Raw genomic sequence first — 55203 nt, 5'->3', positions numbered from 1 at the left:
ACCTGGCCCGGGACCTGGAGCGGATCTACGCCTGGTTCCCCCGCCTGAAAACCAAGCGCAAGACCCAGGCCGGGCTGACCTCCGGGGGCGAGCAGCAGATGGTCGCCATCGGTCGTGCATTGATGACACGTCCTACTTTGGTACTGCTTGATGAACCTTCCATGGGTTTGGCGCCTATTATCGTCCAGGAGATTTTCGAGATCGTCGCCCAGCTCAATCGCGACGAGCAGGTGAGCTTCCTGATTGCCGAGCAAAACATTAATGTGGCGCTCAAGTACGCGTCCCAGGCTTACGTGCTCGACACCGGGCGGGTGGTGTTGTCCGGCAGCGCCGAAGAGCTGCTGGCCCGGGGCGATCTGCACGACTTCTATTTAGGCAAACACTGACCGTGAGAATGCGATGAATCAAACCTCCAGCGGACAGGCGACCGACGCCATCCGCCATGCAGACATCCTGATCATTGGCGGTGGCCTCAGCGGCGCGATGCTGGCGGCGCAGTTGCTGCGTTTGCCCGGCAAGCGGTCGTTGCTGGTGATCGAACCCCGCGCCGAACTCGGCCGGGGCGAGGCCTACAGCGCGGTCGAATTGGGCCATACGCTGAACGGCAACGCGGCGCGGATGAGCGTCGATCCGGACAACGCCGATGACCTGACTCAATGGTTGACGGACTACATCGCGGCGGGTGGCTGGCCGGAGTCGGATCAGCAGCATGTGCCGATCAGCGAGTTGTTTCCGCCGAGGGGGATTTTTGGCTTGTACGTGCAACAGCGTTTGGTGCAAGCCCAAGCGGTGGGGGCGGTGAACGGTTCGTCGGTGGAGCATGTGCGGGCCGAGGTGGTGGACCTGCAAACCTTCGATGATTGCGTGCGGCTGAGTTTGAGCGACGGTCAACGCTTGCAGGGCACTTTTGCGGTGCTGGCCACGGGGATGTTCCCCGCCGCACGCACGCCGCAGACCGAATCCAGCGGTTTGAACGCTGCGGCGCTGGATCCGTGGGATGTGGCGGCTATGCAGCAACTTGATCCGCAATCCACGGTGTTGATCATCGGCTCGGGCCTGACCATGGTCGATGCGGTGGTATCGCTGGAACAGGCCGGGCATCGTGGGCCGATCGAAGTGTTTTCCCGTCACGGATTGCTGCCCCATGTCCGGCGCCAGCCGCCGGCCTGGGTGGATTTTCTAGCCGAGGACCACAGCATTCGCACGCCGCGTCAGTTGCTGCGCGAACTGCGCCGGCATTGCCGGGACGCGATCGCCCAAGGCATCGACTGGCAATCGCCGCTCGACACGGTGCGGGCGCACATCGGTCGCTTGTGGAATCAGGCGACGGACGTGCAGCGTCGGCAATTCGTGCGGCATGTGCGGCCATGGTGGGAAAGTCATCACCACCGTTCGCCGCCGTTGAGTGCGGAGTTGGTGGCGCGGCTGCACGGGGAAGGGCGGCTGCGGATTCAGGCGGCGTCGTTCAAGGGGTTGGCGCCTTCTTCGAGCGCTGAAGTAAGCATTCGCATCCGTCGTCGTGGCGAAGCGCAAACGGTGATCGTCAGCGGCGCGGCATTGATCAATTCCAGCGGCATCGAATACGACTGGCGCCGGGTCGCCCGGCCGCTGCCACAGCAGTTGCTGGCGCGAGGGCTGATCAAACCGGGGCCGTTGGCGCTGGGGATTGCGGCAGCGGTGGATGGCGCGGTACTGGACACCGAAGGGCAGGTCGCCCAACGGCTATTCGCCATGGGCCCGCCATTGCGCGGCATGTGGTGGGAGAGTACGGCGGTAACGGATGTGGCGAGTCAGGCCAAGGCCTTGGCGGCGCGGCTGGTAGATAAATCCTGAGTCAAATTTGCTTGCTGGACCGTAGCAGCTCGGCAGCTGCTACAACGACGAAACCCCGGGTAGATCGGATCTATCCGGGGTTTCTTGTTTGAAGCGGCACAAACTTACGAATCAATACGCTGATATTTCGAACCGAACTCAGGGCGGTTTTCAGCCACGTAGAGTTTGGCTTGTTCGGCGTTTTGCTGCAGGTTGACGCTGCCTTTGTGTTCGGTGTCGATGCTGACACTGTTGACGTTCTGGGTTGCCGGTTGGCCGACTTTTACCGCAGCGATGGATTGTGTGGCGGCCATGGCCGAGGTAGCGCCAAGGACGGTAAGGGCGAAGGTAAGGCCGATAATGCTTTTCATGATGTTGCTCCAGAGAGTGGGAAGAAGATGTCGCCACTCTAGTGGCGAAGCGCGGCGATGAAAAAACACCCTTGCGCATAGTCGATATCGAGCGCGTTGATCCATGGATCACCCCTGTGGGAGTGGGCTTGCTCGCGAAAGCGGTGTAACAGTCGATATTTTTGTTGAATGTTAAACAGCCTTCGCGAGCAAGCCCGCTCCCACAGTTGATAGGTGTTGATCACATAATTTGTGCCTGGCACAAAACCATTGTGGGAGCGAGCTTGCTCGCGATGAGGGCATCACATTCAACATCGCTGTTAACTGACTGGCCGCCATCGCGAGCAAGCTCGCTCCCACAATTGGATCAGTAGCGCTGATATTTCGAGCCGAATTCAGGGCGGTTTTCTGCAACGACCACACCGGCGTGTACGGCATTGCTTGGACTGATCAGCGCAACCCGTTCGCGCAGTTCTTGCAGACGGTCAGCGCCACCTTCGGCTACACGATTCTGGATCAGGCGATCGGAGCCACCTTCCGCCACACGTTCACGCAACTCTTGCAAACGGTCAGCACCGCCTTCCGCGACGCGATTCTGTTGCAGCCGATCCGAGCCACCTTCCACCAACAGTTGCTGAGTCGGGGCGTGGGACACGGCAGGGGTGTTGGCCGAGGCCAGGTTCGACAGGCCGAGGCCGCCAATCAGTGCCAGACCGAGTGCCAGGGACGAAACTTTCGAGAAGTTGAACATGGGTGATTCTCCGTGCGCTTAATGATTGAGTGAGTCAGCAGCACTGGGTTGGTCAGTGCTGTCTGGTGTTCACAGTTAAACGCCGGGGTGTATCGGTGATGTGTGCTGCAACGTCGCGAAGTCGGGTTTTGCGTATCTATCGCAGGGTTTTATACACAAGGATACAAATCCCCCTCATGACGACGCACCCAGCATCTCCACAGGGTAAGAGAACACGTAGCCTTCGTTGCGCACGGTCTTGATGTAGGTCGATTCCCGAGAGTCATCCATCAAGCGCTGGCGCAACCTGCTCACCAGCAAATCGATGGAGCGGTCGAACAGGTCGGCGTCGCGGCCCTGGGTCAGGTTGAGCAACTGGTCGCGGCTGAGTACCCGTTGCGGGTGATCGAGGAATACCCGCAGCAGTCGGTACTCGGCGCCGCTGAGGGCGACCATGGTGTCGTCTTCGTCGAGCAAGTGGCGGGCGGTGGTGTCCAGGCGCCAGCGGCCAAAACCCAGCAGCCGGCCGCTTTCGGTGATCAGCAGGTTCGGCGGCAGCATGCGGGTGCGGCGCAGCACGGCGTTGATCCGCGCCAGCAACTCGCGGGCGGCGAAGGGTTTGGTCAGGTAATCGTCAGCGCCCATTTCCAGGCCGAGGATGCGGTCGGTTTCATCGTTGCGCGCGGTGAGCATCAGGATCGGCGTGGCTTTGTGTTTGCCCGCGCGCAATTCGCGACATAACAGCAGGCCGTCATCGCCGGGCATCATGATGTCGAGCACGATCAGGTCCACCTGGTTGGCTTCCAGAAAGCTGCGCATCTGCCGGCCGTCGGCGACCACGGTGGTGCGCAGGCCATTCTTCTTCAGGTAATTGCCCACCAACTCGCGGATCTCGCGATCGTCGTCGACAATCAGAATGTGGTCCACATGTTCCATTGCTCAACCCTCTTATTATTCGTACGCCAATCCCTGTGGGAGTGAGCCTGCTCGCGAAAGCGGTGTAACAGCAAACATCTTTGTTGAATGTTAATCAGCCTTCGCGAGCAGGCCAGCTCCCACAGGTTCCACCTGTTTGTATCGCACTGTATCTCACGCACCGTTGGACACGTTACGCCTTAATTGCAGTGGTTTTACGACACATGGCAGATACCTCGAGACGATTGAATGGATCCATTGAGGCAAGCCCACTTGCCTGCAACCACTGGTCATTGCACCCCTGAGGAAATCACCATGAACTGGAACAAACTCGCTATAGCCAGCTTCTTCGCGGTCCTGAACGTTGCAGCGTTTTCGGCGCATGCCGATGTTAAAACCACGGAGCCTGTGGCTGCCAGCGTCGGCACCCTCAAGGCAGACCCGTTCGGCGCGCTGAAACATGTCAACGCCGGGTTGTTGAATGTGGCATACGCCGAGGTCGGCCCCGCCGATGGGCCGGTGGTGATTCTGCTGCACGGCTGGCCCTACGACATCCACAGTTACAGCGAAGTGGCGCCGTTGCTGGCGGCCAAGGGTTATCGAGTGCTGATCCCGTATGCGCGTGGCTATGGCGATACGCATTTCCTGTCGGACAAGACCCTGCGCAACGGCCAGCCCGCCGCGCTGGCCAGTGACGTCATCGACTTCATGGACGCCCTGAAGATCAAAAAAGCGGTGCTGGGCGGCTACGACTGGGGCGCGCGCTCGGCGGACATCGTTGCGGCGCTGTGGCCGGAGCGGGTAGAAGCGCTGGTGGCGGTGAGCGGCTACCTGATCGGTAACCAGGCGGCGGGCAAGAATCCGTTGCCACCCAAGGCCGAATTGCAATGGTGGTACCAGTTCTACTTCGCCACCGACCGCGGCGAGGCCGGTTACGAAAAGAACCGCCACGATTTCGCCAAGTTGATCTGGCAAACCGCATCGCCGAAATGGACCTTCGACGACGCCACGTTCGACCGCAGTGCCGCAGCGTTGGACAACCCTGATCACGTCGCGATTACGGTATTCAACTACCGCTGGCGCCTGGGCATCGTCCAGGGCGAACCGCAATATGAAGCGCTGGAGCAGCGATTGGCCAAGGCGCCGAACATCAGCGTGCCGACCATCACAATGGAAGGTGACGCCAACGGCGCGCCACATCCGGCTGCCGAAGATTACGCCAAGCGCTTTACCGGAAAGTATGAGTACCGCTTGATCAACGGCGGCATTGGCCACAACTTGCCGCAGGAAAATCCGCAAGCCTTTGCCAAAGCGGTGATTGACGCGGATCACCTGTAACGAATGCCCGTTGCGCATGATCGTTCCCACGCGCAGCAAAGGAATGCCTCAACGGACGCTCCGCGTTCGGCTGTGGATGGGACGCGGAGCGTCCCGGGCTGCGTTCCCACGCGGAGCGTGGGGAACGATCAACGTGACAGCTAACTTTTCAGGTTTGTTACGCAACCACTTGGTAACACGGCACATACGCCGCGCCGCCCGGCAGTTTCATCCGGTGCTGGGCGACGAAGGCCTTGAGCAACTGATCCAGCGGTTGCATCACCGCCGCGTCGCCACGGATCTGGTACGGCCCGTGTTCTTCGATCAGGCGGATGCCCTTGTCCTTGACGTTGCCGGCGACGATGCCGGAGAACGCCCGGCGCAGGTTGGCGGCGAGTTCGTGGGCCGGCAGTTTGCGGCTCAGTTGCAGGCTGGCCATGTTTTCGTGGGTCGGGTCGAACGGACGCTGGAAGCCTTCGTCGATCTTCAGCAGCCAGTTGAAATGGAACGCGTCGTTGCGCTCGCGGCGGAACTGTTTGACCTCTTTCAGACCGGCCGTCATATGCCGCGCCACTTCGGCCGGGTCGTCGATGATGATCGTGTAGTGCTGCTTCGCCGCTTCACCCAGGGTGGCGCCGACGAACGCGTCCAGTTGCTCAAGGTACGGCGCCGCGTGTTTCGGCCCGGTCAGCACGACGGGGAAGGGCAGGCCCGCGTTGTCCGGGTGCATCAGGATGCCCAGCAGGTACAGGAATTCTTCCGCAGTACCGGCGCCGCCCGGGAAGATGATGATGCCGTGGCCAACGCGCACGAAGGCTTCCAGGCGTTTTTCAATATCCGGCAGGATTACCAGTTCATTGACGATCGGGTTCGGCGCCTCAGCCGCGATGATTCCCGGCTCGGTCAAGCCCAGGTAACGGCCGCCGTGGATGCGCTGCTTGGCGTGGGCGATGGTCGCGCCTTTCATCGGGCCTTTCATCACACCTGGGCCGCAACCGGTGCAGATGTCGAGGCTACGCAGGCCCAGTTCGTGGCCGACTTTCTTGGTGTACTTGTATTCTTCGGTGTTGATCGAGTGGCCACCCCAGCACACCACGATCTTCGGCTCCACGCCGGGGCGCAGGGTGCGGGCGTTGCGCAGCAGGTGGAAGACGTAGTCGCTGATGCCCTGGGACGTGCTCAGGTCGATACGCTGGGCGTCGAGTTCGTTTTCGGTGTAGACAATGTCGCGCAAGGCGCTGAACAGCATTTCCCGGGTGCTGGCGATCATTTCGCCGTCGACGAAGGCGTCGGCCGGGGCGTTCAGCAGTTCCAGGCGCACGCCACGGTCTTGCTGGTGAATGCGGATTTCGAAGTCTTTGTAGGCTTCGAGGATGGTCTTGGCGTTATCAACGTGGGCGCCGGTGTTGAGGATGGCCAGGGCGCACTGGCGGAAAAGGGTGTAGGTGCTGCCGGAACCGGCTTCGCTCAGTTGCTGGACTTCACGTTGGGACAGGGTTTCCAGGCTGCCTTTAGGGCTGACAGAGGCGTTGATTACTTGGCGTTGGGACATTCAATGATCCTTAAAACGATGCCAGTCATACAGGAGGAGCGATTGGCATCCGAATAAAAATGTATCCATGAAAGAAGATGGCACGAACTACGGGGTCTCGCCATGTTCTCCTTTTGACGATGAAAAGATGAAAAGGAGCCCCAGCATAGCTAAATCCCTCATAGAGGCGATAATGCCCCGCACTCTTTTTGCTCACTGATTCAAGGATGCCAGCCAAGATGTTCGAGATTCTGCCGATGAATGCCGAAACCTTCCGACGCCAGACCCGGCGCAGCACGGTGATCATCGCCCTGATTTTCCTGGCGCTGGCGATGGTGCTGTCGACCACGGCGGTGGCGCTGTTCGGTGAACCCGGCGGCGACAACCTGCGGTTTAACGTCGGCGGCGTGTTTGTCGCTGTGCTGCTGATGGCGGCGCTGATGCGCGGCCGGTTCTGGAATGAAGCGTGGATGGCCCCGGCCGTCTACGGCTGGCGGCTCAAGCGCAGCCTGATGAGCGTCACCAACGTCATGCACCAGGTGACGGCGGCGGTCGAGAAGCAAGATCCCACGGCCATGAAACTGCTGCGTTTCTATCACCTGGGGTTGAGCCAGATGCACGAACTGGACGCTAACTCCAGTGATCACAGCCAGTTGACCCGGGAAATGGATCAACACAAGGCGCGGATGGAAGCGCTGGGCCTCGACACTGAGCAGACGCGATTGAATCCAGCGTGGCTTGAGGCGGTGAAGCAGCAGGCGTCACACTAAAAATCAGGATGATGAAAACACGCCATCAGCTAATCTGAGCAATGATCAAGCCTAGTAAAGCGCTCGATGGGTCAAGGACGCGATCAGGAAGCATCGCCTCTTCAACAGAATTCAGGGAACGTCATGGGACATCCGGCCGTAAAGGTTCATATCGAGGCTCTTCAGCCTGGCTCTGCGTTATTGGCCGAGCAGGTCGAGGCAAAGCTCAAGGTCCGTTATGCCGTGGTTTTGCTGGTTGCGGTGTGCCTGTCCATGGCCGCCATTGCAGGCTGGGAGGCGTGGAACTCGCGTCAGTACCACTTGCATGACAAAGAAGTGGCGATGTCCAACCTGGCGCAGACCTTGGCCTCCCAGGCGCAGTCAACGATCAAACAGGCCGATACGTTGCTGTTTACCCTGGTCGATCGCATCGAAAAGGACGGCATGGGGCCGGCTCCGTTTACCCGGATGCAAGCGTTGCTTAGCGCGCAGCGCAGCGAACTGTCCCAGCTCCATGGTTTGTTCATCTACGACGAAAACGGCCGTTGGCAGGTCAATTCCAATGGCGCCTCCATGCCAAACGCCAACAACTCCGACCGTGAATACTTCATCTTCCATCGCGACCATCCCGACCGTGGCCCGCATATCGGTCCGTCGATCAAGAGTCGCTCGACCGATGAATGGATCATGACCGTGTCGCGCAGGCTCAATCATTCCGATGGCAGTTTCGCCGGCGTGGTGGTGGCCACGATTTATCTCAGTCACTTCCTTTCGCTGTACGACAGCATCGATATGGGCACAAACGGTGCGATTAACCTGGTGGCCGACAACGGCACCCTCATCGTGCGCCGCCCCTTCAAGGAAGCCGACATCGGCACCAGTGTCGCCAGTGGGCCGTTGTTTACCCAGTTGCTGCCCCACGCCAGCTTCGGCACAGCAACGATCAAGTCAGTGATCGATGGGGTCGAGCGGGTCCTGGGATATCGACGGGTTGACGGGTATCCGATGGTGGTTTCTGCGGCCCTCAACAAGGATGAAGTCCTGGCAGGCTGGCGCCAGCAATCGTTGAACAGTGCGGCTATCGTGGCCTTGCTGCTCGGATTCCTCGGCGTACTCGGTTATCGGCTCATCCGGGTCATGAAGCAGCAAAATCACATTCAAAGCGTATTGCTGGACGCCCAGGAAAAACTCATCGAGGTCAATCGCAGCCTTGAACTGCTGGCCCTGGAAGACGCGCTGACGGGGCTGGCCAACCGGCGCCAGTTCGATCTGTTCATGGTGGCGGAGATGGGGCGGGCTCGACGCAGCCAGACGGGCCTGGCGTTGCTGATGATCGATGTCGATCACTTCAAACTGTTCAACGATCACTACGGGCATGTGGCAGGCGATGAGTGTTTGCGCAAAATCAGCGCCATCATCACGGAAAACATCAAGCGCCCCGGTGATTTGGCCGTTCGTTATGGTGGCGAGGAATTCGCGGTGGTGCTACCCGGCACTGACTATGTGGGCGCCTTCCTGGTGGCGGAAAAAATCCGCCGTGCGGTGCAGTTGGCGGGCATCGAGCACACCGAAGGTGCCGAAGGCGTGGTAACGGTCAGCCTGGGTGTCTGTGCCTACGACCCGGCCTCGCAAGCCAGGGTAGACGATTTGGTCGGCGCCGCGGACAAGGCGCTATACGTGGCCAAGGCCAGTGGCCGGAACATGAGCGTCATCGCTAACTGAGTTCAGACGAAGCGGTCACTGCCCTGGACCAGTCTGGTCGCGAGCCAGGGTTGCTTGAGCTGTTGTGTGCGAATGGCTTCGAGCAGGGCCAGGTCTTCAATCGACAGCATTTCAGATCCTCGAGCGGTAGGCGCAAAGCTTGCTCGCGATGCGGCCACTGCGGTCTGCCTCAAGATCAATGTTGAATGTGCCGGCGCCATCGCGGGCAAGCCTTGCTCCTACAAGGGGCGGTCAGGCCGTTCGACGCAATCTCCACAACCGGATCAACCGCACGTAAACCACCAGGTTGACCGTCAGCACCACGCTGCCCAGCCCCAGTTGAATCGTCGGGGTCAGCCCGGCCGGGTAGATGATCGGCAACACGTAATGCTCGACAAAACCACCGCCATACACGGTTTGCCCGGCCGCCTCGCGCATCAGGTTTTCCCAATAGGTCAGCGGGCAGGTCAGGTGAAAGACTTCGACGATCACGCCCCACGCGGCGGCGGGCAGGTGCCACCAGATCAGGGGGCGCCATTTGAGCACCAGCAGCCCGCCGAACAGCACGAACAGAATGAACGACAGGTGAAACAGCACCAGCCCGTCGGCGGCGATTCGGTAAAGCATGTCGATTCCCTGACTCTTCAATTGAATGGCTCCATGTTACTCGGGCGTGCGGCCTGCGCTCTATCAATTCAGTGCGAGCGCCCCAAGTGCGCAAGATTGTTCAAGCCTTCTCCCGCGTCTGCTGGCACAGTCGGCGGTCTTTCCCCTGGTTGTAGAGCGTTATGTCCCATTCACACATGCCGCGCAGCGCCTTTCTTCGTGGCGCGGCGGCGATCATGCCGTTGTCCCTGGCCACCGCGCCGTGGGGGCTGTTGGCCGGTTCCATGGCCATCGAGGCCAACCTCACGCCCCTGCAAGGCCAGGGTTTGTCGAGCATCGTGTTTGCCGGCGCCGCGCAACTGGTGGCCATCGGCATGCTCAAGGGCGGGGCCGGGGTCTTTTCGATTCTGCTGACCACGCTGCTGCTGACCTCCCAGCACTTGCTGTACGGGATGAGCATGCGTTCGGTGATTTCACCGTTGCCGGGTCGTTGGCGCGTGGGGTTGGGGTTTCTGCTCACCGATGAGTTGTTCGCCTTGACCAGCCAGCATGACAAACAACAGTTCAACCGTTGGTACGCGTTGGGCGTGGGGCTGACGTTCTACATCGCCTGGAACCTCTTCACCCTGGCCGGCATCGTGTTGGGCAGCAGCATTCCGGGCCTGGAACACCTGGGCCTGGACTTCTCCATCGCGGCGACCTTTATCGCCCTGATCACTCCGGTGGTTCGTAATGTGCCGACGGTGGTCTGCGTGGCGGTGTCGCTGTTCTGTTCGGTGCTGTTCAGCTATTGGCAATGGGGCTCGGCCCTGGTGCTGTCGGGGCTGGCGGGCATGACTGCCGGGTTTATCTGCAACAAGCTGTATCTGGAGCGCACATGATCGTTTGGGCAGTGATTATCGGCATGGGCGTGTTGGTGTTTTTGAACCGCTATGTGTTTCTCGAACCACGCCTGCCATTGCGCCTGAGCAGCAATGCGCGGCAGTTTCTCGGGTTTGCCGTGCCGGGCATGTTGACGGCGATTTGCGGGCCGATTGTGTTTATGCCGGACAAACAGCTGAACCTGCAGTGGGACAATCCCTACCTGATCAGTTCGCTGGTGGCCGTGGGGCTGGTGCTCTACACCCGTAACACGCTGCTCAGCATGTTGTTGAGCATGGGATTCTTCTTTTTGCTGCGCTGGTGGCTTTGAGCCGGGCGGGGGGAAATGTTCTACGCTTAAAGCGGATAACTGATCCCTTCAGGAAGAGAGGTGCACATGGCAACTGATCCCAAGCCGCCGGACCTGGACGAAGACACGGATGAGCCGAGCGAAGAAGAGATCAAGCGGCAGAAGCGCTCGACGCCGGACTGGAAGCATCCGGATGATGGCAAGGAACTGTCTGATCGCGATATGGAGATGCCGCTGAAACCCTGATTTCTTTGAAAACAATGAAACCAGTGCGGGAGCGGGCTTGCTCGCGAAAGCGGTGTGTCAGTTGATGTAAATGTCGATTGATACGACGCTTTCGCGAGCAAGCCCGCTCCCACATTGAATCACCGCAAAATATCAAATCGCCTCATTCCACCGAATATGCGTAATACCCAATTGCTGAGCTTTATTACGCGCGGTTTGAGGCTCGCGTGTGGCGCAATCTTTTGCCCGGATTCGGGATAGGCATGGGCAGAGGCCGAATGGATCGCTTCCACTTCGGAAAACCCTGCCGCCAGTTTGAAAAAGTGTTGTCGCACACCATCGAGCAGGTAATGCACGGCATAAGGGACAAGTTCGCTCATGTAATTCCATTTGGAGCCAGCCGTCACTTCGGCTTAGTCGTTGAGCAGGGAATTCAGAGAGATCTGCGGTACCAGTGTCATGCAGAAATAGGACGCCTGAAAAAACAAGAGGCCAATCCGGCCTCTTTATTCAGAGTGTCTTCAGGGTGGGATCGTTCAGTTCTTCCGCCGACTGGCCCTGGAGCGTGGTTTCAAGCGTCTTCCAACTGAGGAAAGTCGGGGTGGGCCGCTCGATAGCCGAGTGTCTTGTCGAGCCAGGCATTGAGTTCATTGACCATCACCGGCGACTTGCCCGGATAGCTTTGCAGGGTGGTGCGCAGCAGGTCGCCGATATCATCGACGCAGCGCAGGTTTCGAGTTTTTATGTAATTGCCGATAAAACAGTCGAGTTGCAAGTGTTCCGTCATTGAAAGATAGACACACGCCAGCTCACCGACTTGATTGATTGCAAAATCGTCGCGCAACTTATTTCTCTGCAAGGTGTAAAAGTTGTAGGGATTTCCTGGGGTTGTTGACTCTTTGGTCAACTGGGAAGACTTATGGAAATGCGGCGCGCATGCTATCTGTAGTCCTGTTAAATGTATGTATGACGGTTTAAATGTCAGACCAATGGTTAGGGAGTCAAATAGCCATCTATTTATAGGTGTCTCGTCAATGAAACACTTGATGTAACGTTTGAGTTGCCTGTTTATATAGGCAAGCTTTTTGTAAGGGTACTCAAACAGTGCCGGATAAACTTCACGGCAGCTCATCAATCAATGCGGCGCCCTGGTTGCGAACATTTCCCACCGCTTTGCTCACCCTGAACCACTGGAAACTGTCGCTGGTTTCGCCCTGCATCCGCAGCATGTCTTCTGCGCGCTCCCTGGGTGTGGCGGGGTCGAGCCATTCCCGCGCCAACTCCGCCGACAACACCACCGGGCGCCGGTCGTGGATGTCGAGCAGTCCACCCGCGCTGTCGGCGGTAATGATCACAAATCCGTCGTCCTCTCTGGGTTCGGTTTCACCGGCCGGAAACTGACCGATCGCCGCACAGAAAATCGGTGTCCCGTCGCGGTGGCGGATCAACCACGGCTGGCGCTTGGAATCCCCTTCATCCACCCATTCGAACCAGTTATCGATCGGGCAAATGGCCCGGTGCGGCCAAATCCCCCGAAAGAACGGCCCGTGGGCGACTTTCTCGACCCGGGCGTTGATCGGTGCCGCGCGGTCTTTCGCCCAGTGCGGCCGCCAGCCCCAACGCACGTTGTCAGCGTGCAGGCCATCGCTTTCCAGATGAAACAAGGCCAGTTGCGTGGTGGGCGCGGCGTTGTAGCGGGCCAACGGTTCATCACCGACGTGGTTGATCAGCGCGTCGGGGATGCTCAACACCGCCACGAAATCGTGAATGCCCCGGTACTGCGACAGGCGTCCGCACATGAGCAAAATCTCCCATTGGAGATTTCAGCTTAGATGACATGCGCCAGTTGCAACTCGGTCAACGACAACGCCTTGAGCCGCGCCAGTACTGGATCGCGACGATCTCGCGGATGGGCCAGCTCCACGGCCAGTTCCTGACGAATGCGGCTGGGCCGATGGTCCATCACCAGCACCCGGTCGCTCAGGTACAGCGCCTCATCGACATCGTGGGTCACCAGCAGCAGGGCAATTGCGTGGCGCTCGGCCAGTTGCAGCAGCAGGTCCTGGAGTTTCATCCGGGTAAAGGCATCCACCGCGCTGAAAGGTTCGTCGAGCAACAGCACCTGCGGGCGCGAATACAGGCCGCGGGCGATGGCCACCCGTTGCGCCATGCCGCCGGACAAGGCTTTGGGCAAGGCCTGGGCAAAACCGCCGAGGCCGACTTCTTCGATCAACTGCGCCACCCAGGCCTTGTCGTAGTGGTTGTCGGCACTGAAACCAATATTTTGTTCCACCGTCAGCCAGGGCATCAGGCGCGGTTCCTGAAACACGAACGCCACTTCACCGGCAGTGTTTTTCAGTTCGCCCTGGAAGTCCTTTTCCAGGCCGGCGACGATCCGCAGCAAAGTGCTTTTGCCGCAACCGCTGGGGCCGAGCAGGCTGACGGTTTCCCGGGGCTTCAATTGCAGGTGGATGTTGTTGAGCACGGTGGTGGTGGCGAAGGTTTTGCGCTCCACGCGGATGTCCAGCAGGTGTTCGGTCATGCCTCAATCCTCTGCGCTTTGGCCGTTGAAGGTGTCGCGCCAGGCCAGGAAACGTTTCTCCAGGCCGGCGAGAATGCCGTCGCTGAGTTTGCCCAGTACCGCCAGCACGATAATCGCTGCGAGCACGATGTCCGGGCGCGAGGTTTCGCGGCCGTCGCTGAGCAGGTAACCGAGGCCTTTGGTCGCGGCGATCAGTTCGGCGGCCACCAGGAACATCCAGGCCAGGCTCATGCCGCTGCGCAACCCGGTGAACAGGCCGGGCAGGGCGGCGGGCAGCAAAATCCGCCGCACCAGTCGGGCGCGACTGAAACCGTACATCTGGCCGACTTCCACCAGTTTGCGGTCGATGTCGCGAATCGCCGAAACGCCGTTGAGGTACACCGGGAAGAAGGCGCCGATGGCGATCAGGACGATTTTCGAGGTCTCGTCGATGCCCAGCCACAGCAGCAACAGCGGCACCCAGGCCAGGCTCGGAATCGAACGCAGGCCGGCGAACGTCGGTTCCAGATACGCTTCGGCTTCCCGGCTCAAACCGACCCACGCGGCAAACACCAGGGCCAGGCTCGCACCGATCGCGAACCCCAGCAGCACCCGCAACAGACTGGCGCTGATGTGCTTCCACAGCGCGCCTTCGGCCAGATCGCCGAGGGTTGTGGCGACTTCGCTGGGGGCGGGCATCTGGTAGGAGGGGAGCCAGCCGATGCGCACGACGAATTCCAGGATGAGGATGATCAGCACCGGCAGGGCCAGGCCTTTGAGGCGCAGTTTCCAGGCGTTATTCAGGCGTCGTGGTTCAGGTAGTGCCAAGTGCGCGGGGAGGTCTTTGCTTTTGCTGGTCATGGGGTTCTCCAGACAGATCACAGCCCCCTGTAGGAGCAAGGCTTGCCCGCGATGAACGGTAATGCGGTCTTTCAGAAAGACCTCGTCATCGTTCATCGCGGGCAAGCCTTGCTCCTACAGGGCTGCGTTCTTTATTGACGGGCCACGGTTTCCTTTGTGTCGATCAGTTGATCAATGACTTGGTCGACGTTAACCCCTTTGCGCACCAATTCCTCGGACACCAGAATCGGCGCCGCCGCCTTGGACGCAATCACATCCTTGGCCGTCAATTGCGGGCTGCTCAGGTCGGTGCGCGACAATTGCAACTTGGCCACTTCCAGCGGCAGGCCCGATTCCGTGGCGAGGAGTTTCGCCAGTTCTTCCGGGTTTTTAACCGCCCATTCCCGCGCCTGTTCGTAGGCGTTGAGCACGGTTTCGATGGTTTTCGGGTGTTCCTTGGCGTAGCTGTCAGTAACGCTGACCACGCCGTAGCTGTTGAAATTGGTGTTGCGATACAGCAAGCGCGAACCCGCCTGGACCTGGCTCGCGGCCATGTGCGGGTCAAGCCCGGCCCAGGCGTCGACGTCACCTTTTTCCAGGGCGGTGCGTCCGTCCGGGTGCTGCAAGTGCACCAGCTCCACATCGTCCTTGCTCAGGCCGGCCTGTTGCAGGCTGCGTAAGGTAAACAGGTACGGGTCGGTGCCTTTGGTTGCGGCGATTTTTTTGCCTTTGAGGTCGGCAACGGTCTTGTAGGGCGAATCCTTGCGCACCACCAGCGCGGTCCACTCGGCGCGGCTGTAAACGTACACCGACTTGATCGGGCTGCCATTGGCGCGGCTCAACACCGCCGCGAGGCTGGCGGAAGAAGCGAAATCGACGCCGCCGCTGTTGAGGTATTCCAGGGAGCGGTTACTGCCCTGGCTCAAGACCCAGCCGACCTTGGTCTGGGGCAGGGTTTTTTCCAGGAAACCGAAGTGCTTGAGTACCAGGCTCACCGGCGAGTAATAGGCGTAGTCCAGATGCACTTCGGCCGGTGTGGTTTCGGCGGCCTGGGCCAGGGGTTGCAGGCTTAGGGTGATGGCGACGGCGCTGATCAGGTGCCTGGCTTTGGGAAATCGGAAGATGGGTTTCATGGAACGGCTCCGGCAAGGCAACGGGATTCTTATGTCCTGATTAATGGTTTTTATGAATGCTTCCTGCATAAAAGGAATATTGCAGGCTCTGTGCCATGTCGCGGATTTCACCGGTTTTCGGGGCTTTGCCGGGGGTGGTGAGCGGAAACGATGTTTCGAACAGAACAGTGTGTTGAGTCACTGTTGCCAGGCAAACACTGTGGGTTGCCGGTCATGAGCTTATGCATAAATCGAATTTAAAAAGCTTGCGATAAGAGCGTTATGGTCTATCGGAACAACACCCCCGGAGCCTCCGATGAACCTGTCCCGATCCCTGCGCAGTCTGTTGACCTGCGCGCTGTTTACCGCACCGTTTGCCTACGCCGCCGAGCCCGTCGTCCTGCATGTCGGCGACCAGAATTACTACAACGTTCGCGCCTCGGTGGAGGCTTCAGGTGTGTTGGAAGGGGCGCCTTACACGGTTGACTGGAAACACTTCCAGGCTGCCGCGCCATTGGCGGAAGCGCTGAACACTGGCGCACTGGACCTGGGCTTTCTAGGCGATTCGGGCTTTCTGTTCCTCGCCGCGAAACAGGCGCCGGTGAAGCTGATCGGCGTGTCGCGGCAAAACCCGGACACCATCGCTTTGCTGGTGCCCAAGGATTCACCGGTCAAGACCATCGCCGACCTCAAGGGCAAAAAAGTCGCGTATTGGCCCGGTGCCTGGAGCCAGCAACTGACTTTGCGCGCTCTGGAGAAAGCCGATCTGCCGGAAGACTACGTGGACTTCATCAAACTGATGCCCATCGACGCCGCAGCGGCATTACCTCAGGGCAGCATCGACGCGTTTCCGGTGTGGGAACCGTACATCTCGCAACAGATTCTGTTCTCCGGCGCCCGACCGATTCTCACCGCGAAAAACCTGATGCCCGGCCTCAGCGCCATTGCCGCCTCGACGCCGTCCATCGACAGCAAGCGTGAAGCCATCGCCGACTTCCTCGGGCGCCTGAAAAAGGCCCGGGCCTGGGTCGATAACCACACCGACGAATACGCTGACCTGTGGGCGAAGAAGGCCAATCTCGATCAGGACGTTTCGCGCCATTGGTTGCGCCAGGCCCACATGACGGTCGGCCCGGTCGATCAGCAAGCGGCGACGGATTTGCAGAGCACCGCGGACTTCCTGTTCAAGGTCAAGGCGTTGCCAGCGGCATTGGCTACCGCGCCGATCATCGACAACTCATTCCAGAAGTCCCTGGCCGAGTAAGGCCTCACTCTGCAGCATGTCGATAAAGCGCTGTGCTGCCGGCGCCATGGCCTGACCCGTGCGGGTGATCAGGCCAATCTGGCGGGTGACGCCGGGATGATCCACCGGCACTTTGACCAGATCATCCCGGCCGTCATCGGCTGACTCGGGCAGCAGGCTCACGCCCAGTCCCTGGCGCACCAGTGCCAGCACCGTCGACATGTAATTGGCTTCCAGCCCTGGCGATAACGGCAACTGTGCGTCGGCGAACAGTTGCTCCACCAACTCCCGCACGCTGCTGTCGCGGCCGGTCAGGATCATCGGCTGCGCGGTCAGTTCGCTCAATTTGACGGCGCGCCGCCCAGCCAATGCGTGATCGGCGGGGATAAACAGGCACAGCCGATCTTCCAGTACCGTCTGAAACTCCAGCCCATGGCTCATCCGCGCCCGCACACCCAGGCCAAAGTCCACTTCGCCATCGCGCACCAGCGTGTCGATCCGTTGCGCTACCACGTCGCGCAATCGCACCTCGACCCCCGGAAACTGCTCGCGAAATTGCTTCAATAACGGCGGTAGGGCGGCGGCGCACAGCGATGGCAGGGCGGCGATAGTGACCACGCCCCGGCGCAGCGCCGCCAGATCCCGGGAGGCGCTGACGATGTTGTCCAGGTCCAGCAGCAGCTTCTCCATGGGCAACAGCGCACTTTGCCCGGCGCTGGTCAGCGAAACATGCCTAGGACTGCGTTCCAGCAGGGCGACGCCGAGCCAGTCTTCCAGTTGTTGAATTTGCACGGTCAGGGCTGAGGGCGACAGGTTCAGCGCCACCGCAGCCTTGGCGAAGTTGCCGGTTTGCGCCACGACCAGAAAGGCGCGGATGTGCTGGATCGAGTTCTTCATTTTGTTTTTCCGAATGCAGGAAGCCGAACATTTCAATTTACAAAGATTACCCGCAATTCCAATACTCGATGAAAACAACAACAGCGCATTTCATCGCCGCCGCGAGCAGAAATGCCGAACAGGACCTGCCCATGCTTGCCACACTCGGTGTCATCACCATTCTCTGTTTGCTCGTCGCGGTGATGAGCAAACGCCTGTCGCCCCTGGTTGCGCTGATCGCCTTGCCGATCATCGCCGCGCTGCTCGGTGGTTTCGGCCTGCAAACCAGCGGCTTCATAATTACCGGCATCAAGAACGTCGCCCCGGTGGTCGGGATGTTTGTGTTCGCGATTCTGTTCTTCGGCGTGATGACCGACGCCGGCATGCTCGACCCGATCATTGACCGCATCCTCAAACGCGTTGGCACCCGCCCGACGCGGATTGTCATGGGCACTGCGCTGCTGGCGTTGTTGGTGCATCTGGACGGTTCGGGGGCGGTGACTTTCCTGGTGACCATCCCGGCGATGTTGCCGTTGTACACGCGCCTCGGCATGGACAAACGCATTCTGGCCTGCGTTACGGCGATGGCGGCGGGGGTTAACTTTTTGCCTTGGACCGGTCCGGTGTTGCGCTCCTCGGCGGCGTTGCATGTGCCGGTGGCGGATCTGTTCCAGCCGCTGATTCCGGTGCAGATTGTCGGTCTGATCTTCGTCTTCACCTGCGCCTGGTTCCTCGGTCGTCGCGAAGAAAAACGCTTGGGCCTGGGCGCCGGTGCCGTGGTGGACGTGATGCCGCAACGGGTGTTGACCGAGGCCGAAGTGGCCCTGCGCAAGCCGCGCCTGTTCTGGCTCAACCTGGTGCTGACCGTGGTGGTGATGGGCGTGATGATTGCCGGGGTTGTCGACCCGGTGGTGATGTTCATGCTCGGCACCGTCCTCGCCCTGTGCATCAACTACCCCAACGTCGATGCGCAACGGGCGCGGATCGACGCCCATGCCAAAACCGCGCTGACCATGGCCAGCATTCTTTTGGCCGCCGGGGTGTTCACCGGGATCATGCAGGGCAGCGGCATGCTCAAGGCCATGGCCGAGGTCGCGGTGGCGCAGATTCCCGCCGGGCACGGCAAATTGATTCCGATGGTGGTGGGTTTTATCTCGATGCCCTTGAGCCTGCTGTTCGATCCCGATTCCTTCTATTTCGGCATCATGCCGGTGGTGGCCGAGGTCGGGCGTGCCTTGGGCGTCGATCCGCTGCAGGTTGCTCAAGCCTCATTGTTGGGCGTGCACACCACCGGGTTCCCGGTCAGCCCATTGACCCCGGCGACCTTTCTCCTGGTTGGCCTGTGCAAGATTGAACTGGCGGATCACCAGCGCTTCACCATCCCGTTTCTGTTCGCGGCCTCGGTGCTGATGACCCTGACCGCGCTGCTCTTTGGAGTGTTCTAAATGAAAACCTTACGCATCGGTTCCGGTGCCGGTTACTCCGGCGATCGCATTGAACCGGCGATCGAACTGGCCGAGCACGGCGATCTGGATTACCTGGTATTCGAATGCCTGGCCGAACGCACCATTGCCCTGGCGCAACAGGCGCGGTTGCTCGATCCGCAAGCCGGTTTCGATCCTCTGCTGGGCGAACGCATGCGCCGGGTGCTGCCCTTTGTCGGGCGTGGCGCCGATGGTTCGCGTCGGCGCTTGCGGGTGATCACCAACATGGGCGCGGCCAATCCGCTGGCGGCGGCGCAGGAAGTACGGCGCATCGCCGGGGAACTGGGCTTGGCGGGCCTGAAAGTCGTCGCGCTGAGCGGCGACGATGTGTTGGCGACATTGCTGCGTGATCCGTCCCAGGTTCTGGATAACGGCAAGACGCTGGCCTCTTTGGGCGAGCGTTTGATTTCGGCCAATGCCTATCTCGGCGTGGACGGCATCGTCGAGGCGTTGCGCGCGGATGCCGACGTGGTGATCACCGGTCGCGTGGCGGACCCCTCGCTGTTTCTCGCGCCGCAGATGTTCGAATTTGGCTGGGCGGCGCACGATTGGTCGCTGCTGGGGCGCGGTACGTTGGTCGGGCATTTGCTCGAATGTGCCGGGCAGATCAGCGGCGGTTATTTCGCTGATCCGGGGTTCAAGGACGTGCCGGACCTGGCGCGCCTGGGCTTCCCGCTGGCCGAGGTGGATGCCACGGGGCGTGCGGTGATCAGCAAGGTGGCCGGCTCCGGCGGGCGCATCGATACCGCGACCTGCACCGAGCAGATGATCTATGAAGTGCATGATCCGGCGGCGTACCTCACACCGGACGTCAGCGCTGATTTTTCCGGGGTGTCGTTCAGTGTTCAAGGGCCGGACCGGGTGTTGGCCGAGGGCGCCGACGGTCGGGCGCGACCACCATCGCTGAAAGTCTCGGTGGGTTATCTCGATGGCTGGATCGGCGAGGGCCAGATTTCCTATGGCGGACCGGGCGCATTGGCCCGGGGGCGACTGGCGCGAGAGGTAGTGCTGGAGCGCTTGAAGCTGACGGGCGTGGTGTTTGAAGAGATCCGCGCCGAGTTGATCGGCGTCGATGCCTTGCACGGTGCCGAGTTGGGTTCACGGGCGGACAGCGAACCCTGGGAAGTGCGCCTGCGCGTTGCGGCCCGTTGTGCTGATCGCGCTGAAGCCGTGCGGATCGGCAATGAAGTGGAAACCCTCTACACCAACGGCCCTTACGGCGGTGGCGGGGCGAGCAAGTCAGTGCGCCAGGTGGTGGCAGTGGCTTCGCTGTTACTGCCGCGCGATGCCGTCGCGTTGCAGATTCATTCAGAGGATTTGGCATGAAACTGCGTGAACTAGCCCATTCTCGAACGGGTGACAAGGGCGATACCTCGAACATTTCGGTGATTGCCTTTCGTGCCGAAGACTTTCCACAGCTGTGTGAGTGGCTGACGGTGGAGCGGGTGACCGCGCATTTCGCTGAGCTGTTGGACCCGCAAAGCCCGGCGGTGCGCCGCTACGAATTGCCCAATGTCCAGGCGCTGAATTTCGTGTTGCCCGGCATCTTGCGCGGTGGTGTCACCCGGTCCCTGGCCCTCGATGCCCACGGTAAGGCGCTGGGCGCGGCGTTGCTCGATCTGGAGCTTTGAAACACCTCAAATAGCGGCACTTGAACCAAAACTGTGTACCCTGTTCCAACCTGGGCCCGCCGCCACCGGCGGGCCCATTGGAGGATCACCGGGCGAGGGGTTTTTGCCATTAACGTGACGACCGCAACGGTCTGGCCCAAGGCAAAACATGACGCAACTGTTCAAGGTTTTATCAGCGCTTGCCCTGGCTATCGGGTTAACGGGCTGCATCGCGTCGCCCATCGCACTTACGCCGCAGACACAACAGCGTCTGTCTGAGCAGCCGCCGATCCGTTTTTTGCTGACCTTCGACGACGGCCCCAGCGCATCAAGCTTCTGGAACCCGACGGACACCGTGCTCGATGGCCTCGCGCAAAACCCGCTGCAACCGAATATCAAAGCGGTGTTCTTCGTCCAGACCGGCGCACCACGGGCCGGCGACAGCGACATCGGTCGGCGGGTCATGCAGCGCGAGCACGCCGAAGGGCAAATCCTCGGCTTTCACACGGCGACCCATTTCCACACCAATCATCGTTCGTTGAGTCCTGAAGACCTGGAGCAGTCCCTGAGCAAGGGCAGCGCCGACATCGCCGCGATCACCGGGGCGCCGCCGAGCCTGGTGCGGCCGCCGTTCTGGAATTACGACAAGCGCACCTTCGCCGCCTATCAACGGCATGGCATGCACGTGTTGTTGACCGACCTGAGCGCCAATGACGGCAAAATCTGGGGCTTCAACGCCAGCCCCCGGCGCCGGGCGAATATGCTGCGCCAACTCTCGGAAGTCCGCGAGCGTATCGCCCAAGGTGAGCTGCCAACGGTGGACGGGGTGATTCCGGTGGTGGTGACTTTCCATGACCTGAATCGCTACACCGCCCGCCATACCCGCGAGTACCTGCAAATCCTGCTCGACAGCGCCAAGGCCACCGGAGTGAAAACCGCGCCGAAGCCGTTTTACGACGATCAACGGCAACTGCTGAGCGCGGCCATGGCCCGCACCGTCAGCGAAAGTGCGGAACCGGTGCAATTGCCGGGCATCTGGAATTGGCTGTGGGATGGGGATTCCCATTAACGGCTCGCCAAAATGTTAAGCAATTCGCATCGATTGTTGGCGTTTCTGGACGCAGTCTGGCGAAAGCGCATCTATGCTGAACGGGTCCAACTCGATCAATCGCCATGGAGGGCCCCGTCATGGTTTCGATTCCAGAGCTTTGCCGCATTGTGACGTCCGGTTTTCAGCCGCTCTCGTGCGACTGCACGGTCAACCCCGACGGCACCCTGAGGATCAAGGTCTACGAACCGGCGACTGGTCGGATCGATCTGCTGCTCACCGGAGTCTCGCCGGCACAACTGACCACCGTGCGCGATATCTCCAACCTGATTGGCGAACTTCGCACCGAAATGCGCGCGGGGCGCAGGGCGTTCGCCGGCTGACGAATCAATTCTCGAGTACACACCAAACCTGTGGCGAAGGGGCAAGCCCCCTCGCCACAGGTTATTCGTCGCCCATCACATCGTGGGGCAACAACTCATCAATCATCTGCAAGCAATGACTCAACCCCGGCGAGACATCGCCCACTCGTCGGCTGAGGATGATCGGTGAGGTGGCGTTGTCTTCCAGCAGCGGGGTGAAGCCGATGTCGTCGCGGTGCAGCAATTGCACCGAGGCGGGCACCAGGGTGACGCCGATGCCAGCGCCCACCAGGCCAATCGCGGTTTGCAGTTCGTTGGTCCATTGCGCCACATGAATGCTCACGCCATAGGATTCGAACAGGGCGATCACATGGTCGGCGTAGCTCGGTCGCGGATTGCCGGGGTAGAGCACGAACGGCTCTTTCGCCAGTTCGCGCAGGCTGATCGGACCGGCCAGCAACGGGTGGCCGGCGGGCAGGGCGGCGACCAGGCGATCTTCGGTGAGTACGGTCTGGATAATCGCCGGGTCGTCGATGCGGATGCGGCCGAAACCCACATCAATGCGCCCGGCCTTGAGCGCCTGCACCTGTTGCAGGGTGGTCATTTCCGACAGCCCCAGCTCCAGTTCCAGACGCTCGTGGTTGCGCAAGCGGCGAATCAGTTCCGGCAACACGCCGTAGAGCGTGGAGGGCGCGAAACCGATGCCCAGCCACGTCTTTTCCCCCAAGCCGATCCGCCGCGTGTTGTCGCAGACCTTGCCCAGTTGTTCCAGCAGCGCGCTCGAATGCTCATGGAAAAACCGCCCGGCGTCGGTCAGCTTCAGCGGCCGCCCGCGTTCCAGCAACAGCACCCCGAGTTCGTCTTCCAGTTGCTGGATCTGTCGACTCAATGGCGGCTGGGCAATGTGCAAAAGCTCGGCGGCGCGGGTGAAATTGAGGGTTTGAGCCAACACCTGAAAATAACGCAGGTGACGCAGTTCCATGAGGCCTCCAGATAAAAGCGAGTTGGATACCTTTAAGGTATCAATCCAGACCAATTCTATATTGGCCGCCACGTAAAAGCCGTATGAGAATCCGATTCAGAACTTTAAGAACCTGACGGGTATCGACATGCGTGCAACAGCCATTGAATCGATCGAGACGATCATCGTCGATCTGCCGACCATCCGCCCGCACAAACTGGCGATGCACACCATGCAGAACCAGACCCTGGTGATCATCCGTGTGCGCTGCGCCGACGGCATTGAAGGCATCGGTGAATCCACCACCATCGGCGGCCTGGCTTATGGCAACGAAAGCCCCGACAGCATCAAGACCAACATCGATAAACACTTCGCCCCCTTGCTGATCGGCGAGGACAGCGGCAACGTCAACGCAGCGATGTTGCGTCTGGAGCGCAGCATTCGCGGCAATACCTTCGCCAAGTCCGGCATCGAAACCGCGCTGCTCGACGCCCAAGGCAAACGCCTCGGTTTGCCGGTCAGTGAATTGCTCGGCGGCCGGGTTCGCGATGCGCTGCCGGTGGCCTGGACCTTGGCCAGCGGCGACACCGGGCAGGACATTGCCGAAGCGGAAAAAATGCTCGACCTGCGCCGTCATCGGATCTTCAAACTGAAAATCGGCGCCGGTGATGTCAACTGCGACCTGGCCCACGTCATCGCGATCAAGAAAGCCCTGGGCGATCGCGCCAGTGTGCGGGTCGATGTCAATCAGGCCTGGGACGAAGCGGTGGCACTGCGCGCCTGCCGGATCCTCGGCACCAACGGCATCGACCTGATCGAACAGCCGATCTCGCGCAACAACCGCACCGGCATGGCTCGTTTGAACGCGATCAGTCCGGCGCCGATCATGGCCGACGAGTCCATCGAATGCGTGGAAGATGCGTTCAACCTGGCGCGTGAAGGCGCGGCGTCGGTGTTCGCCCTGAAAATCGCCAAGAACGGCGGCCCGCGCGCTGTGTTGCGCACCGCCGCGATTGCCGAAGCGGCCGGCATCGGCCTGTACGGTGGCACCATGCTCGAAGGCGGGATCGGCACGCTGGCCTCGGCCCATGCCTTTGTCACCCTGAACAAACTGGCCTGGGACACTGAGCTGTTCGGCCCGCTGCTGCTGACCGAAGACATTCTCGGCGAGCCATTGGTTTATCGCGATTTCCAGTTGCACGTGCCGAATACGCCAGGCCTTGGCCTGAATCTGGACGAAGAGCGCCTGGGGTTTTTCCGCCGCGACAAGTCATCCACTGCCGTTTATCAAGCCTGAGGAGAGCATCATGCTGTTCCACGTAAAAATGACCGTGAACCTGCCGCTCGACATGAACCCCGAACACGCTGCCCGCCTCAAGGCCGACGAAAAAGCCCTGGCCCAGCGCCTGCAAGAGCAGGGCAAGTGGCGTCACCTGTGGCGCATCGCCGGGCACTACGCCAATTACAGCGTGTTCGATGTCGACAGCGTTCAGGAACTGCACGATCTGCTGATGCAGTTGCCGCTGTTTCCGTACATGGCCATCGAGATCGACGCGATGTGCCGGCATCCTTCGTCGATTCGCGAGGATGACCGCTGAGCCCGGCCAGTTCAGTTCGCTACGATAATAATGACAAGATGAGGAACCACCATGAACGTCAAGATTTCCCACACTGCCAGTGCCCAGAAGTTTCTCGAAGAGGCCAGCGGTCTGCTCAACGAGGCCGGTGATCCACGGGTCAAGGCGCTGGTTTACCGGATCCTGCGGGATTCGGTGAACATCATCGAAGACCTGGCCGTGACCCCGGAAGAGTTCTGGAAAGCCGTCAATTACTTGAACGTGCTGGGCGCGCGTCAGGAGGCCGGTTTGTTGGTGGCCGGGCTCGGTCTGGAACATTACCTCGACCTGCTGATGGACGCCGAAGACGCGCAGGCCGGCAAGTCCGGCGGCACGCCACGGACCATTGAAGGGCCGCTGTATGTGGCCGGTGCGCCGCTGTCTGAGGGTGAGGCGCGACTGGATGATGGCGTCGATCCGGGCGTGATCCTGTTTATGCAAGGCCAGGTGTTCAATACCGCTGGCGAACCGTTGGCCGGGGCGGTGGTGGATGTCTGGCACGCCAACACCGGTGGCACGTATTCGTACTTCGATACCACGCAATCGGAATTCAATCTGCGTCGGCGCATCGTCACCGATAGCGAAGGCCGTTATCGTTTTCGCAGCATCGTGCCGTCGGGCTACGGTTGCCCGCCGGACGGTCCGACCCAGCATCTGCTCGATCAACTGGGCCGCCATGGCCAGCGCCCGGCGCATATCCACTTCTTCATTTCGGCGCCGGATCATCGTCACCTGACCACCCAGATCAACCTCGACGGTGACCAGTACCTGCACGACGATTTTGCCTACGCCACCCGCGACGAGTTGATCGCCCACATCACCTTCAGCGACGATCCGCAACGCGCTGCGGTCCACGGAGTCAGCGGCCGGTTTGCCGAAATCGACTTCGACTTCACCTTGCAGACGTCCGCCCAGCCCGAGGAACAACAACGCCCTGAGCGTGTGCGCGCCCTGGAAGACTGAAAGGTCCCCTGTGGGAGCGAGCCTGCTCGCGAAAGCGGAGTATCAGTCAACGGTGATGTTGAAGCTGATTCCGCCTTCGCGAGCAGGCTCGCTCCCACACACACATCAACAATAACAACGAGAGTGACCCGATGATGCACGCGCAACTGTTGAGTCAGCGCAGCAGAATATTCGACCACGCCGACCCTTATGCGGTGTCGGGTTACGTCAATCAGCACGTCGGCAACCATTGCCTGCTGATGCCCCGCGCCGGTCGGCCGCTGGCCAGCCTTGACCATCGCAAATTCGCCAGCCTCGACCTGTGCCGCATCAGCTACGGCGCCAGCGTGCGGGTCACGTCGGGTGCGCTCGACAGCATCTATCATCTGCAAGTGCTGCTGCGCGGCCACTGCCTGTGGCGCGGGCATGGCCAGGAACACTACTTCGAGCCTGGCGAGCTACTGCTGATCAATCCTGATGATCCGGTGGACCTGACGTACTCCGACGATTGCGAAAAATTCATTCTTAAAGTCCCGACCCGGTTATTGGAGTCGGTGTGCGATGAACAGCGCTGGAGGTATCCGGGGCAGGGCGTGCGGTTTCTGCAGAACCGCTATCAGCTCGATCAACTGGAGGGTTTCGTCAACCTGTTGGCGATGATTTGCCAGGAGGCGGAGGCCACCGAGCAGCTACCTAAAGTTCAGGAGCACTACGCGCAGATCATCGTCAGTAAAATGCTCAGCCTGATGAAAACCAACGTCAGCCGGGTCAGCCTCGGTTCGTCGTCGGCCACGTTCGAGGCGATTGCCGATTACATCGCGCGCAACCTCAAGCAAGACATCGACAGCGAAACACTGGCGCGCCAGGCGCGGATGAGCCTGCGTTCGCTGTATGGCTTGTTCGAACGCAACGCCGGGGCCACGCCGAAAAACTACATCCGCCAGAAACGCCTCGAACGCATCAACGCCTGCCTGAACGACCCGACCTGCAACGTGCGCAACGTCACCGAAGTGGCGATGGATTACGGTTTCTTGCATTTGGGACGGTTCTCCGACAGCTATCGCAAACAGTTCGGCGAATTGCCGTCCGACACCCTCAAGCGCCGGCACTGAGCACGTTGAGGCATTCCCACGCTCTGCGTGGGAATGCCTCAACGGACGCTCCGCGTTCGCTCTTGGGACGCGGAGCGTCCCGGGCTGCATTCCCACGCGGAGCGTGGGAACGATCAGGGCTGCAGTAAACGGATAAAGGTCTGCACTCATCGGATAGTCCGCCCCATCCCCCCGTCCTAGCATGGCCCTGCCTGAATAAAAACAATGGAGGCGGCGGCCATGTCCCTGCGACCCGAATACCTTCACTCCCTGCTTGAAGATGACAAAGAACACGGCATCTACCGCTGCAAGCGCGAGATGTTCACCGACCCGCGACTGTTCGATCTGGAGATGCAGCACCTCTTCGAGGGCAATTGGCTGTACCTGGCCCACGAAAGCCAGATCCCCAAGATCAACGATTTCTACACCACCAGCATGGGGCGCCAGTCGATCTTTATCGCGCGCAACAAGGCCGGTGAACTGAACGCGTTCATCAATGCCTGCAGCCATCGCGGCGCCATGCTGTGCCGGCACAAGACTGGCAACAAAAGCTCCTACACTTGCCCGTTCCACGGCTGGACGTTCAACAACTCCGGCAAGCTGCTCAAGGTCAAGGACCCGGCCGAAGCGGGCTACCCGACGAGTTTCAACTGCGAAGGCTCCCACGACCTGACTAAAGTCGCGCGGTTCGAGTCCTATCGCGGCTTCCTGTTCGGCAGCCTCAAGGCCGATGTCGTGCCGCTGATTGAACACCTGGGCGAGTCGGCGAAGATCATCGACATGATCGTCGATCAGTCCGCCGATGGCCTCGAAGTGCTGCGCGGTTCTTCCAGCTACATCTACGAAGGCAACTGGAAACTCACCGCCGAAAACGGCGCCGATGGCTACCACGTCAGCTCGGTGCACTGGAACTACGCGGCCACTCAGAACCAGCGCAAACAGCGCGAGGCCGGTGACTGCAACCCGACCATGAGCGCTGGCACCTGGGCCAAGCAGGGCGGTGGTTTCTACTCGTTCGACAAGGGCCACATGCTGCTCTGGACCCGTTGGTCAAACCCCGAGGATCGTCCGTTGTTCGAACGTCGCGACGAACTGGCCCGGGACTTCGGCCAGGCCCGCGCCAACTGGATGATCGAGAACTCGCGCAACCTGTGCCTGTACCCGAACGTGTACCTGATGGATCAGTTCAGCTCGCAAATCCGCATCGCCCGGCCGATCTCGGTCAATCGCACCGAAATCACCATTTATTGCATCGCCCCCAAAGGTGAAAGCGATACGGCGCGGTCGAGCCGGATTCGCCAGTACGAGGATTTCTTCAACGTCAGCGGCATGGCCACGCCGGATGATCTGGAGGAGTTTCGCTCCTGCCAGACCGGTTATCAGGGCAGCGTCACCACCTGGAACGACATGTCCCGTGGCGCCGAACACTGGATCGAAGGCGCCGATGACGCGGCCAGGGAGATCGACCTGCATCCGCTCCTCAGCGGCGTGCGCACTGAAGACGAAGGCCTGTTCGTGCTGCAACACAAATATTGGCAGCAGACGATGCTCAAGGCGTTGGCTGCTGAACAGCCCGAGCTGATTGCCGTGGAGGCCGTGCAATGACTATCACTTATGAAACCGTGCGCGACTTTCTCTACCGCGAAGCGCGCTACCTCGACGACAAGCAATGGGACGACTGGCTCGAACTGTACGCCGCCGACGCATCGTTCTGGATGCCGTCCTGGGACGATAACGATGAGCTGACCGAAGACCCGCAACGGGAAATCTCGCTGATCTGGTACGGCAACCGAACCGGCCTGGAAGACCGCATCTTCCGTATCAAGACCGAGCGTTCCAGCGCCAGCATTCCGGACACCCGTACCTCCCACAACCTCAGCAATATCGAGCTGCTGGAACAGGCTGACGGCCTGTGCCAGGTGCGTTTCAACTGGCACACCCTGAGCTTTCGCTACAAGACCGTCGACAGCTATTTCGGCAGCAGTTTCTACACCTTGGACGTGCGCGGTGAAAACCCGTTGATCAAGGCCAAGAAAGTGATCCTGAAGAACGATTACGTTCGCCAGGTCATCGACGTTTACCACTTGTGAGGCGGCCGTCATGACTCATTCCATCGCATTCAATTTTGAAGACGGCGTCACCCGGTTCATCGACGCCAATGCCGGCGAAACCGTGGCCGACGCCGCGTACCGCCAAGGCATCAATATTCCGCTGGACTGCCGCGACGGCGCCTGCGGCACCTGCAAATGTTTCGCCGAGGCCGGGCGATACGACTTGGGCGAGGAGTACATCGAAGACGCCCTCAGCGCCGATGAAGCGGAGCAAGGTTTTGTCCTGACCTGCCAGATGCGCGCCCAAAGCGATTGCGTGGTGCGGGTGCCAGTTTCCTCGGATGTGTGCCGCACCCGCCAAGCCAGTTTTGAGGCAACCATCAGCGCCGTTCGCCAGTTGTCCGACAGCACCATCGCGCTGTCGATCAAGGGCGAGGCCCTGAGCAAACTGGCGTTTCTGCCGGGGCAATACGTGAACCTCGGGGTTCCGGGCAGCGAGCAGACCCGCGCCTATTCCTTCAGTTCGTTGCAGCGTAATGGCGAGGTCAGTTTCCTGATTCGCAACGTGCCTGGCGGCTTGATGAGCAGCTTCCTCACCGGCATGGCCAAGGCTGGCGACAGCATGACCCTGGCCGGGCCGCTGGGCAGTTTCTATCTGCGCGACATCCGCCGTCCGCTGTTATTGCTGGCGGGCGGCACTGGCCTGGCACCGTTCACCGCGATGCTGGAGAAAATTGCCGAGCAGGGCAGTGAGCAACCGCTGCATCTGATCTATGGCGTGACCAACGACTTCGACCTGGTGGAACTGGATCGACTCGAAGCCTTCGCCGTACGCATCCCGAATTTCAGTTTCAGCGCCTGTGTGGCCAACCCCGACAGTCAGCACCCGCTCAAGGGCTACGTGACCCAGCACATCGAGCCCCGGCATCTGAACGATGGCGACGTCGATGTCTACCTGTGCGGTCCGCCACCGATGGTCGAGGCGGTCAGCCAGTTCATCCGCGAAAAAGGGATCGCCCCGGCGAATTTCTACTACGAAAAGTTTGCTGCCAGCGCGGCATAACAATTTCTACGCCGATCCACCTCCCACGGGAGAGGGGCGTCGCCATGAGGTAGGTATGAACAGATTTGATGGAAAGGTCGTGCTGATTACCGGGGCTGCCCAAGGCATTGGCCGGCGGGTTGCAGAGCGGATGGCGGCAGAGGGTGCGCGGTTGATTCTGGTCGACCGTTCAGAGTTGGTCTTTGCGCTCCAGCAGCAATTAGGCCAGGCCAGTCAGGTGCTCGCGCTGACCGCCGACCTTGAGCAATACAGCGAATGCAGTCGTGTGATGCAGACCGCCGTCGAGCGCTTCGGGCGCCTGGATGTGTTGGTCAACAATGTCGGCGGGACGATCTGGACCAAGCCCTTTGAGCATTACGAAGAACAGCAGATCGAAGCCGAAGTCCGCCGCTCACTGTTCCCGACGCTGTGGTGCTGCCATGCGGCGCTGCCATTCATGCTGGAGCAGGGCTGTGGCGCCATCGTCAATGTTTCATCCATCGCCACCCGCAGCCTCAATCGCGTGCCCTATGGCGCGGCGAAGGGCGGGGTGAATGCGCTGACTGCGTGCCTGGCCTTTGAAACCGCCGGTCGCGGGGTTCGGGTCAATGCCACGGCGCCCGGCGGGACCGAAGCACCACCACGAGCCATCCCGCGCAACAGCGCCGAGCAAAGCGCCCAGGAGAAGGTCTGGTATCAGCAGATCGTCGAGCAAACCCTCGACAGCAGTTTGATGAAGCGTTACGGCACGCTGGATGAGCAGGCGAGTGCGATCCTGTTTCTGGCCAGCGACGAGGCTTCGTATATCACCGGGATGATCATGCCGGTGGGCGGTGGCGATCAGGGTTGAGGTGATAATTACAAGCGGCGCTGAAACGCTTTGACGATTCGCAGCGTGGCGTCGCTGGTTTTCAGGTTGTGGATGGTGTCCAGCGGATGCCACATGCAGTCGATGATTTCATTGAGCGGCCGGACCTCATGCAGGTTGACCACTGACGCCTCATAAACATGATGGCGAGTACTGCCGTTCTCCAGCTCCATCAGGTACAACATGCCGTCGACCCTCAGCCCGGTTTCCTCCGCCAGTTCCCGTACGGCTGCGTCCTCTCTGGTTTCGCTCGGCTCGACCGTTCCACCGGGCAAGGTCCAGCGACACCTTGGCTTGCGCACCAGGAGGACGTGTCGGTCTTGTTCGCAAATCACGGTGGCGCGTACTTTCATGTGTTACCTGATTGCCCGTTTGTCATAAAACGGTCATAAAAATGCAATATTCAGGCCGAGGCCCCGTGTTCAGGCGGTTTCAAGGGTTGGAGTCAGCGTGTCAGCCGAAAGTGCCACCGGATATCGCGACGTCTGGTCGGCACTCTGGCCGGGGGCGGGTGTAAGGTAGGCCGGTCAATCTTTGATTTTCACTGCCCAAAAGGAGGTGACTATGAGCATTGAGATGCTGACCAAGATGCACATGAACGGTTACGACGTACTCAGCGTGAACCACGGCCCATGGCGGGTGTGCACCAAAGGTGACCGTTTGGGTGCCTTTGGCAGCCGGGAAGAGGCACTGGCCTTCGCCGCGTCCTTGCCTGCTTACAAAGCGCGGCCAAGTCGGCCGGCGAATAGCCAGTAGTTCATGGTGTACGAGTAGCCCCGGCCGGTACCGGGGCTTTTTTATGGTTGATCGGTCAGTAGCCGCCACCACCGCCCATTCCGCCGGAAGAATGGGAGGGCTCCCTGGCTTTGCGCTGGACGTTGCTCCACTCCGCGCAGCTCATGAAGCTGGTGTGATCGACCTTGCCGGTGCCATCGAAGCTGACGTTGTAGGGTTGTTGATGGCCAGCCTGGGTCAGCTTGTAGTCAAAGCAACTGCCGGGTTCCACCGTGCGATCCGTGACGGTCAACGGCTTGCCGCCGATCTGCTCGACCTGATCCTTGCTCATGCCGTTCTCGACTTTGGCGACCAGCGGCTGGTTGCGATAGACATGTGAATCGGAGCTGCAACCGCTCGACGCTGCCAGCACGACGAGCAGGGCGAACAGAGGCTTGTTCATGACAGTGGTCCCGTTATTGAGGTTTGGTTCGGCTGATGTGCCGCGCCTTAACCTCCTCGGCGTAGCTCTTCAGCCGTTCTTCGTCCCCCTGGAGCACTTCCCGCAGCCGTAGGGCCACTTGGGCATCCACTTCATTGCCGGCCTGGCGAAACTGTTCCGCCAGGCGCAAAAGTTCTACCGCCGACCACCGCAGATTCGACTCCACACTTTGGAGGTCGCGCCGAAGTTCCTGTTCGAGTTCGTTAAGCCACATGATGATCTCCTGCAAATTCCCCGCTACGAAAGATTAGTCCCGATTCCCGTGCCGGGTGTTCCGTTCGTAAGGACGTGCGGCGGTTCTGTCGCTTTTACCAATCGTTCGCTGGATGTCTGTGTAGCTTCAAGTTACATTCGCCGTTTTTCAGGATGAGGAAGTGTCATGCGGATGTTGATAGCGGGGGTAGCGGTGGCTATGTTGGCGGGTTGTTCGTTGCCCGCGTCCCTTGTGCCCGGTGAGCCCAATGTCAGCAAATACAGCAGCAAGCCGCCTAAAGAATACGTGGCGTGCGTGCTGCCGTTGTGGCAACAGCAGATTCCCAGGACGACTCAGATTGGCATTTCCAACGGCTATCGCCTGACCGCGCCGAGCATCATCACGGCTGACGAGATTCTGGATATCGTGAAATCGAAGGATGGCAGCCGGGTGTCGTTGTATCAGGGGCCGCCGTGGGCGAAATCGGCGGCGTTGAGGCAGGCGGTGCGGGACTGCTTGTAAGGCTGGATATCGATTGTGAAAAAGCCGAAGCCCGGATTATTCCGGCTTCGGCTTTTTACATTTGGGCTAGTCGGTGATGTCAGTCACCGCAATGCTCTGCTCTGCCGTTGTGGCGTTTTTCTTCTCTTTGCGATCCACCAGCCATTCATCCACCTGCCCGGCGAACTCCGGCGGGGCTTTGCGTCCGACCTTTCTGGCCAGGTCAAGAATCGTGGTCTGGGCGAGGGCGTCTTCCATGCGTTTCTGCGCCGTCATCATCGCCCCGTGCACCGCGCACCCGCCGTCCAGCGCCCAGGCCGGTGGGGAGCCTTCGAACAAGGCGCAGCGGCCGCGAATCTCGCGGCAATCGAAGATCAGCTTCTGGCCATCGATGGCGTTGACGATATCCAGCAAGGTGATTTCATCGGCAAACCTGGCCAGTTTGAAACCACCGCGTACGCCCTCAGTCGCGACCACCAGTTTGGCCTTGGCCAGTTTGGTGAAGATCTTCGCCAGATAGTCCAGCGGTACACCTTGCAGCTCCGCGAGATCGCGCACGCTCGCTTCGCGGGAGTCGCCGCCATTGCCTACCAGAAAAAGCAGGCAATGAATGCCGTACTCAACGCCTGCGCTGTAAAGAGACATAGGGATCTCCGACTAAATTTGTCGCAAATATTAGCAGCGGGACAGGAGGGCGGCAACGCGCTTCATCGACTGCGGCTTGTTCGTTGTTTGTTTCTCACAGGCACGCAAGATCGTTGAAGGCCGGTTTAGAAGGCTTGCAGGAACAGATCTGATAAACCGATAGGAATGATCAGTAATGTTGACTTGTTTGGATTAAAGGCGACCAATAGAGTCGTAGTTGTTCGCTCGGCAGCGCTCGCTGATCCTAAACAAATTCATCATTTGGTTTACCTCTCGGAGTTATAAATGAAACAGCAGATTCTGGTCATTGGTGCAGGTTTCGGTGGTATGTGGACGGCGTTGAGCGCCACGCGCCTGTTCGATATTCACGGTCACGATGGGGTTGAAGTGACCGTCCTGGCCCCACAGGCCGAGCTGCGGGTGCGTCCGCGCTTTTACGAACCGAATGCTCATCAATTGGCCGCGCCGATTGGCGAGCTGTTCGATGCGGTGGGCGTGAAGTTCATCAAGGGCGCCGCCGAAACCATCGACGTTGAGCAAAAACGCGTTGGCTACATCGATGCTTCCGGCACCAAAAAGGAGTGCAGCTACGACAAACTCGTTCTGGCTACAGGTAGCCGTCTGGCGTCGTCCAACACCCCGGGCGTGGCCGAATATGCCTTTGACGTCGATCAGATCGAACAAGCCGTGCGTCTGGAAAATCACTTGAAATCCCTGGCCAACCTGCCAGAAAGCAACGCCCGCAACACCGTCGTGGTGGCTGGCGGCGGCTTCACCGGGATTGAAACTGCGACCGAAATGCCTGCCCGTCTGCGAGCAATCCTGGGTGACCGCGCCGACATCAACGTGATCATCGTTGATCGCGGCGAAAAGGTCGGTGCGTCCATGGGCGCTGAAATCAGCCAGTCCATCGCCGAGGCCAGTACTGAGCTGGGTGTGAAGTGGCAGCTGAAATCGACGGTCGTATCGGTCGATGAAAACGGTGTGACGTTGGCCGATGGCCAGCGCATCGAAGCCAGGACCGTGATCTGGACCACCGGTGTGCGGGCCAGCTCGTTGACCGAACAGGTGCCGGGCGAACGCGATAACCTTGGCCGCCTGCACGTTGACGCGCACCTGAAAGTCATTGGCCAGGACGATATTTTTGCCACCGGTGACGTGGCGTACGCGGCATCCGACGACATCGGCAACCACGCACTGATGACCTGCCAGCACGCCATCGTCCTGGGCCGTCACGCCGGTAACAACGTGGCTGCGCAGATTCTCGGTGTGGACCCGACCCTGTACAGCCAGCCCAAGTACGTGACGTGCCTGGACCTGGGCGCCTGGGGCGCGGTGTACACCGAAGGTTGGGATCGCCAGGTGAAACTGGTGAAGCAGGAAGGCAAAGAGCTTAAAACCCAGATCAACACCGTGTGGATTTACCCGCCAGCAGCCAATCGTGAAACGGCATGGGCCGCTGCGGATCCGCTGATCCCAATCGCTTGAGGCGCAGAAGTCCGCACAAATAGTGATGATATATAAGGGCTTACGAGTCTAATTAACCGAACAGTGCGCAGAAATATATTGTTTCAAAGTGTTTTAGTAGGTTAATATCGCCCCGCGTTCACCACCACGGTTTATGCATTTTTAAGTCCCAGGCGTCCATCAGCTGCCTGGGATTTTTTTTGCCTGCGATTTGACATCAGAACGCGTACTGCAAGCGGGTGTAGTAGTAGCCGCCAGTAAAACCGAATGGCGAATAGCTGCCCCAGTTGTCGCCGAACGACGAGTTGGGCACGCCGATGTGGTCCGGGTACTTGTCGAACAGGTTCTGCGCGCCCACGGCCACGGTCAGTTGTTTGCTCAGCGCATAAGCGACGTCGAGGTCGGTAATCCATTTCGCCGAGTACTCGCGGTCCAGGCTCGGATCGCTCGAGCTGTTGACCTCGGTGTACGTGCCATAACGGGTCAGCCGCAGGTTGACGTCGAAGTCGCTGATGCCCCAGTCGGCGGCAAAAATCATCTTGCTGCTCGGCGAGGTCTTGGTGATCAGCGCCCGGGACTGGCGCCCCATCAGCTGAAAATTCCCCAGTGCCGTCAGTTGCTCCGGCGTGTCGTTCACGCTGAGGATCTGCGTGTGGTTGTAGTTCAGCGCTGCCGTCCACTTCACCGTGCCGTAGCGGTTGAGGTTCTGCCGATAGTTACCGACCACATCGACCCCGGAAGTGCGGGTGCTCGCGCCGTTGGTGAAGTACTGCGCGCCCGCCGTGGCCGGTACGCCGATGCCGTCGAGCAGGGCGGCGATGCCGGGGCCCTGGAAGCGTTCGCTGAGGACCAGGCGATCACGCAGATTAATCACGTAACCGTCGACGGTCAGGCTCAGGTCTTCGCTCGGGGTCAGGGCGAAGCCGAGGCTGAAGTTGGTCGAGCGTTCGGGTTTCAACGCTTCGGCGCCCAAGGCCTGAGCACCCGCTGAGTCCACCGGCAGGATCACGTAGTTATAGGACTGGTAGACGCCATTGATGGTGTCGAACCCGGTCGAGCGCGCGGTAAAAATCTGGTTGGCCAGGGACGGCGCGCGAAAGCCGTTGCTGACGCTGCCGCGCACCGAGAACACCGGGTTGAACTCATAGCGGGTGCTGAGCTTGCCACTGCGGGTGCCGCCGACGCCTTCGTTGTAATGCTCGTAGCGGCCGGCGATGCCGACGTACCACTGTTCAACCGGGTAGAAACCCAGGTCGATGTAGCTGGCGACGCTGTTGCGGCTGACTTTCTGCGCATCCTGCGGGGTAATGCCGTTGGTGACCTGCGCCCCCGGATCGGGACGTTGTCCGGCGCGGGGATGACCCGCCGGGAACACATAACCGCCATCGATATACGACGCTTCGGAGCCGGCGCGGGTTTCGTAGCTTTCCCGCCGATGCTCGAAGCCGAACGCCACGTCCATGGGTTTGGCCAGGCCGATGTCGTAGCTGTTTTTCAGGTCAAGGTTGCTGGTCAGTTGATCGGCAATGTAGATGCCGGAAGTGAATTTGTTCGGGGTATTTTCCCCAAGGGACGGGTTCTGGTTGTCGTAGGTCCGCTGCTTGGCGTAGTTGCGCCCGTAGGTGCTGCTGAGGTCCCAGGCCCAGCCGCCGAAGTTGTCGCCCTTGGCGCCGAACGCGGACTGGAAATCGGTTTCGTTGACCAGCCAATAAGGGCTGTAGCCGTCGGGATAACCGTTGGGGCCGGTGGTGATGGTGTTGCGCCCGCTGGGCAGGCGAAAGTTCTGGCCGTCGTTGTTCTCGCGGGTGGCCACGGTTGAGAACGAGTACAGGGTCAGCCCATCGTTGAGCGGCAGGTCGAGGTTGTAGCCGGCATCGGCCAATTGACTGCGGGGCAAGCCGTAGCCTTTGTAGGTGTGGTGGCTAGCGTCGGCTTCGCGAGGGTCGGGCGAGCCGTCGGCCTGGGGGTAATAATGCGCGCTGTAGCCGTTGCTGCCGGCCTTGTTGTCGCGCTCCTGATACCGGGTGTCCAGCGAGACGTTGAGCACCCCGGCTTCACCTACCTGGAAACCATAATTGAGCGCTTCCTGGCCGGTGCCGCGCTTGCCGTCATAGCCCTGGCCGAGGGTGGTGTCGGAGCTGCCGCCGGTGGTCTGCTTGAGGATAATGTTGATCACCCCGGAGATCGCATCCGAACCGTATTGCGCTGCCGCACCGTCGCGCAGCACTTCGATGTGGTCGATGGATGCCACCGGGATCAAGTCCAGGTCGCTCGGCGCAGCACCGCTGTTGATCCCGTTGATGTTCAGCGTGGCGCTGGTGTGTCGGCGTTTGCCGTTGACCAGCACCAGCACGTGGGAGGCGGTCAGCCCGCGCAAAGTCGCCGAACGCACCACGCCGCTGGCATCCCAACCGGCGCGGTCGGGCAAGTTGAACGAGGGAATGAATTTGCTCAGCGCTTCCAGCAGGCTCGGTTTGCCGACCGAGCGCAGTTGTTCGCCGGTCACCACGTCGATGGGTGTCGGGCTGGTGGTGACGGTACGTTGCTCGGCGCCACGGTTGCCGGTGACGACCACCGTGTCGAGGGTCGGCGCGCCGGTTTCAGCGGCTTCGAGGCTGAACGAGGTCAGGCTGCACGCGAAGGACAGCGGCAATAACAAAGGACGATAAGCAGGTACTGGGCAGTTGCGCATAAGGGTGAAGCTCCTGAATTTCTAGTGTTGTCCGTGTCACTTCTTGCGTGCGGCGACGGCTTCGATTTCCACCAGGCCACCGGGCAGCGGCAGGGCCACGACCTGAATCGCCGTGCGCGCCGGTTTGTTCGGTTGCGCGGCACTGCCGAAGAACGGCGTATAGCCTTCCTGCAACCCGGCGAAATCGAGTTTGTTGCCCTTGGCCGGATCGCCCACCAGGAACACTCGCAGTTGCACCACATCGCCGAGGTCCAGGCCCTGGCTTTGCAGCACGCCTTTGAGCTTGTTCAGGATCGAAGTGGTCTGGGTCGCGGTATCGCCATAAGCGGCGAAGGAATCTTTGGGCGCTTTTGGATCATGCAGATCGGCGAGCAATCCGCTGACAAACAACAGCTCGGTTTGCGCCGGCACCGACACCGCCAGGGAAATCGGGAAGTTCGAGTTGGGCAGGGCGATGCGTTTGATCTCGTCGGCCTGGGTGGTGAGGGCGGTGGCGGTCATGAGCAATCCTGTGAGCAAGGTAATGGCTTTCATCGTTCAGTCCTTTAATTGAGGCGGGGGAGATGACCTGTGGGAGCGAGCCTGCTCGCGAAAGCGGTGTGTCAGGCGACATCGGTGTTGAATGTGCCGACGTCTTCGCGAGCAGGCTCGCTCCCACAGGGTTTAACTGGCATCAGGCGGCTACGCCCGATTGAGTGCGTTCGGCATGTCGGCCAATCAGCGCGACGATGCGTCGGGCCGAGTCGGCGGCGCTGTTCTGCCAGATGCCGACACCGCCGTGGGCGAGGGCGTCGCTGGCCAGGTAAGTCCGGCCCTGAGGTTCGTTGAGAATCTGGTAGGCGCTCTCGCCAACCTCGTCGTTGACGATCCACGGGCCTTTGCTGAAGGGCACTTTGGCCCAATTGATGGCCACCGGTTTTTGCAGCTGGGCGCTGTGGCCGGGGTGCAGCAATTCGACGGCTTGCCGGGACGAGGCAAACTGTTCGGCGATGGATTTTTTGCTGAAGGCCTGGGCCGATTCGCTGGTGTTATAGGCCGCGACCAAAATGCCCTGGGCGCTGTTCAGCCGATCGCTGGGGTACCACAAACCTTTGACTTCATGGTCCAGGTAAGAGAGGCCGCCGTAGATGTTGAAGTCGGTTTCCCAAAAGCGCGGCGACTGCCACGCCACTTTGTTCGCCTGATCGCTTTGCGCGCTGAGAATCGCTTGCTTGAACGGCGGGCTGAAGTTGCTCGGCAGTTTCGCCAGCAATGGCAGCGGCACGGTGACCACGGCGTAATCGGCGTTCAGGGTCTGGGTCTTGCCGGTTTTGCGATCCCGATAAGTGATGCGACTGCCGCTCTCGGAGGTCTGGATATCGCTGACCTCGGCGTTGAAGCGCACCGCATCCTTGAGCTTGTCGTAGAACGCGTAGGGAATCCGGTCCATGCCGCCGACCGGTTGGAACATGGTCGAGGAAAACTCCGGGATTTCGTCAAACACCAACGCGCCCCAGAGCTTGGGATTGAGCAAGGTTTGCAGCTCCAGCGGTGCGCGGGTCACGCCGGTTTGATCGCCGGCACCGGGCACGCGGGTGTAGCCCGAGCGCACCGAGCCTTTGTATTGGAAGTCAGCATTCAGGTCGCCATAGACCTTGAGGAAATTCAGCAGCGCCTTGCGATCATCGACGCTCAAGTCCTGGTCCAGGGCTTTGCGACTGACGGTGCGTGCCAGCAATTCCGAGAGTTGCCCGCGAGTGTCGTTGACCGCCTGGCGCAACTGGAACGCCGGTTTGCTTGGGTCCGGCAAGGCCAGCGCGTTGCGGCTGCTGTTGACCAGCACTTGCAGCTCCACACCCAACTCGCGGCAGTAGCCGAGGATGGTCTGGTGGTGGCTGGGAATCCGCGCCGGGCCGGCGTTGAAGAAGTGCCCTTCATCGAAGTCGACGGTCTGGCTGACACCATCGTCGAAATCGACTTGAGTGCCGCGTCGCAAGGTCCAGTTGCGTCCGCCGACTCGTTCACGGGCTTCGAGAATCGTCACGTTGAAACCGGCCTTGCGCAGCTCATAGGCACTGACCAGCCCGGAGATGCCGGCGCCGACGATCACCACGTTTTTGCCTTTGCCACTGCTGCCCAATTGCAGCGGTTTGAAACTCGCCGCCACGGCTTGAGGCGTCAGCCCCAAAGCGCCGAGGGCGCCGACGGCGGCGGAGTAGCCACCGACAGCGGCAATGCGGGTAATCAGTTCTCTGCGGGTAAAAGCCATCGTGTTGCTCCTTGGCAGTAAGCGATATCGAATCCGGTGTAGGGGGGAGGGTTAGAGGTCGTAACGCAGCGACAACAACAGGGTTCGCGGGTCGTTGATCGAGTAGAAGCGGGCGCCACTGGACGGCACGTAGCCGACCGATTGCGGGTAGGCGCGGTCGAGCAGGTTTTTCACCGCCAGCGTCGTGGTCCAGTGACCGTCGCTGGAGATGTAGCGGGTGTTGGCGTTCCAGAAGGTCTGTTGGGGGATTTCCTGCACGTCGTCGTTCAGTGCGTTGGCGTAGGACTTGGTCTGGAACTGCGCATCGGTGCCCGCCAGCCAAACGCCGGGCAGTCCCGCCGGGATCGTGTAGTTGAGGCCGACGCTGGCGTTCCAGCGTGGCGAGAACACCAGTTGTTTACCGTTGGCATCGACCCCGGCGCCGCTGGCGTTTTCGAAGTCGTCGTACTGGCTTTGCAGATAGCCGACGTTGGCGGTCAGTTGCAGGTCGCGGGTCAGGGCGATAAGGGTTTCCAGCTCGACGCCGTAGGTGTGGGCCTGGCCGACGTTGGTCCGCAAACTCACCCCCAGCGCCGGGTCATAGGCGTTGGTTTGCAGGTCTTTGTAGTCGTTGTAGAACACCGCGACGTTGGCCCGCAGGCGTTGGTCGAAGAAGTCACCCTTGAAGCCGGTTTCGTAGGTGGTCACGTCTTCCGGCGAGAACGCTTGCTCAGCAGCCGCCTGGGTCGGCGCGCGGTTGTCGTAGCCGCCGGCCTTGAAGCCTTTGGCGACGTAGGCGTACTGATTCAGGTGTGGGGTCCAGGCGTATTCGAAGCCGATTTTCGGGCTGGTGGATTGCCACGATTTGCTCGAATCCGCCGTGAAATTGGTCCCGGTAATCTGCCGGTTGGTGTTGATTGCGTAGTTGGTGTAATCGAAGTTCTTGTGTTCGCGGGTAAAGCGCAGCCCGGCGATCAGCGACAGTTGCGGGGTGATTTTGTAGCTGCCCTGGCCATACAGCGCGTAGCTTTCGGTGTTGGTCGTGCTGTATTGGCCCTGACCGATCACGCGGTTACGCGCCACGGAATAGGTGAGGTTGTCGCGGTCGGCTTCGAATTTTTCGCGGTACAGATACAGGCCGGTGCTGAAACTGAATTTGTCGTAGTCGCCGTTGAGCTGGAATTCCTGGGTGGCGTAGTCCTGCTTGTAGGTGATCAGGTTTTGCTGGATCAGCGCAGCCTGGCCGGAGTTGTCGTAGTCCACCGGTTGGTTGAACCCTGAATAAGCGGTCACCGATTTGAAGTTCAGGTTGTCGTTGATCGTGTAGATCGCGCGCAACACCGAACTGCCCTGATCGAGGCGGTTTTTCGGGTCGAGGCTGCTGTAGCTCTTGAATTTGTCGAAGTGACCGTTGGCATCAAACGGCGTGTAGCTGGTGGTGTCGCCACGGTCGAAGGTGCCGGCCAGGGTCAGTTGCACATCCCACGGCGAATCGATGGGGTTGAAACGCAGCTTGCCGCGATAGGACTGGATATCAACGTTGTTCACATCCTTGCCCCGGGTCGGGTCCGAGACGGTGCCGTCGCGGGTCAGGCGAATCGCCGAAAAACTGCCGAACAGCGCGTTATCCACCAACGGGCCGCTGATCAGGAAACGGCCGTTCTGCGCGTTGTAATTGCCCGCGCCGAGTTCGAAGAAACCGCGGGTTTCCTGGGTCGGATCGCGGGTGATCACACGGATCGCGCCGGCGCTGCTGTTACGCCCATAGAGCGTGCCCTGGGGGCCGCGCAACACTTCCACGCGCTCGACATCGTTGAAGTCGAGCATCGAGGAAATGGCGCGCGGGATGTACAGGTCATCGGCATACACCGCGACGGCGGATTCCTGGATCGGATCGGTTTCACCGATGCCACGGATGCCGTAGGTCTGGGCGCTGTAGGAGATCGACTGGCGACTCAGGGTCAGGTTCGGCATTTGCCCGGAGAGATCGCGGATGCTTTTGATCTGCTTGTCGTCCAGGGCTTTTTCGTCGAACGCGGAGATCGCCAGCGGGGTTTTTTGCAGGTCTTCGCTATGGTGTTCGGCGGTGACTGTGACAACGGGGAGGGCACCATCCTTGGTGTTTTCGTCGGCGTGGGCCGACAAGCCGAACAAGGCCAGCGAGACGGCCAGCGTCAGTCGGTTTGCAGTGAAGGTGTTGTGCATGGTGAGCCCCAGGTGTGTCGTTGGCGTTGTTCTGTTTTTTTTGGGCAAAGCGTTGCCGGGGCCATGGTTTGAACGCCATGGCAGCGGGGCTTTAGCCGTTTTCAGGTTTTGGGTGTGGCGGTTGACCGTGGAGTGGTGTCGGCCGGAAAAACATGCAGTTCCGTGGGCCTCCACCTGGTCAGGGGTCGGTGATGGTTGTAACAGTATTTGTATAAAGCAGCGCTGTAAAAGTCCGATTAGTTATAAGTTAATTATAAAAAATAGGCATTAAGTGCTGATAAGAAATGCGTAATGCTGATGTTGCTGTGGCGGATGATAAAACGCCTTCGCGGGCAAGCCTCGCTCCTACAATTGGAATGTATTCCCCTGTAGGAGCGAGGCTTGCCCGCGAAGGCGATGGATCGGCTGGAATCAATACCCGCGCTGTACGTTCGCCAGATTCTCCGGCGCCAACCCATTCAGGAATCGCTCAAGATTGGCCAGGAAACTGTCCGCAATCTCGTGCCGACTGTTGCTGGAAATCGCCGAAGTGTGGGGCGACAAACGAACCCGGGGATGGGAATAAAGCGGATGTCCATCGGGCAGCGGTTCGGGCTCGGTGACGTCCAGCGAAGCCAGGCCAATCGCGCCATTGTCCAGCGCTTCAAGCAGCGCGCCGTGGTCGAGCAGACCACCCCGGGCAATGTTGATCAGGTGCAGGCCCGGCTTGGCGCTGGCGAGCACCGCGCTGTTGACGATATGCCGGGTCGCAGCGGTCAGCGGTGCCGCCAGCACCAGGTGATCGGCGCGGGCAAACAAGTCATGGATGTCCTGCGCAGCCTCAACACCTTCCACCTCGAACGGCGTCTCACTCTGGCGCAAGGCAACCACGTTAATGCCCAAGGCATGGGCCTTGGTTGCCAGACTGCGGCCAATCGCACCGAAACCGAGGATTCCCAATGTGGTGCCCTTGATGGGCGTCAGTGCGGTGAAATTCCATGTGGAGTCATGCACCCAAATGTCCGGCAGATGCTTGGCGGCGGCGAAGATCGCGGCCAGGGCGAACTCGGCGATGTTCTCGGCGGCGCTGCCACGCGAGGTGCTCACCGGCGGGCCGTTAAACAGCCATTTCGGGTAGAAGTCGATACCGGAAGACACCACTTGAACCCACTTCAAACCGTACGGCCAGCCCGGTGGCGGCGTGTCCGGCGCCAGGTAACCGCGCACATTGATCGGCCGCGCCAGCAGAATGCTGACCTCGGCCGGCAGGTCGCTGGGCACACCGGCCGGCACATCCAATACCTCGGTGCCCGGGTGCGTGAGGGCGAGGCGCTGGCGGATCACCTCATTGAAATCTTCGTCCAGTTGGCTGGCGATCACGAGCTGGCTCATTGGCTGTCCTTTTGCGGGCGCTGGGCGAAAACGGCTTTGCCGACGCCTTGCAGCACGGCGTCGTTTTGTGGGGTATGGACGCGACTGCACAGCACATCGCGGTAATGCCGTTGCAGCGGGTTGTTGCGGGACAAACCGGGATTGCCGGACGCTTCAATGGCCAGCTCGACCGCGCGAATCGCGTTGCCGGTCACCAGGTATTTCAACTGCGCGGCGTTACTCACCGGTGTGCGTCCCTCGGCGGCGGCATCCAGCAGGCTACGGTTGGCGAACAACAGTGTGTCGATGTGGCCGACGGTTTCCTGAAAGCGCGGCAGGGTGGACAGGGCCGCGCCGAGGTTGGACGGCTTGCGTTGTTCCAGCCAACTGACGAACCAGTCGCGAGCGGCTTGGGCAACGCCGTCGTACACCGACGACAGCAACACCGACATCCACAGGAAGCCGTCGCCATCGAGTTCCGGTTGCGGCGCGCTCCAGGGGCTGACGCTGACGGCGTGATCCAGCGGCACCAGCACGTTGTCGAAAATCACTTCATGGCTGCACGTGGCGCGCATGCCGAGGTGATCCCAATCTTCGATGATGCTGATACCTGGCGTGTCCTTATGCACCAGCCAGGCGCCGACCAGCGGGTCTTCATCGGTGCTGCGCGCCCAGACGCTGAACCACGTCAGGCCAGGGCTGCCGGTGGAGTAGATCTTGCGCCCGCTGATCCGCCAACCGGCGGCGGTGCGTCGGGCAACGGTGGCCGGCAAACCACCGCGAGCCGGGGTGCCAAGGTCGGGCTCGACCCGCAGGGCATTAATCAGCGCGCCTTGCTGGACTGCGTCTTGGGCCACTTGCAGGCGCAGGGTTTCGGGCCAGGTTTTGCTGTCCTGCAGGCGCGTGTGCTGGAGATACTGCATCACCAAAATCAATGCGGTCGAAGGCTCACCTTTGGCAATGGCGCTGATCGCCTTGCGCGCCTGGACCAGATTCGCACCGCCACCGCCGAGGGTTTTGGGCACGGTCAGGGCGACCAGACCGTGCTTATGCAGCAGCTTGAAATTGTCGTGGGGGAAGGCCCCGCTTTCGTCATAAACGTGTGCGGTGGCGCCGAGTTGCCCGCCGATGTTTTCCAGCAGTGCTTCGAAATTGGCCGCTTCGATGGAGCGCAGCGGCGGAGCGTGTTGAGAAGAAAGACTCATGGTTGATTCATCCGATCAATAGGCTGGAAATCCGTTCACAGCGGTAGCAACTTGAAGTTTTTGTCCCACAACGGCCCGACATCCAGCCGCTCACTCAACACCCCGGCATCAAAGAACAAATCCGCCACTTCCTGCTGCGAGGCAATGGCCTGGTCGTCCACTTCGAGGACCTTCCACGGCTGGCTGCGGCTGTTGTACATATCGAGGAACACCGCTTTGTCCACGCCCAGCAACTGCGCGGATTTGGTCGCCCACGGCTCGGGGTTGTTGTTGATCCAGTCCAGGGTGCGCGCCGTGCGCTGCAAGTAGTCCTGAATCGCCTGTTTGCGCAGTGGGTCTTCGAGGGCGGCGGGGCGGGCCGCCATCAGGTAATTGCCGGACAAATAACCCTGGGCGGTCTTCAGTACCCGGGCGCCGCTGCGGAATTTCGCCAACTGGATGAACACCCCATAAATCACCCACGCATCGAGCTGACCGCTCTGGAATGCACTGAAGCCGTCCTGGGGTGTCAGCGCGACGGCGGTGATGTCCTTCATGGTCAGGCCCTGTTCCTTCAAAGCCTTGATCAAAAAATAGTGCGACGTGGTGGAGCGCACATAACCGACCCGTTTGCCGCGCAACTGCCCGACGGATTCAAGTGTCGAGTCCTTGGGAATCAGGAACACCTGGTTGTTCACGTCGCCTTGAATCACCGCGATCAGCTTCGGTTGACGATGGCTCTGGATCGAGAAGATCGGCGGGATCTCACTCATGGAGCCGATGTCCAGGCTGCCCGAGGCCAGCGCTTCGACGATCAGATTGCCACCGGCAAATTCCGCGTAGTCGACTTTGTAAGGGCGGTTGGCGGTACCGGCGTCCTCGGTGAAATACGACTCCTGGCCACGGTAGGTGGCGACACCCAACGTCAGGTCCGAGAGCTGGGTGTTTTGCGCGAATGCACGCGGGCTCAAGCCGAGCGAGGACAACCCCAGCGCGCCGACGGCAATCGAACTGGCCGTCAGGAAGCCGCGACGATTGAACTGCCCCTGTGAGATGTTTTTCGTCATGGTCAGGCTCTTGTCAGATAGCGAGTTGCAAGGCTGATTGCCCCAGCAGTTGTTCAACGGCGCGCAGCACCGGATCGGCTTCGGTGCGCACCAGCCAGTCCGGGCTGACCTCGGCGAAGGCCACGCTGCCGTCCCGGGCGATCACCACCACGGTCGGCTGCGGCAATTCCCAAGTGCCGGTGCCGGTGGTTTCGCCGATGCTCTTGCCCTTGGCCAGCGCGGCGTTGCGCGAGGCTTCATCGAAGCTGTAGAGAATGCCCAGGCGCCGGCCGAGCTGGTTATCCGGGTCGCTGGCCACTTGCAGATCCAGGGTGTGGCGGGTCTTGATCTCGATCAGGCGCTCCGGCACTTGCGGACTGACCGCGACCAATGGAACCCCCAGTGCATGCAGTTGCGGATAGAGCCGGCGCTGGTAATAGGGCAGGGCGATATTGCACGCCGGGCAACCGGCAAAGCGGAAGAAAATCAGCACCGCCGGGCCGTTGGCGAGCAATTCGTCGCGGCTCAGTTCGCCCCCTTCAACCTTCAACAGTGTGAAGGGCTCAAGGGTGTCGCCGACCTTGACGAAGTCCTCGACCTTGGCTTCGTCCACCAGGCGTTGACGCTGATCAATATTGACTTGCAGAGCCGCCGGCTCCCACGTCGCCACACGTTCGGCATGCAAATTCGCGAGCAATTGATTGAGGGATTCGCTCATGCCACGGCCTCGTTTTTTTCATGGATTTGAGTGATGGCGTGACGGTTGGCAGGGACTTCCAGACCCAGGTTGTCGCGCAAGGTGTTGCCGCTGTACTCATCGCGAAACAGACCCCGTTGTTGCAGCACCGGCACCACCAGTTCGGTGAAGTACTGCAAGCCATCGGGTAGCAACGAATTGATGATGAAACCGTCGGCGGCGCCTTCTTCGAACCAGGTCTGAAGGGCATCGGCCACCTGCTCGGGCGTGCCGACGAAATCCCGTCGTGGCCGGGAGAAGCGCAGGGCGACCTGGCGCAAGGTCAGGCCTTCATCCTTGGCCAATTGTTTGATCCGGTCGGACCCACCTTTCTGACTGTTGGAACCCAGATCACCCAGTTCGGGGAACGGCGCATCCAATGGGTACTGGCTGAAATCATGGTCATTGAACGGCCGGCCGAGGGCGACAATCGCGTCCTCGATGCTCACCAGTTCCACCGCTTGCTGATAACGGCTTTCTACCTCCGCTTCATCACGCCCGACGATGGGGCGGATGCCCGGCAGGATCGACAGCTTCTGTGCATCACGGCCAAAGCCGCTGGCCCGTTGTTTCAGGTCCTTGTAGTAGGCTTTGGCTTCATCGAAGGTTTCGGGGCTGACAAAAATTGCGTCGGAGTTTTCCGCCGCGAAATTGCGCCCGGCCTCCGAGGTGCCAGCCTGGAAAATCACCGGTTGACCCTGCTGCGAGCGCGCGATATTGAGCGGGCCTTTCACCGAGAAAAATTCGCCCTTGTGCTCCAGCGCATGCAATTTGCCGGGGGTGAAAAACTCGCCGCTTTGCTTGTTGTAGGCGAAGGCGTCGTCTTCCCAGGAATCCCACAAGCCCTTGACCACATCCACATGCTCCTTGGCGATGCGGTAGCGCACGGCATGGGGCGGGTGCTCGGCCTTGCCGAAATTATCGGCGGTGCCACTGAGCCAGGAGGTCACCACGTTCCAGCCGGCGCGACCGCCGCTGATGTGGTCCAGGGAGGCAAACTGCCGGGCGACCTGGAACGGTTCGGTGTAGCTGACGGTGACGGTCGCCACCAGGCCAATGTGTTTGGTGGTGGCCGCCAGCGCCGAGAGAATGGTCAGCGGCTCGAAGCGATTGAGGTAGTGCGGGCTGGATTTTTCGTGGATGTGCAGGCTGTCGGCGATGAACACGAAGTCGAACTTCGCGCCTTCAGCGAGTTGCGTCTGCTGCTTGTAAAAATCGAAGTTCACGCTGGCGTTGGGTTGGGCCTGCGGGTGGCGCCATTCGCCCCAGCCGTGGCCGACGCCATGCACCATCGCACCGAGTTTCAGTTGGCGTTGTTTGCTCATGGTTCTACTCCTGAATTAGCGCGATGCCTGGGTGGTCGGGGCACGCTGGGCGTTGAAGCTCTTGTCGAAGCCTTGGGAGACGTCGATGTGTTTGGTCAGAATTCCTTCTTCCTGATAAATGTCCGCCGTGGTTTGCAGGCCGGCGATCACCGTGTCGTCAATCTCTACCGGTTGCATGTGCGTGCCTTTGGCCACGGCGACATGCACGGCCAGCGGCAGGCCGGTGACCTTGGCCTGGGCGGCGGCATATTCTTCGGGATGGCTGTTGGTCCAGCGGTAGGCGCGATCGACCCGGGCGACGAAATCGTCCAGTTGCTGGCGTTTGCCGGCGATCGCCTGGCTGGTGGCGGCGAGGTACAAATGGTTGGTCAGCAGCGAGTCGCCGCTGGCCAGAACCTTGGCTTGGCTTTGCGTGGTGGCAATCGTGGTGTACGGATCCCAGGTCGACCAGGCATCGGCGCTGCCATTGTCCAGCAAGATCCGCGATTCGCTGGGCAGCAAGTAGATGAACTGTACGTCGTGGGTGCTCAAACCGACGCTGCGCAAGGCTTTGATCGCCAGAAAGTGGCCGATGGAGCCGCGGGTGGTGACGATGCGCTTGCCCTTGAGGTCGCTGGCGTTGTTCAGCGGCGAGTCCTTCAGCGCGAGGATCGCCGTGGTGTAGCGACCTTCGGCGTGGATGATGCTGACCACTTTGAGCGGCGCACCGGCGCCGAGGGCGAACACGTAAGGCGCGTCGCCGAGGGCGCCGATGTCCACGGCGCCGGCGTTCAGCGCCTCGCCTAACGGTGCGGCGGCGGGAAACTCGGAGAACTGGATTTCGTAAGGCACATCCTTCAATTCGCCGGAGACTTCCAGCAGCACCTTGATCGACGACTTTTGATTGGCTACCAGCAGTGGTTGCAGGTCGGCGGCATGGCTGATGGCGCTAAAGCCCAGGGTGCAGAAGAGGGTCAACAACAGCGGTTTGAGTGACATGACAAGCTCCAGGCAGGTTCGTATGGCCTCCGCCTGGAGAAGGGGTCGGTCTGTGCTTGACGTTATCTCTATAAAAAGCGGTTGGGAAAGTCTTTCTGGTTATATGCTAATTATTAAGTAAGTTGATTATCGAGATGATCAATATGAAATAAATGCATTTAATTGGAGCGAAACACAAATCCCCTGTGGGAGCGGGCTTGCTCGCGAAGGCGTCGGGTCAGCCACCATCCATGTTGAAAGTGAAACCGCTTTCGCGAGCAGGCTCGCTCCCACAGTTGATCGTCGTCGAGCGCAGATTTTTATGCCCACCGAAGCTCCTTGTGGGAGCGAGCCTGCTCGCGAAGGCAGTGTGTCAGCCACCATCCATGTTGATGGTGAAACCGCTTTCGCGAGCAAGCCCGCTCCCACAGTTGATCATCGTAGGGCGCAGATTTTGTGCCCACCGAAGGTCCCTTGTGGGAGCGGGCTTGCTCGCGAAGGCGTCAGGTCAGCCACCACCGATGTTGAAAGGGAAACCGCTTTCGCGAGCAGGCTCGCTCCCACAGTTGATCGTCGTCGAGCGCAGATTTTTATGCCCACCGAAGCTCCTCGTGGGAGCGAGCCTGCTCGCGAAGGCAGTGTGTCAGCCACCATCCATGTTGAAGGTGGAACTGCTTTCGCGGGCAAGCCTCGCTTCTACAGTTCGGCCATCAGAAGTTGTACGCCAACCGTGTGTAGTAATACGCGCCGCCAAAGCCAAACGGCGAAAACTGCCCGTATTTGTAGCCGCCAGCCCAGTCCTTGATGCCGTTTTTGTCCGGGTACACGTTGAACAGGTTGTTCGCCCCCAGCGCCACCGTCAGGTGCTTGGTCAGGTCGTAGGCCGCGTCCAGGTCAGTGATCCACTTGGCGCTGAATTTGCGGTCGTTCACCGGGTTGTTGTCGCCTTCGGTGTAACTGCCGAAGCGGGTCAGCGCCAGGTTCAGGTTGTAGTCGGTGACTTTCCAGTTGGCGGCCAGGATCAGTTTCGATTGCGGCGTGGCAACGGTCAGGTCCTTCTGCAAACGGCGGTCGAACAGTTGGTAATTCGAGCCCAGGCTGGTGAGTTTGGCCGGGTTGTCCTGGAGTTTTTCGATCTTGGTCTGGTTCCAGTTGTAGGCCGCGCTCCAGCGCACTTGGCCGTATTCATCCAGTTGCTGGCGATACTCGTTGATGATGTCGATGCCGCGGGTTCGGGTGTCGACCGCGTTGGTGTAGTACTGGGCAAACAGTCCCGGCGACAAGCCGTTGGCGACGAGGATTTGCGAAACCGCCGGACCGCCCAACAGGCTGGTGGACACGATGCGGTCGCGGATGCCGATCTGATACAGATCGGTGGTCAGTCGATAGTTTGCCGTGGGGTCGTAAGTGAAGCCGAGGCTGTAGTTCAGGGACTTTTCCGGCTTGAGCTTTTCCGCGCCCAGGGCCTGGGCCTCAGGCGTGTCCACCGGTAAGACTTTGACTGGCACCGAGATCTGCTCGCCATTGACCACGCCGCCGGAGGTGAAGGTGGACGAGGCATAAATGGTCTGTGCCAGGGATGGTGCTCGGAAGCCGTTGTTGACCGTGCCGCGCAGGGCGAAGGCGTCGGTGATTTTGTAGCGGGTCGAGAACTTGCCGCTCCAGGTACTGCCGATGTCCTGGGTGTAGTGCTCATAGCGCGCGGCGGTGCCGACGTACCATTTATCCGTCACGTCCAGGCCCAGATCGACATAACTGGCGACGTTGCTGCGACTGATTTCCCCGGCGTCGGCGGGGCTGGTGCCGTTGTAGGAGGCCAGGCCCGGCAACGGGGTCCGGCCGGCAAACGGTCCGCTGGGGATCACGTAGTCACCGGGGGTATAGGACGCAAAGTCGCCGGGCTCGATCTGGTATTTCTCCCAGCGGTATTCAAAACCGAAGGAGGTTTGCAGCGGATTTTTCAGGCCAATGTCAAAGCCGCGACTGAAGTCGAGGTTGTTGGTCCATTGATCGAAAATCTGCGACGCCAGGTTGAACGAGGTCGGGCTGGTCGGCCCCAGGGACGGGTTGAGGGTGTTGCTGGCATTGAGGGTCGAATCGTCCTCGCCCCAGGTCGAACTGGCGTCGTAGTTCCAGCCGCCGACCTCACCCTTGAAGCCGCCCGCGAACTGGAAGTCGATGGTGCGATTTCGCCGCTGGGCATGCACGCCGTCGGGGTAGGGGGTGTTCGGATCACCGGCCAGGGACGTGATGTCGTTGGGGCGATAGTTGCCCGTGACCTTGGTGGTTTCCATATAGCTGGCGGTGGAGAACGAGTAGAACTTCAGATCATCCTGGATCGGCAGCTCAAGGTTGTAACTGGCGTTGGTGACCTTCTCTCGGCCCAGACCATAACTGGGGTTCCAGCCGTGGCGATTGACGGTCTGATCGCGGCTGTCGGGGAAACCAGGTGATGAATAAAGATTGCCCGTGGCACTGCCGGTGCGGTCGAAAGGTTCCTGTTCCTTGCTGTCCAGCGCCAGGTTGGCGAAGCCGTCATTCGGCAGCGCCAGGCCGTAGTTGACGGTCTGGTGCACGGTGTCGCCATCGCCACTGCCGTAGCGCCCGAACGAAGTTTCGGCGCTGCCGCCGCTGTCGTTTTCCTTGAGGATGATATTGATCACCCCGGCGATGGCGTCCGAACCATATTGCGCCGAGGCGCCGTCGCGCAGCACCTCGATATGATCGATGGCCGAGACGGGAATCAGGTCAAGGTTGACCGGCACCGCCGCCGTGCCGATCCGCGCCAGGTTGTTGATCAGCGCGGTGTTGTGTCGGCGTTTGCCGTTGACCAGTACCAGCACCTGATCCCCGGACAAGCCGCGCATGGTCACGCCGCGCACCGACCACGACGTCCCGCCGCCATTGATCGCCGGCAGGTTGAAGGACGGCAGCAAGCGGGCAAGCAACTCCTTGAGGCCGACCTTGCCACTGGCTTGCAATTGCTCGGCGCTGATCACATCGATGGGCGAGGGGCTGTCGGTGATGGTGCGCGGCTGATTACCGCGATTGCCGGTCACCACCACGGTGCTCAGGGTCTTGTCCGGCTCGCTGCTTTCGGCATGGACCTGGAGGCTTGCAGTCAACAGACTCAAGGCTGCGGCGGCGTAATAATCGTATTTCACTCGGGGGCTGGATGAGGTCATGACGCGAATTCCTGAAAGATTGCACGCACAGGCAAACCCCTTCGCGAATGTTCGCGAATAGCCGGGGTTGCCAGGTCTTTTCTTGGGGGTGGAGTCAGGCCGCGTTGGCGCGTTTTACCCGATGTGGAATGTCGTCATAAGCGATGAGGACCCGTTCCATGCGGCGCGGATAATCGCCGTAGTTGTAGACCGGGTAGTGCAGCGTCGAACGGTTGTCCCAGAACGCCACCGAGTTTTCACGCCATTTGAAGCGCACTTGGTGTTCCGGCTTGTTGAATTCCAGCAGCAAGCGATCGATCAGTTGCTTGCTCTTTTCCGGCGTCCAGCCAATGACCGAAGGGTTCTGCGAGAAGTTGATGAACAAGCCGTCCTCGCCGGTTTCCGGGTGGGTGCGCACCAACGGATGCGCCAGGATCGGATAGTCATAGCCAACCTTGTCCAAAGCTTTCTTGAAGTCGTGGACCACATACACATCATCGATTTCAGCGCGCAGGTCATCGGGCAAGGCGCGATACACCGCGCCGGTGTCGGCCCACAGGGTATCGCCGCCCACCGGTGGCAAATCCACTGCACGCAATATCGCGCCGAGGGTCGGGCGCAGCAGCCAACTGGTGTCGGTGTGCCAACGACCGCTGATCCTAGGGCCGTAGAGTTTGCGCTCGTCCTGGGCTTGAATCAGGTGCGCTTGCGGTTGCGTCGGGTCGTTTTGCTGAGTGGTCGGGTGAACGTACAGCTCACCGAATTCACGGGCGAAGGCGATCTGCTGTTCGGTGCTGATGACCTGGTCGCGGAAGAAAATGACTTTGTGTTCCAGCAGTAACTGGCGCAGTTCATCGCGCAGTGCGGGCGTCAGCGGCTGGCTCAAGTCGATCCCGGTGATTTCGGCGCCGATGGTCGGTTCCAGGCGGGTGACGTGCAAGGTCGGTTGAGGCTGTAAGTCGGTGCGGTGCAAGACTGCGGACATGGTGGAACTCCTCTCGGTTATGGGTTCAGCCTCCGCCTGGAGAGGGGTCGGATGTATGTTGGATGTTTCTAATAATGTGTGGCGAGGGAGCTTGCTCTAGGGCCGCTTCGCAGCCCAGCGCGAGCAAGCTCGCTCGCCACAGGTTCGGTGTGAAGCTGGCATCCGTTGCTTAGATCACAAAAAAGCCATGGGTGGCATCGCGAGCCAGTTGCGCGACCAGGCCATATTCCCAATCCAGATACGCTTGCATGGCTTCGCGCGGGCTGTCGGTGCCTTCGTATGGGCGGCGATAGCGGTCGATGCGCGGCGAGGCCAGATGACTTTCGCCATCCTCCAGCGGCAGTTGCGCGGCGACCCAACTGGCGGTGCCGCCCTTGAGCAGAAACACCGGTTTGCCGGTCAAGGCCTCAACATCGGCGACCGCCAGCCGCGCCAATTGGCTGCTGCCACAGGTCAGCACGTAGCGCTCTGCTTCAGGCACATTGACCAGGGCTTCGCGCAATTGCCCGCGCAGCGCCCACCACGTGCCGGGGATGTGGCGTTTGACATAGTTGGCGCTGCTGGTGAAATCCAGCACCACGCTGTCGCCATGGGTGAGCCATTCGGCCAGGGATTCGGGGCTGATTTCCTCGGCCTGTCGCGGGGCGGGAACTGGCGCCTGCCAAGTGCCTTTTTCGCTGAAATGCGCAGGCTGCACATCATCCAGCACATGCACCTCCCAACCCAGTTGCGAGAGCCAGGACGCCGACATGTTGGCGCGCACGCCGTCGTCATCCACCAGTACCAAACGTGCGCCGCGCACACTGGCGAAGTGATCGGTTTCCTGCACCAGTTGGCCGCCGGGGGTCGAACGGGCGGTGGGCAAGTGGCCTTGTTCAAATTCTTCTGGCGTACGGACATCGAACAGGTAAGTGCTGCGCGTCGACTCCTGCTGCCAGCGCTGAAGATCAGCCAGGGTGGCGCGGCCTACCAGCGCTTTATCGGCGACCCGACGGGCATCCTGGGCGGCAACGTGGCGATGTTCTTCGCTGGTCGGCGCAAACCGGCGCGACTGGCCATGTTGCAGTTGTTGACCGGCGAGGGTCCAGCCGATGGTGCCGTTGCGCAGGGCCGAAACCGGATTCGGAATGCCGGAGTTGATCAGCGACTGCGTGCCGATAATGCTGCGGGTGCGCCCGGCGCAGTTGACGATGATCCGCGTCGTTGGGTCCGGCGCCAGTTCCCGGGCACGCAACACCAGCTCCGCGCCCGGGACGCTGATGCCGGTGGGAATGCTCATGGTCTGGTATTCGTCGAAACGCCGGGCGTCGAGCACCACCACGTCGGCCTCGCTGTCGAGCAGCGCCTGCACCTCTTCCGCCGCGAGGGATGGCGTGTGGCGCTGGCTTTCCACCAATTCACCGAAGGCTTTGCTCGGCACGTTGACGTCGATAAACAACTCGCCACCGGCGCGGCGCCAACCTTCCAGGCCACCTTCCAACAGGCCGACATTCACATAACCCAAATCTTGCAAACGCTGAGCAGCGATCTGCGCCAGACCTTCGCCGTTGTCGTAGACCGTCACGGCGGTATCGAGCCGTGGAATCCGCGAGTACACCTCCAACTCAAGTTTCGACAGTGGAATATTGGCCGCGAACAACGGATGCGCTTCAGCGAACGGCGCTTCTTCGCGCACATCCACCAGGGCCAGTTCTTCCTTCTTCAGCAGAGCCTTTCGAATGTCGGCGAAGGTGCGGGTCAGTACGTTGCTCATAAGGCTTGGCTCTCTTTGGACAGATCCCAAATGTTGGGGAGAAAGGCGTTGGAATAACCGGAGATAAACAGTTTCTCGCTGCCGTCGGGCTGATACACCGCGCGGCGCACGGCACCGATATTGGCGCCATACACATGAATGCTGATGGAAACCTGATCGTCAAAGGCGTTGCTGACTTGATGGATATCGCCAATCTTCGGCGACACGGCCTCGACCTGACCGGGTTGCAGTTGAATCCGGTTGCCCTCGGGCACCAGCGTACCGTCGGTGTGGCGGGCGAACCCCTGGGAATATTCCGCGCCGCGCAACATGCCGATCAAACCCCAGACCCGATGATCGTGGATCGGCGTGCGTTGCCCCGGCCCCCAGACAAAACTGACCACACTGAAGCGCTGCCGGGAATCGGCGTGCAACAGAAATTGCTGATAGCGCTCAGGGTCGGGGCGGGCGAAGTCTTCCGGCAGCCAGTCGTCATGGCTGACCAATTGGCCGAGCAGCTTGCCGCCGCGATGCAGCAGGTCACCCTCGCGCGGATTGCTGTCGATCAGTTCCGCCAAGGCGCCTATGAATGCTCTGAGTCTCTCCGGGTGTTGGGCCTGGGTCATGGCGATTCCATCGTTGGTTTGGAAGGTTGATGTGGGTTATCTAAGCATAATGATTTGTCTTAATATGCAATTTTTAAATGATTAGCTTATAGCTGAAGGGAATTTAGAACTCGATTGAATAGCGTTAATCGTTATCGATCTGGACGCCTGAAGCTTCGGGCTATCCAGATTTCATCAA

Annotated in this window: 56 protein-coding genes (1 of these 56 cut by a window edge); 25 read left to right on the top strand and 31 right to left on the bottom strand. The window is 60.4% G+C overall.

The window, feature by feature from the left end; all coding sequences use genetic code 11:
* Together BK667_RS17125 and BK667_RS17120 are read left to right on the top strand one after the other, a co-directional pair.
* On the top strand, nt 1-386 hold the 3' portion of the coding sequence (locus BK667_RS17125) for an ABC transporter ATP-binding protein (RefSeq protein ID WP_123598349.1). Its footprint begins 382 nt before the window's first position; 386 of the gene's 768 nt are visible here — the last part of the coding sequence; its start codon lies off the left edge, out of view; its stop codon occupies nt 384-386.
* Between the two features lie 13 nt (nt 387-399).
* Nucleotides 400-1833, top strand: a complete 1434-nt coding sequence (locus BK667_RS17120; protein WP_123598348.1) for an FAD/NAD(P)-binding protein — start codon at nt 400-402, stop codon at nt 1831-1833.
* 104 nt (nt 1834-1937) lie between these two features.
* On the opposite strand, the gene BK667_RS17115 is transcribed toward BK667_RS17120, so the two are convergent.
* The 3 genes from BK667_RS17115 to BK667_RS17100 all read right to left on the bottom strand — a co-directional run bounded on the left by BK667_RS17115 (nt 1938) and on the right by BK667_RS17100 (nt 3828).
* Nucleotides 1938-2183 (bottom strand): hypothetical protein, encoded by a 246-nt coding sequence (locus BK667_RS17115; RefSeq protein ID WP_123508879.1) that lies wholly within the window; start codon nt 2181-2183, stop codon nt 1938-1940.
* A 346-nt stretch (nt 2184-2529) separates the two neighbouring features.
* A complete protein-coding gene (locus tag BK667_RS17105) occupies nt 2530-2913 on the bottom strand; it encodes a hypothetical protein (protein ID WP_123598346.1) in 384 nt (127 codons plus the stop codon).
* Between the two features lie 174 nt (nt 2914-3087).
* Nucleotides 3088-3828: a response regulator gene (locus tag BK667_RS17100; protein ID WP_123508791.1), complete on the bottom strand. Its 741-nt coding sequence runs from the start codon at nt 3826-3828 to the stop codon at nt 3088-3090.
* 294 nt (nt 3829-4122) lie between these two features.
* Here BK667_RS17100 and BK667_RS17090 point away from each other — a divergent pair, with 294 nt between their 5' ends.
* On the top strand, nt 4123-5145 hold the full coding sequence (locus tag BK667_RS17090; protein ID WP_259698051.1) for an alpha/beta fold hydrolase: 1023 nt from the start codon (nt 4123-4125) through the stop codon (nt 5143-5145).
* Nucleotides 5146-5302: 157 nt separating this feature from the next.
* Here the strand turns inward: BK667_RS17090 and ppnN are convergent, their stop codons facing one another.
* Nucleotides 5303-6676, bottom strand: coding sequence for a nucleotide 5'-monophosphate nucleosidase PpnN (ppnN, locus tag BK667_RS17085; RefSeq protein WP_123508789.1), 1374 nt, complete (start codon nt 6674-6676; stop codon nt 5303-5305).
* Between the two features lie 218 nt (nt 6677-6894).
* On the opposite strand from ppnN, the gene BK667_RS17080 reads away from it, so the two are divergent.
* Together BK667_RS17080 and BK667_RS17075 are read left to right on the top strand one after the other, a co-directional pair.
* Nucleotides 6895-7425, top strand: coding sequence for a DUF3087 family protein (locus BK667_RS17080; RefSeq protein ID WP_123508788.1), 531 nt, complete (start codon nt 6895-6897; stop codon nt 7423-7425).
* 123 nt (nt 7426-7548) lie between these two features.
* Nucleotides 7549-9126, top strand: a complete 1578-nt coding sequence (locus tag BK667_RS17075) for a sensor domain-containing diguanylate cyclase (RefSeq protein WP_123598343.1) — start codon at nt 7549-7551, stop codon at nt 9124-9126.
* A gap of 231 nt (nt 9127-9357) precedes the next feature.
* Here BK667_RS17075 and BK667_RS17070 read toward each other — a convergent pair whose 3' ends face one another.
* Nucleotides 9358-9732, bottom strand: coding sequence for a DUF2784 domain-containing protein (locus tag BK667_RS17070; RefSeq protein ID WP_123598342.1), 375 nt, complete (start codon nt 9730-9732; stop codon nt 9358-9360).
* A 161-nt stretch (nt 9733-9893) separates the two neighbouring features.
* Here BK667_RS17070 and BK667_RS17065 point away from each other — a divergent pair, with 161 nt between their 5' ends.
* The 3 genes from BK667_RS17065 (at nt 9894) to BK667_RS33295 (ending at nt 11128) form a co-directional block, all read left to right on the top strand.
* Nucleotides 9894-10592: an AzlC family ABC transporter permease gene (locus BK667_RS17065; protein WP_123598341.1), complete on the top strand. Its 699-nt coding sequence runs from the start codon at nt 9894-9896 to the stop codon at nt 10590-10592.
* Nucleotides 10592-10903 (top strand): branched-chain amino acid transport AzlD family protein, encoded by a 312-nt coding sequence (locus BK667_RS17060; protein ID WP_010455066.1) that lies wholly within the window; start codon nt 10592-10594, stop codon nt 10901-10903. The genes BK667_RS17065 and BK667_RS17060 overlap by 1 nt, the downstream gene beginning before the upstream one ends.
* A 66-nt stretch (nt 10904-10969) precedes the next feature.
* A complete protein-coding gene (locus BK667_RS33295; protein WP_185058230.1) occupies nt 10970-11128 on the top strand; it encodes a hypothetical protein in 159 nt (52 codons plus the stop codon).
* Nucleotides 11129-11247: 119 nt separating this feature from the next.
* Here the strand turns inward: BK667_RS33295 and BK667_RS17055 are convergent, their stop codons facing one another.
* The 6 genes from BK667_RS17055 to BK667_RS17030 form a co-directional block, all read right to left on the bottom strand.
* Entirely contained in the window at nt 11248-11487 is a 240-nt protein-coding gene (locus BK667_RS17055) for a hypothetical protein (protein ID WP_259698050.1), read from the bottom strand.
* 191 nt (nt 11488-11678) lie between these two features.
* Complete coding sequence (locus tag BK667_RS17050) at nt 11679-11951, bottom strand: hypothetical protein (RefSeq protein WP_123598340.1); 273 nt, start codon at nt 11949-11951, stop codon at nt 11679-11681.
* A 274-nt stretch (nt 11952-12225) separates the two neighbouring features.
* Nucleotides 12226-12906, bottom strand: a complete 681-nt coding sequence (locus BK667_RS17045; RefSeq protein WP_123598339.1) for an SOS response-associated peptidase family protein — start codon at nt 12904-12906, stop codon at nt 12226-12228.
* A 29-nt stretch (nt 12907-12935) separates the two neighbouring features.
* On the bottom strand, nt 12936-13649 hold the full coding sequence (locus BK667_RS17040; RefSeq protein ID WP_123598338.1) for an ABC transporter ATP-binding protein: 714 nt from the start codon (nt 13647-13649) through the stop codon (nt 12936-12938).
* 3 nt (nt 13650-13652) lie between these two features.
* Nucleotides 13653-14489: an ABC transporter permease gene (locus BK667_RS17035; protein WP_123598406.1), complete on the bottom strand. Its 837-nt coding sequence runs from the start codon at nt 14487-14489 to the stop codon at nt 13653-13655.
* Between the two features lie 131 nt (nt 14490-14620).
* Nucleotides 14621-15601 (bottom strand): aliphatic sulfonate ABC transporter substrate-binding protein, encoded by a 981-nt coding sequence (locus tag BK667_RS17030; RefSeq protein ID WP_123598337.1) that lies wholly within the window; start codon nt 15599-15601, stop codon nt 14621-14623.
* Between the two features lie 295 nt (nt 15602-15896).
* Here BK667_RS17030 and BK667_RS17025 point away from each other — a divergent pair, with 295 nt between their 5' ends.
* Nucleotides 15897-16844, top strand: a complete 948-nt coding sequence (locus tag BK667_RS17025; protein ID WP_123598336.1) for an ABC transporter substrate-binding protein — start codon at nt 15897-15899, stop codon at nt 16842-16844.
* Here the strand turns inward: BK667_RS17025 and BK667_RS17020 are convergent.
* The gene (locus BK667_RS17020; protein WP_123598335.1) at nt 16818-17720 is read right to left on the bottom strand and encodes a LysR family transcriptional regulator; all 903 of its coding nucleotides are present in this window, start codon (nt 17718-17720) and stop codon (nt 16818-16820) included. The two genes, BK667_RS17025 and BK667_RS17020, sit on opposite strands and share 27 nt — an antisense overlap.
* A gap of 131 nt (nt 17721-17851) precedes the next feature.
* Here BK667_RS17020 and BK667_RS17015 point away from each other — a divergent pair, with 131 nt between their 5' ends.
* The 5 genes from BK667_RS17015 to BK667_RS16995 all read left to right on the top strand — a co-directional run bounded on the left by BK667_RS17015 (nt 17852) and on the right by BK667_RS16995 (nt 22224).
* Entirely contained in the window at nt 17852-19144 is a 1293-nt protein-coding gene (locus tag BK667_RS17015) for a CitMHS family transporter (RefSeq protein WP_123598334.1), read from the top strand.
* Nucleotides 19145-20509: an acyclic terpene utilization AtuA family protein gene (locus tag BK667_RS17010; protein ID WP_123598333.1), complete on the top strand. Its 1365-nt coding sequence runs from the start codon at nt 19145-19147 to the stop codon at nt 20507-20509.
* Nucleotides 20506-20814, top strand: a complete 309-nt coding sequence (locus BK667_RS17005; protein ID WP_123598332.1) for an AtuA-related protein — start codon at nt 20506-20508, stop codon at nt 20812-20814. Before BK667_RS17010 ends, BK667_RS17005 begins: the two co-directional genes overlap by 4 nt.
* A gap of 148 nt (nt 20815-20962) precedes the next feature.
* Nucleotides 20963-21862: a polysaccharide deacetylase family protein gene (locus BK667_RS17000; RefSeq protein WP_123598331.1), complete on the top strand. Its 900-nt coding sequence runs from the start codon at nt 20963-20965 to the stop codon at nt 21860-21862.
* A 119-nt stretch (nt 21863-21981) separates the two neighbouring features.
* Nucleotides 21982-22224 carry a DUF1652 domain-containing protein gene (locus BK667_RS16995; protein WP_123508772.1) on the top strand — a complete coding sequence of 81 codons (243 nt, stop codon included), beginning with the start codon at nt 21982-21984 and terminating at the stop codon, nt 22222-22224.
* 61 nt (nt 22225-22285) lie between these two features.
* Here the strand turns inward: BK667_RS16995 and BK667_RS16990 are convergent, their stop codons facing one another.
* Nucleotides 22286-23185 carry a LysR family transcriptional regulator gene (locus tag BK667_RS16990; protein ID WP_123598330.1) on the bottom strand — a complete coding sequence of 300 codons (900 nt, stop codon included), beginning with the start codon at nt 23183-23185 and terminating at the stop codon, nt 22286-22288.
* A 127-nt stretch (nt 23186-23312) separates the two neighbouring features.
* Between BK667_RS16990 and BK667_RS16985 the strand changes: the two genes are divergently transcribed.
* The 8 genes from BK667_RS16985 (at nt 23313) to BK667_RS16945 (ending at nt 30756) form a co-directional block, all read left to right on the top strand.
* A complete protein-coding gene (locus BK667_RS16985) occupies nt 23313-24461 on the top strand; it encodes a muconate cycloisomerase family protein (RefSeq protein WP_123598329.1) in 1149 nt (382 codons plus the stop codon).
* A gap of 10 nt (nt 24462-24471) precedes the next feature.
* Complete coding sequence (gene catC / locus BK667_RS16980) at nt 24472-24762, top strand: muconolactone Delta-isomerase (RefSeq protein WP_123508770.1); 291 nt, start codon at nt 24472-24474, stop codon at nt 24760-24762.
* 51 nt (nt 24763-24813) lie between these two features.
* Nucleotides 24814-25743 (top strand): catechol 1,2-dioxygenase, encoded by a 930-nt coding sequence (gene catA, locus BK667_RS16975; RefSeq protein WP_123598328.1) that lies wholly within the window; start codon nt 24814-24816, stop codon nt 25741-25743.
* A 131-nt stretch (nt 25744-25874) separates the two neighbouring features.
* Nucleotides 25875-26834: an AraC family transcriptional regulator gene (locus tag BK667_RS16965; RefSeq protein ID WP_123598327.1), complete on the top strand. Its 960-nt coding sequence runs from the start codon at nt 25875-25877 to the stop codon at nt 26832-26834.
* A 219-nt stretch (nt 26835-27053) separates the two neighbouring features.
* On the top strand, nt 27054-28418 hold the full coding sequence (gene benA / locus BK667_RS16960) for a benzoate 1,2-dioxygenase large subunit (RefSeq protein ID WP_123598326.1): 1365 nt from the start codon (nt 27054-27056) through the stop codon (nt 28416-28418).
* Nucleotides 28415-28903: a benzoate 1,2-dioxygenase small subunit gene (benB, locus tag BK667_RS16955; RefSeq protein WP_123598325.1), complete on the top strand. Its 489-nt coding sequence runs from the start codon at nt 28415-28417 to the stop codon at nt 28901-28903. The genes benA and benB overlap by 4 nt, the downstream gene beginning before the upstream one ends.
* A gap of 10 nt (nt 28904-28913) precedes the next feature.
* Nucleotides 28914-29927, top strand: a complete 1014-nt coding sequence (gene benC, locus BK667_RS16950; RefSeq protein ID WP_123598324.1) for a benzoate 1,2-dioxygenase electron transfer component BenC — start codon at nt 28914-28916, stop codon at nt 29925-29927.
* Nucleotides 29928-29982: 55 nt separating this feature from the next.
* Entirely contained in the window at nt 29983-30756 is a 774-nt protein-coding gene (locus BK667_RS16945; protein WP_123598323.1) for a 1,6-dihydroxycyclohexa-2,4-diene-1-carboxylate dehydrogenase, read from the top strand.
* Between the two features lie 8 nt (nt 30757-30764).
* On the opposite strand, the gene BK667_RS16940 is transcribed toward BK667_RS16945, so the two are convergent.
* Nucleotides 30765-31127: an NUDIX hydrolase gene (locus BK667_RS16940; RefSeq protein WP_123598322.1), complete on the bottom strand. Its 363-nt coding sequence runs from the start codon at nt 31125-31127 to the stop codon at nt 30765-30767.
* A 211-nt stretch (nt 31128-31338) separates the two neighbouring features.
* Here BK667_RS16940 and BK667_RS16935 point away from each other — a divergent pair, with 211 nt between their 5' ends.
* Entirely contained in the window at nt 31339-31530 is a 192-nt protein-coding gene (locus BK667_RS16935) for an SPOR domain-containing protein (protein WP_123508761.1), read from the top strand.
* A 55-nt stretch (nt 31531-31585) separates the two neighbouring features.
* On the opposite strand, the gene osmE is transcribed toward BK667_RS16935, so the two are convergent.
* Complete coding sequence (osmE, locus tag BK667_RS16930; protein ID WP_123598321.1) at nt 31586-31951, bottom strand: osmotically-inducible lipoprotein OsmE; 366 nt, start codon at nt 31949-31951, stop codon at nt 31586-31588.
* A gap of 13 nt (nt 31952-31964) precedes the next feature.
* Nucleotides 31965-32204: a hypothetical protein gene (locus BK667_RS16925; RefSeq protein ID WP_123508759.1), complete on the bottom strand. Its 240-nt coding sequence runs from the start codon at nt 32202-32204 to the stop codon at nt 31965-31967.
* A 165-nt stretch (nt 32205-32369) separates the two neighbouring features.
* On the opposite strand from BK667_RS16925, the gene BK667_RS16920 reads away from it, so the two are divergent.
* Complete coding sequence (locus tag BK667_RS16920) at nt 32370-32705, top strand: hypothetical protein (RefSeq protein ID WP_123508758.1); 336 nt, start codon at nt 32370-32372, stop codon at nt 32703-32705.
* A 66-nt stretch (nt 32706-32771) separates the two neighbouring features.
* Here the strand turns inward: BK667_RS16920 and BK667_RS16915 are convergent, their stop codons facing one another.
* On the bottom strand, nt 32772-33329 hold the full coding sequence (locus BK667_RS16915) for an RrF2 family transcriptional regulator (RefSeq protein ID WP_123508757.1): 558 nt from the start codon (nt 33327-33329) through the stop codon (nt 32772-32774).
* A gap of 285 nt (nt 33330-33614) precedes the next feature.
* Here BK667_RS16915 and BK667_RS16910 point away from each other — a divergent pair, with 285 nt between their 5' ends.
* Nucleotides 33615-34817 carry an NAD(P)/FAD-dependent oxidoreductase gene (locus BK667_RS16910; protein WP_123598320.1) on the top strand — a complete coding sequence of 401 codons (1203 nt, stop codon included), beginning with the start codon at nt 33615-33617 and terminating at the stop codon, nt 34815-34817.
* A 196-nt stretch (nt 34818-35013) separates the two neighbouring features.
* On the opposite strand, the gene BK667_RS16905 is transcribed toward BK667_RS16910, so the two are convergent.
* The 14 genes from BK667_RS16905 to BK667_RS16830 form a co-directional block, all read right to left on the bottom strand.
* Nucleotides 35014-37488 (bottom strand): TonB-dependent receptor plug domain-containing protein, encoded by a 2475-nt coding sequence (locus BK667_RS16905; protein ID WP_123598319.1) that lies wholly within the window; start codon nt 37486-37488, stop codon nt 35014-35016.
* A 36-nt stretch (nt 37489-37524) separates the two neighbouring features.
* Nucleotides 37525-38022 (bottom strand): RidA family protein, encoded by a 498-nt coding sequence (locus tag BK667_RS16900; protein ID WP_123508754.1) that lies wholly within the window; start codon nt 38020-38022, stop codon nt 37525-37527.
* Between the two features lie 139 nt (nt 38023-38161).
* Nucleotides 38162-39736, bottom strand: a complete 1575-nt coding sequence (locus tag BK667_RS16890) for a flavin monoamine oxidase family protein (RefSeq protein ID WP_123598318.1) — start codon at nt 39734-39736, stop codon at nt 38162-38164.
* A gap of 51 nt (nt 39737-39787) precedes the next feature.
* Entirely contained in the window at nt 39788-41920 is a 2133-nt protein-coding gene (locus BK667_RS16885) for a TonB-dependent receptor (protein ID WP_123598317.1), read from the bottom strand.
* Nucleotides 41921-42331: 411 nt separating this feature from the next.
* Nucleotides 42332-43291, bottom strand: a complete 960-nt coding sequence (locus BK667_RS16880) for a D-isomer specific 2-hydroxyacid dehydrogenase family protein (RefSeq protein WP_123598316.1) — start codon at nt 43289-43291, stop codon at nt 42332-42334.
* Nucleotides 43288-44475, bottom strand: a complete 1188-nt coding sequence (locus BK667_RS16875) for an acyl-CoA dehydrogenase family protein (RefSeq protein ID WP_123598315.1) — start codon at nt 44473-44475, stop codon at nt 43288-43290. The genes BK667_RS16880 and BK667_RS16875 overlap by 4 nt, the downstream gene beginning before the upstream one ends.
* Before the next feature lie 35 nt (nt 44476-44510).
* Nucleotides 44511-45521, bottom strand: a complete 1011-nt coding sequence (locus BK667_RS16870) for an ABC transporter substrate-binding protein (protein WP_123598314.1) — start codon at nt 45519-45521, stop codon at nt 44511-44513.
* 13 nt (nt 45522-45534) lie between these two features.
* On the bottom strand, nt 45535-46218 hold the full coding sequence (locus BK667_RS16865; protein WP_123598313.1) for a peroxiredoxin-like family protein: 684 nt from the start codon (nt 46216-46218) through the stop codon (nt 45535-45537).
* Nucleotides 46215-47561: an LLM class flavin-dependent oxidoreductase gene (locus tag BK667_RS16860; protein WP_123598312.1), complete on the bottom strand. Its 1347-nt coding sequence runs from the start codon at nt 47559-47561 to the stop codon at nt 46215-46217. The genes BK667_RS16865 and BK667_RS16860 overlap by 4 nt, the downstream gene beginning before the upstream one ends.
* Before the next feature lie 15 nt (nt 47562-47576).
* Nucleotides 47577-48539 (bottom strand): ABC transporter substrate-binding protein, encoded by a 963-nt coding sequence (locus tag BK667_RS16855; RefSeq protein ID WP_123508746.1) that lies wholly within the window; start codon nt 48537-48539, stop codon nt 47577-47579.
* Between the two features lie 689 nt (nt 48540-49228).
* On the bottom strand, nt 49229-51703 hold the full coding sequence (locus tag BK667_RS16845; protein WP_123598311.1) for a TonB-dependent receptor plug domain-containing protein: 2475 nt from the start codon (nt 51701-51703) through the stop codon (nt 49229-49231).
* 94 nt (nt 51704-51797) lie between these two features.
* Nucleotides 51798-52667: a TauD/TfdA dioxygenase family protein gene (locus tag BK667_RS16840; protein WP_123598310.1), complete on the bottom strand. Its 870-nt coding sequence runs from the start codon at nt 52665-52667 to the stop codon at nt 51798-51800.
* Between the two features lie 169 nt (nt 52668-52836).
* Nucleotides 52837-54420, bottom strand: coding sequence for a rhodanese-related sulfurtransferase (locus BK667_RS16835; RefSeq protein ID WP_123598309.1), 1584 nt, complete (start codon nt 54418-54420; stop codon nt 52837-52839).
* Entirely contained in the window at nt 54417-55025 is a 609-nt protein-coding gene (locus tag BK667_RS16830; protein ID WP_123598308.1) for a cysteine dioxygenase family protein, read from the bottom strand. Before BK667_RS16830 ends, BK667_RS16835 begins: the two co-directional genes overlap by 4 nt.
* Nucleotides 55026-55203: the final 178 nt, after the last annotated feature.

It is taken from the genome of Pseudomonas frederiksbergensis (assembly GCF_003732705.1).
GTDB classification, from domain to species: Bacteria; Pseudomonadota; Gammaproteobacteria; order Pseudomonadales; family Pseudomonadaceae; genus Aquipseudomonas; species Aquipseudomonas frederiksbergensis_F.
This window is presented reverse-complemented; position numbering and strand designations above follow the sequence as displayed.

Coding starts and splice junctions, on each gene's coding strand:
- BK667_RS16910 (WP_123598320.1), top strand. CDS start 33,615: ATGAAACAGCAGATTCTGGTCATTGGTGCAGGTTTCGGTGGTATGTGG.
- BK667_RS17020 (WP_123598335.1), bottom strand. CDS start 17,720: ATGAAGAACTCGATCCAGCACATCCGCGCCTTTCTGGTCGTGGCGCAA.
- BK667_RS16885 (WP_123598317.1), bottom strand. CDS start 41,920: ATGCACAACACCTTCACTGCAAACCGACTGACGCTGGCCGTCTCGCTG.
- BK667_RS16835 (WP_123598309.1), bottom strand. CDS start 54,420: ATGAGCAACGTACTGACCCGCACCTTCGCCGACATTCGAAAGGCTCTG.
- BK667_RS16860 (WP_123598312.1), bottom strand. CDS start 47,561: ATGAGCAAACAACGCCAACTGAAACTCGGTGCGATGGTGCATGGCGTC.
- BK667_RS16900 (WP_123508754.1), bottom strand. CDS start 38,022: ATGAAAGCCATTACCTTGCTCACAGGATTGCTCATGACCGCCACCGCC.
- BK667_RS33295 (WP_185058230.1), top strand. CDS start 10,970: ATGGCAACTGATCCCAAGCCGCCGGACCTGGACGAAGACACGGATGAG.
- BK667_RS16920 (WP_123508758.1), top strand. CDS start 32,370: ATGCGGATGTTGATAGCGGGGGTAGCGGTGGCTATGTTGGCGGGTTGT.
- BK667_RS17030 (WP_123598337.1), bottom strand. CDS start 15,601: ATGAAACCCATCTTCCGATTTCCCAAAGCCAGGCACCTGATCAGCGCC.
- BK667_RS16905 (WP_123598319.1), bottom strand. CDS start 37,488: ATGCGCAACTGCCCAGTACCTGCTTATCGTCCTTTGTTATTGCCGCTG.
- BK667_RS17000 (WP_123598331.1), top strand. CDS start 20,963: ATGACGCAACTGTTCAAGGTTTTATCAGCGCTTGCCCTGGCTATCGGG.
- catC (WP_123508770.1), top strand. CDS start 24,472: ATGCTGTTCCACGTAAAAATGACCGTGAACCTGCCGCTCGACATGAAC.
- BK667_RS16915 (WP_123508757.1), bottom strand. CDS start 33,329: ATGTCTCTTTACAGCGCAGGCGTTGAGTACGGCATTCATTGCCTGCTT.
- BK667_RS16995 (WP_123508772.1), top strand. CDS start 21,982: ATGGTTTCGATTCCAGAGCTTTGCCGCATTGTGACGTCCGGTTTTCAG.
- BK667_RS16990 (WP_123598330.1), bottom strand. CDS start 23,185: ATGGAACTGCGTCACCTGCGTTATTTTCAGGTGTTGGCTCAAACCCTC.
- BK667_RS17080 (WP_123508788.1), top strand. CDS start 6,895: ATGTTCGAGATTCTGCCGATGAATGCCGAAACCTTCCGACGCCAGACC.
- BK667_RS16925 (WP_123508759.1), bottom strand. CDS start 32,204: ATGTGGCTTAACGAACTCGAACAGGAACTTCGGCGCGACCTCCAAAGT.
- benC (WP_123598324.1), top strand. CDS start 28,914: ATGACTCATTCCATCGCATTCAATTTTGAAGACGGCGTCACCCGGTTC.
- BK667_RS16865 (WP_123598313.1), bottom strand. CDS start 46,218: ATGAGCGAATCCCTCAATCAATTGCTCGCGAATTTGCATGCCGAACGT.
- BK667_RS17025 (WP_123598336.1), top strand. CDS start 15,897: ATGAACCTGTCCCGATCCCTGCGCAGTCTGTTGACCTGCGCGCTGTTT.
- BK667_RS16935 (WP_123508761.1), top strand. CDS start 31,339: ATGAGCATTGAGATGCTGACCAAGATGCACATGAACGGTTACGACGTA.
- BK667_RS17075 (WP_123598343.1), top strand. CDS start 7,549: ATGGGACATCCGGCCGTAAAGGTTCATATCGAGGCTCTTCAGCCTGGC.
- BK667_RS16945 (WP_123598323.1), top strand. CDS start 29,983: ATGAACAGATTTGATGGAAAGGTCGTGCTGATTACCGGGGCTGCCCAA.
- BK667_RS16840 (WP_123598310.1), bottom strand. CDS start 52,667: ATGTCCGCAGTCTTGCACCGCACCGACTTACAGCCTCAACCGACCTTG.
- catA (WP_123598328.1), top strand. CDS start 24,814: ATGAACGTCAAGATTTCCCACACTGCCAGTGCCCAGAAGTTTCTCGAA.
- BK667_RS17040 (WP_123598338.1), bottom strand. CDS start 13,649: ATGACCGAACACCTGCTGGACATCCGCGTGGAGCGCAAAACCTTCGCC.
- benA (WP_123598326.1), top strand. CDS start 27,054: ATGTCCCTGCGACCCGAATACCTTCACTCCCTGCTTGAAGATGACAAA.
- BK667_RS16890 (WP_123598318.1), bottom strand. CDS start 39,736: ATGGCTTTTACCCGCAGAGAACTGATTACCCGCATTGCCGCTGTCGGT.
- BK667_RS16880 (WP_123598316.1), bottom strand. CDS start 43,291: ATGAGCCAGCTCGTGATCGCCAGCCAACTGGACGAAGATTTCAATGAG.
- BK667_RS16965 (WP_123598327.1), top strand. CDS start 25,875: ATGATGCACGCGCAACTGTTGAGTCAGCGCAGCAGAATATTCGACCAC.
- BK667_RS17115 (WP_123508879.1), bottom strand. CDS start 2,183: ATGAAAAGCATTATCGGCCTTACCTTCGCCCTTACCGTCCTTGGCGCT.
- BK667_RS16855 (WP_123508746.1), bottom strand. CDS start 48,539: ATGTCACTCAAACCGCTGTTGTTGACCCTCTTCTGCACCCTGGGCTTT.
- BK667_RS16870 (WP_123598314.1), bottom strand. CDS start 45,521: ATGACGAAAAACATCTCACAGGGGCAGTTCAATCGTCGCGGCTTCCTG.
- BK667_RS17065 (WP_123598341.1), top strand. CDS start 9,894: ATGTCCCATTCACACATGCCGCGCAGCGCCTTTCTTCGTGGCGCGGCG.
- benB (WP_123598325.1), top strand. CDS start 28,415: ATGACTATCACTTATGAAACCGTGCGCGACTTTCTCTACCGCGAAGCG.
- BK667_RS16985 (WP_123598329.1), top strand. CDS start 23,313: ATGCGTGCAACAGCCATTGAATCGATCGAGACGATCATCGTCGATCTG.
- BK667_RS16940 (WP_123598322.1), bottom strand. CDS start 31,127: ATGAAAGTACGCGCCACCGTGATTTGCGAACAAGACCGACACGTCCTC.
- BK667_RS17090 (WP_259698051.1), top strand. CDS start 4,123: ATGAACTGGAACAAACTCGCTATAGCCAGCTTCTTCGCGGTCCTGAAC.
- BK667_RS17045 (WP_123598339.1), bottom strand. CDS start 12,906: ATGTGCGGACGCCTGTCGCAGTACCGGGGCATTCACGATTTCGTGGCG.
- BK667_RS17070 (WP_123598342.1), bottom strand. CDS start 9,732: ATGCTTTACCGAATCGCCGCCGACGGGCTGGTGCTGTTTCACCTGTCG.
- BK667_RS17120 (WP_123598348.1), top strand. CDS start 400: ATGAATCAAACCTCCAGCGGACAGGCGACCGACGCCATCCGCCATGCA.
- BK667_RS17055 (WP_259698050.1), bottom strand. CDS start 11,487: ATGAGCGAACTTGTCCCTTATGCCGTGCATTACCTGCTCGATGGTGTG.
- BK667_RS17005 (WP_123598332.1), top strand. CDS start 20,506: ATGAAACTGCGTGAACTAGCCCATTCTCGAACGGGTGACAAGGGCGAT.
- BK667_RS17035 (WP_123598406.1), bottom strand. CDS start 14,489: ATGACCAGCAAAAGCAAAGACCTCCCCGCGCACTTGGCACTACCTGAA.
- BK667_RS17015 (WP_123598334.1), top strand. CDS start 17,852: ATGCTTGCCACACTCGGTGTCATCACCATTCTCTGTTTGCTCGTCGCG.
- ppnN (WP_123508789.1), bottom strand. CDS start 6,676: ATGTCCCAACGCCAAGTAATCAACGCCTCTGTCAGCCCTAAAGGCAGC.
- BK667_RS17100 (WP_123508791.1), bottom strand. CDS start 3,828: ATGGAACATGTGGACCACATTCTGATTGTCGACGACGATCGCGAGATC.
- BK667_RS16845 (WP_123598311.1), bottom strand. CDS start 51,703: ATGACCTCATCCAGCCCCCGAGTGAAATACGATTATTACGCCGCCGCA.
- BK667_RS17105 (WP_123598346.1), bottom strand. CDS start 2,913: ATGTTCAACTTCTCGAAAGTTTCGTCCCTGGCACTCGGTCTGGCACTG.
- osmE (WP_123598321.1), bottom strand. CDS start 31,951: ATGAACAAGCCTCTGTTCGCCCTGCTCGTCGTGCTGGCAGCGTCGAGC.
- BK667_RS16830 (WP_123598308.1), bottom strand. CDS start 55,025: ATGACCCAGGCCCAACACCCGGAGAGACTCAGAGCATTCATAGGCGCC.
- BK667_RS17010 (WP_123598333.1), top strand. CDS start 19,145: ATGAAAACCTTACGCATCGGTTCCGGTGCCGGTTACTCCGGCGATCGC.
- BK667_RS16875 (WP_123598315.1), bottom strand. CDS start 44,475: ATGAGTCTTTCTTCTCAACACGCTCCGCCGCTGCGCTCCATCGAAGCG.